General features: G+C 67.4%; 45 protein-coding genes and 1 pseudogene (1 of these 46 running past the window's edge). 10 read left to right on the top strand and 36 right to left on the bottom strand.

The features are described 5' to 3' along the window. Positions 1-41: 41 nt before the first annotated feature. The 15 genes and pseudogenes from ACTIFJ_RS01800 to ACTIFJ_RS01870 form a co-directional block, all read right to left on the bottom strand. The gene (locus ACTIFJ_RS01800; protein ID WP_439532420.1) at positions 42-680 is read right to left on the bottom strand and encodes a trimeric intracellular cation channel family protein; all 639 of its coding nucleotides are present in this window, start codon (positions 678-680) and stop codon (positions 42-44) included. Between the two features lie 59 nt (positions 681-739). Continuing rightward, positions 740-2,131, bottom strand: coding sequence for a dihydrolipoyl dehydrogenase (lpdA, locus tag ACTIFJ_RS01805; protein ID WP_439532369.1), 1,392 nt, complete (start codon positions 2,129-2,131; stop codon positions 740-742). Between the two features lie 10 nt (positions 2,132-2,141). Next, the gene (gene odhB, locus ACTIFJ_RS01810; RefSeq protein WP_439532370.1) at positions 2,142-3,404 is read right to left on the bottom strand and encodes a 2-oxoglutarate dehydrogenase complex dihydrolipoyllysine-residue succinyltransferase; all 1,263 of its coding nucleotides are present in this window, start codon (positions 3,402-3,404) and stop codon (positions 2,142-2,144) included. A 3-nt stretch (positions 3,405-3,407) separates the two neighbouring features. Beyond that, positions 3,408-6,224 carry a 2-oxoglutarate dehydrogenase E1 component gene (locus ACTIFJ_RS01815; RefSeq protein WP_439532371.1) on the bottom strand — a complete coding sequence of 939 codons (2,817 nt, stop codon included), beginning with the start codon at positions 6,222-6,224 and terminating at the stop codon, positions 3,408-3,410. A 106-nt stretch (positions 6,225-6,330) separates the two neighbouring features. Next, positions 6,331-7,215 carry a succinate--CoA ligase subunit alpha gene (gene sucD / locus ACTIFJ_RS01820; RefSeq protein WP_439532372.1) on the bottom strand — a complete coding sequence of 295 codons (885 nt, stop codon included), beginning with the start codon at positions 7,213-7,215 and terminating at the stop codon, positions 6,331-6,333. A gap of 2 nt (positions 7,216-7,217) precedes the next feature. Beyond that, a complete protein-coding gene (sucC, locus tag ACTIFJ_RS01825) occupies positions 7,218-8,417 on the bottom strand; it encodes an ADP-forming succinate--CoA ligase subunit beta (protein ID WP_439532373.1) in 1,200 nt (399 codons plus the stop codon). Continuing rightward, positions 8,414-9,388: a biotin synthase BioB gene (gene bioB / locus ACTIFJ_RS01830; protein ID WP_439532374.1), complete on the bottom strand. Its 975-nt coding sequence runs from the start codon at positions 9,386-9,388 to the stop codon at positions 8,414-8,416. Before bioB ends, sucC begins: the two co-directional genes overlap by 4 nt. A 14-nt stretch (positions 9,389-9,402) precedes the next feature. Further along, positions 9,403-10,365, bottom strand: coding sequence for a malate dehydrogenase (mdh, locus tag ACTIFJ_RS01835; RefSeq protein ID WP_439532375.1), 963 nt, complete (start codon positions 10,363-10,365; stop codon positions 9,403-9,405). Positions 10,366-10,468: 103 nt separating this feature from the next. Further along, a complete protein-coding gene (gene zapE, locus ACTIFJ_RS01840) occupies positions 10,469-11,581 on the bottom strand; it encodes a cell division protein ZapE (RefSeq protein WP_439532376.1) in 1,113 nt (370 codons plus the stop codon). Beyond that, on the bottom strand, positions 11,578-12,042 hold the full coding sequence (locus tag ACTIFJ_RS01845; RefSeq protein WP_439532377.1) for a PaaI family thioesterase: 465 nt from the start codon (positions 12,040-12,042) through the stop codon (positions 11,578-11,580). The genes zapE and ACTIFJ_RS01845 overlap by 4 nt, the downstream gene beginning before the upstream one ends. Before the next feature lie 151 nt (positions 12,043-12,193). Then, positions 12,194-12,979 (bottom strand): succinate dehydrogenase iron-sulfur subunit, encoded by a 786-nt coding sequence (locus ACTIFJ_RS01850; protein WP_439532378.1) that lies wholly within the window; start codon positions 12,977-12,979, stop codon positions 12,194-12,196. 11 nt (positions 12,980-12,990) lie between these two features. Beyond that, positions 12,991-14,777: pseudogene (gene sdhA / locus ACTIFJ_RS01855) on the bottom strand (succinate dehydrogenase flavoprotein subunit). Continuing rightward, positions 14,777-15,157, bottom strand: a complete 381-nt coding sequence (gene sdhD, locus ACTIFJ_RS01860; RefSeq protein ID WP_439532379.1) for a succinate dehydrogenase, hydrophobic membrane anchor protein — start codon at positions 15,155-15,157, stop codon at positions 14,777-14,779. The pseudogene sdhA and the gene sdhD overlap by 1 nt, the downstream one beginning before the upstream one ends. Before the next feature lies 1 nt (position 15,158). Further along, positions 15,159-15,563 carry a succinate dehydrogenase, cytochrome b556 subunit gene (gene sdhC, locus ACTIFJ_RS01865; RefSeq protein ID WP_439532380.1) on the bottom strand — a complete coding sequence of 135 codons (405 nt, stop codon included), beginning with the start codon at positions 15,561-15,563 and terminating at the stop codon, positions 15,159-15,161. Positions 15,564-15,666: 103 nt separating this feature from the next. Beyond that, positions 15,667-16,233 (bottom strand): GNAT family N-acetyltransferase, encoded by a 567-nt coding sequence (locus tag ACTIFJ_RS01870; protein WP_439532381.1) that lies wholly within the window; start codon positions 16,231-16,233, stop codon positions 15,667-15,669. Positions 16,234-16,527: 294 nt separating this feature from the next. On the opposite strand from ACTIFJ_RS01870, the gene ACTIFJ_RS01875 reads away from it, so the two are divergent. Beyond that, a complete protein-coding gene (locus ACTIFJ_RS01875; RefSeq protein WP_439532382.1) occupies positions 16,528-18,978 on the top strand; it encodes a TonB-dependent receptor in 2,451 nt (816 codons plus the stop codon). A 49-nt stretch (positions 18,979-19,027) separates the two neighbouring features. After that, positions 19,028-19,924 (top strand): 50S ribosomal protein L11 methyltransferase, encoded by an 897-nt coding sequence (locus tag ACTIFJ_RS01880; RefSeq protein ID WP_439532383.1) that lies wholly within the window; start codon positions 19,028-19,030, stop codon positions 19,922-19,924. Between the two features lie 7 nt (positions 19,925-19,931). Here ACTIFJ_RS01880 and ACTIFJ_RS01885 read toward each other — a convergent pair whose 3' ends face one another. From ACTIFJ_RS01885 to ACTIFJ_RS01895, 3 genes are all read right to left on the bottom strand, one after another. After that, complete coding sequence (locus tag ACTIFJ_RS01885; protein ID WP_439532384.1) at positions 19,932-20,075, bottom strand: hypothetical protein; 144 nt, start codon at positions 20,073-20,075, stop codon at positions 19,932-19,934. 104 nt (positions 20,076-20,179) lie between these two features. Then, a complete protein-coding gene (ligA, locus tag ACTIFJ_RS01890; RefSeq protein WP_439532385.1) occupies positions 20,180-22,225 on the bottom strand; it encodes an NAD-dependent DNA ligase LigA in 2,046 nt (681 codons plus the stop codon). Between the two features lie 213 nt (positions 22,226-22,438). Next, positions 22,439-24,703 (bottom strand): TonB-dependent receptor, encoded by a 2,265-nt coding sequence (locus tag ACTIFJ_RS01895; protein WP_439532386.1) that lies wholly within the window; start codon positions 24,701-24,703, stop codon positions 22,439-22,441. Between the two features lie 102 nt (positions 24,704-24,805). Between ACTIFJ_RS01895 and ACTIFJ_RS01900 the strand changes: the two genes are divergently transcribed. Then, the gene (locus ACTIFJ_RS01900; protein ID WP_439532387.1) at positions 24,806-25,438 is read left to right on the top strand and encodes a TetR/AcrR family transcriptional regulator; all 633 of its coding nucleotides are present in this window, start codon (positions 24,806-24,808) and stop codon (positions 25,436-25,438) included. A gap of 12 nt (positions 25,439-25,450) precedes the next feature. Here ACTIFJ_RS01900 and alaS read toward each other — a convergent pair whose 3' ends face one another. The 8 genes from alaS to dapA form a co-directional block, all read right to left on the bottom strand. Beyond that, entirely contained in the window at positions 25,451-28,093 is a 2,643-nt protein-coding gene (alaS, locus tag ACTIFJ_RS01905) for an alanine--tRNA ligase (RefSeq protein WP_439532388.1), read from the bottom strand. Between the two features lie 27 nt (positions 28,094-28,120). Beyond that, complete coding sequence (locus ACTIFJ_RS01910) at positions 28,121-28,963, bottom strand: class I SAM-dependent methyltransferase (RefSeq protein ID WP_439532389.1); 843 nt, start codon at positions 28,961-28,963, stop codon at positions 28,121-28,123. A gap of 10 nt (positions 28,964-28,973) precedes the next feature. After that, entirely contained in the window at positions 28,974-30,347 is a 1,374-nt protein-coding gene (locus ACTIFJ_RS01915; protein WP_439532390.1) for a dihydrolipoyl dehydrogenase family protein, read from the bottom strand. A 6-nt stretch (positions 30,348-30,353) separates the two neighbouring features. Further along, positions 30,354-31,427, bottom strand: coding sequence for a recombinase RecA (recA, locus tag ACTIFJ_RS01920; RefSeq protein ID WP_439532391.1), 1,074 nt, complete (start codon positions 31,425-31,427; stop codon positions 30,354-30,356). Between the two features lie 86 nt (positions 31,428-31,513). Beyond that, positions 31,514-33,145 carry a hybrid sensor histidine kinase/response regulator gene (locus ACTIFJ_RS01925; protein ID WP_439532392.1) on the bottom strand — a complete coding sequence of 544 codons (1,632 nt, stop codon included), beginning with the start codon at positions 33,143-33,145 and terminating at the stop codon, positions 31,514-31,516. After that, on the bottom strand, positions 33,108-33,764 hold the full coding sequence (locus ACTIFJ_RS01930) for a sulfite oxidase-like oxidoreductase (RefSeq protein WP_439532393.1): 657 nt from the start codon (positions 33,762-33,764) through the stop codon (positions 33,108-33,110). The genes ACTIFJ_RS01925 and ACTIFJ_RS01930 overlap by 38 nt, the downstream gene beginning before the upstream one ends. Next, entirely contained in the window at positions 33,764-34,246 is a 483-nt protein-coding gene (gene smpB / locus ACTIFJ_RS01935; protein WP_439532394.1) for an SsrA-binding protein SmpB, read from the bottom strand. The genes ACTIFJ_RS01930 and smpB overlap by 1 nt, the downstream gene beginning before the upstream one ends. Before the next feature lies 1 nt (position 34,247). Next, entirely contained in the window at positions 34,248-35,138 is an 891-nt protein-coding gene (dapA, locus tag ACTIFJ_RS01940) for a 4-hydroxy-tetrahydrodipicolinate synthase (protein ID WP_439532395.1), read from the bottom strand. A gap of 92 nt (positions 35,139-35,230) precedes the next feature. Here dapA and ACTIFJ_RS01945 point away from each other — a divergent pair, with 92 nt between their 5' ends. Next, on the top strand, positions 35,231-37,291 hold the full coding sequence (locus ACTIFJ_RS01945; RefSeq protein ID WP_439532396.1) for a transglycosylase SLT domain-containing protein: 2,061 nt from the start codon (positions 35,231-35,233) through the stop codon (positions 37,289-37,291). On the opposite strand, the gene ACTIFJ_RS01950 is transcribed toward ACTIFJ_RS01945, so the two are convergent. After that, positions 37,277-38,077: a polyphosphate kinase 2 family protein gene (locus tag ACTIFJ_RS01950; protein WP_439532397.1), complete on the bottom strand. Its 801-nt coding sequence runs from the start codon at positions 38,075-38,077 to the stop codon at positions 37,277-37,279. The genes ACTIFJ_RS01945 and ACTIFJ_RS01950 overlap by 15 nt on opposite strands. Then, positions 38,074-39,855 (bottom strand): aspartate--tRNA ligase, encoded by a 1,782-nt coding sequence (aspS, locus tag ACTIFJ_RS01955; protein ID WP_439532398.1) that lies wholly within the window; start codon positions 39,853-39,855, stop codon positions 38,074-38,076. The genes ACTIFJ_RS01950 and aspS overlap by 4 nt, the downstream gene beginning before the upstream one ends. A 100-nt stretch (positions 39,856-39,955) precedes the next feature. On the opposite strand from aspS, the gene rnd reads away from it, so the two are divergent. Beyond that, positions 39,956-41,143, top strand: coding sequence for a ribonuclease D (rnd, locus tag ACTIFJ_RS01960; RefSeq protein WP_439532399.1), 1,188 nt, complete (start codon positions 39,956-39,958; stop codon positions 41,141-41,143). Here rnd and ACTIFJ_RS01965 read toward each other — a convergent pair. Genes ACTIFJ_RS01965 through ACTIFJ_RS01985 form a run of 5 tightly spaced genes read right to left on the bottom strand, consistent with a single transcriptional unit; the run spans position 41,140 to position 48,112 of the window. After that, on the bottom strand, positions 41,140-42,666 hold the full coding sequence (locus ACTIFJ_RS01965) for a Ppx/GppA phosphatase family protein (RefSeq protein WP_439532400.1): 1,527 nt from the start codon (positions 42,664-42,666) through the stop codon (positions 41,140-41,142). The genes rnd and ACTIFJ_RS01965 overlap by 4 nt on opposite strands. After that, entirely contained in the window at positions 42,663-44,870 is a 2,208-nt protein-coding gene (locus ACTIFJ_RS01970) for an RNA degradosome polyphosphate kinase (RefSeq protein ID WP_439532401.1), read from the bottom strand. Before ACTIFJ_RS01970 ends, ACTIFJ_RS01965 begins: the two co-directional genes overlap by 4 nt. Positions 44,871-44,916: 46 nt before the next feature. Further along, on the bottom strand, positions 44,917-45,534 hold the full coding sequence (locus ACTIFJ_RS01975) for an HdaA/DnaA family protein (RefSeq protein ID WP_439532402.1): 618 nt from the start codon (positions 45,532-45,534) through the stop codon (positions 44,917-44,919). Then, positions 45,531-46,715: an AI-2E family transporter gene (locus ACTIFJ_RS01980; RefSeq protein WP_439532403.1), complete on the bottom strand. Its 1,185-nt coding sequence runs from the start codon at positions 46,713-46,715 to the stop codon at positions 45,531-45,533. Before ACTIFJ_RS01980 ends, ACTIFJ_RS01975 begins: the two co-directional genes overlap by 4 nt. An 8-nt stretch (positions 46,716-46,723) precedes the next feature. Continuing rightward, positions 46,724-48,112, bottom strand: coding sequence for a heavy-metal-associated domain-containing protein (locus ACTIFJ_RS01985; RefSeq protein ID WP_439532404.1), 1,389 nt, complete (start codon positions 48,110-48,112; stop codon positions 46,724-46,726). A gap of 101 nt (positions 48,113-48,213) precedes the next feature. On the opposite strand from ACTIFJ_RS01985, the gene purM reads away from it, so the two are divergent. Together purM and purN are read left to right on the top strand one after the other, a co-directional pair. Next, the gene (gene purM / locus ACTIFJ_RS01990) at positions 48,214-49,299 is read left to right on the top strand and encodes a phosphoribosylformylglycinamidine cyclo-ligase (RefSeq protein ID WP_439532405.1); all 1,086 of its coding nucleotides are present in this window, start codon (positions 48,214-48,216) and stop codon (positions 49,297-49,299) included. Further along, on the top strand, positions 49,292-50,230 hold the full coding sequence (gene purN / locus ACTIFJ_RS01995; RefSeq protein ID WP_439532406.1) for a phosphoribosylglycinamide formyltransferase: 939 nt from the start codon (positions 49,292-49,294) through the stop codon (positions 50,228-50,230). The genes purM and purN overlap by 8 nt, the downstream gene beginning before the upstream one ends. 115 nt (positions 50,231-50,345) lie before the next feature. Here the strand turns inward: purN and ndk are convergent, their stop codons facing one another. The 3 genes from ndk to ACTIFJ_RS02010 all read right to left on the bottom strand — a co-directional run bounded on the left by ndk (position 50,346) and on the right by ACTIFJ_RS02010 (position 52,789). Beyond that, the gene (gene ndk, locus ACTIFJ_RS02000; protein ID WP_439532421.1) at positions 50,346-50,768 is read right to left on the bottom strand and encodes a nucleoside-diphosphate kinase; all 423 of its coding nucleotides are present in this window, start codon (positions 50,766-50,768) and stop codon (positions 50,346-50,348) included. A 72-nt stretch (positions 50,769-50,840) separates the two neighbouring features. Further along, complete coding sequence (locus ACTIFJ_RS02005; protein ID WP_439532407.1) at positions 50,841-51,290, bottom strand: DNA polymerase III subunit chi; 450 nt, start codon at positions 51,288-51,290, stop codon at positions 50,841-50,843. Then, positions 51,287-52,789, bottom strand: coding sequence for a leucyl aminopeptidase (locus ACTIFJ_RS02010; RefSeq protein ID WP_439532408.1), 1,503 nt, complete (start codon positions 52,787-52,789; stop codon positions 51,287-51,289). The genes ACTIFJ_RS02005 and ACTIFJ_RS02010 overlap by 4 nt, the downstream gene beginning before the upstream one ends. A 180-nt stretch (positions 52,790-52,969) precedes the next feature. Here ACTIFJ_RS02010 and ACTIFJ_RS02015 point away from each other — a divergent pair, with 180 nt between their 5' ends. The 3 genes from ACTIFJ_RS02015 to pdxA all read left to right on the top strand — a co-directional run. After that, complete coding sequence (locus tag ACTIFJ_RS02015; RefSeq protein WP_439532409.1) at positions 52,970-55,213, top strand: LPS-assembly protein LptD; 2,244 nt, start codon at positions 52,970-52,972, stop codon at positions 55,211-55,213. 99 nt (positions 55,214-55,312) lie between these two features. Next, positions 55,313-56,671: a peptidylprolyl isomerase gene (locus ACTIFJ_RS02020; protein ID WP_439532410.1), complete on the top strand. Its 1,359-nt coding sequence runs from the start codon at positions 55,313-55,315 to the stop codon at positions 56,669-56,671. Next, on the top strand, positions 56,671-57,671 hold the 5' portion of the coding sequence (pdxA, locus tag ACTIFJ_RS02025) for a 4-hydroxythreonine-4-phosphate dehydrogenase PdxA (protein WP_439532411.1). 13 nt of this gene lie beyond the right edge of the window; 1,001 of the gene's 1,014 nt are visible here — the first part of the coding sequence; it begins with the start codon at positions 56,671-56,673; the stop codon falls past the right edge of the window. The genes ACTIFJ_RS02020 and pdxA overlap by 1 nt, the downstream gene beginning before the upstream one ends.

The raw sequence follows: 57,671 nt of genomic DNA on the forward strand, positions 1-57,671 counted from the left end.
GAGGCACTTTCTGCTACCGCCGGAAGCCAGTTCTTATGAGCCTAGTCGCTCTTGTCGGGCCCGCTACCCCGGTAGCCGGGGAGTGACAGGCCGCGGGCGATGGCGAAGGCGCGGAGCGTGAAGCCGGCGGAGACGCCGACGATGGTGGCCAGTGCCGGTGGGGCGCCGAGCATGATGGCGCCGACATAGACGGTCGCGCCGAGGGCGGCGGCGGAGATGTAGATTTCCGGGCCGAGCAGCGCCGAGGGCTCGCCGGCCAGCACGTCGCGGATGATGCCGCCGAAGCTGGCGGTGAGCACGCCCATCATGATGCTGGGCAGCGCTGGCAGGCCGAAGCTCAGCGCCTTGGCGGTGCCGACGACGGCATAGGCGGCCATGCCGATGGCATCGAACCATAGCAGCGCCGACATCCGCCAGCGATCGGCGCGGAGCAGCCAGACGAGGCCGGCGGCGAGCAGGCAGACGCCGAGATAGTCCGAGCGCCCGACCCAGAATACAGGGGCACCGATCAGCAGGTCACGCAGCGTGCCGCCGCCGACGCCGGTGATGACGGCGAAAAAGGCGAAGGTGACGATGGTCTGCTTGGCGCGTGCTGCCGCCAGCGCGCCGGAGACGGCGAAGACGCCGACGGCCGCCATGTTCAGCACCTGCAGCGCAGGGCGCGCCGCCGACATCGCCATTTCCGGATCGAGCGCCACAAGGCCTCCCTGAACGAAAGGCGGCCCGGCGGCCGCCCCCGCTACATATGGATGGGTTTGCCGGTGACCGCCATGGCCGCTTCCTTGAGCGCCTCCGGATGGGTGGGATGGGCGTGGCAGGTGAGCGCCAAGTCCTCGGAACTGGCGGCGAACTCCATCGCCAGTGCGGCTTCGGCGATCATCGTGCCGGCCATCGGGCCGATGATGTGGACGCCGAGAATACGGTCCGAGGTGGCGTCGGCGAGCACCTTGACGAAGCCCTCGCTGTCCCGGTTGGTCTTGGCGCGGCTGTTGGCGGCGAACAGGAACTTGCCGACCTTGTATTGGATGCCGGCGGTGGTCAGTTCTTCCTCGGTCTTGCCGACGGTCGCCACTTCCGGATCGGTATACACGACGGCGGGGATGACATCGCGGTTCACATGGCCGTTGAGGCCGGCGATGTTGTCGGCCGCGGCCATGCCTTCGTCCTCGGCCTTGTGGGCGAGCATCGGGCCTTCGACGACGTCACCGATCGCCCAGAGGCCGCGCACCGAGGTGCTGAAATCATGGTTGATCGGGATGCGGCCCTTTTCGAGGCTGAGGCCGGTGGCCTCGATGTTGAGCCCGTCGGTATTGGGGCGGCGGCCGGTGGAGAGCAGCACGATATCGGCCTCGATCTCCTCGGACGGGCCGCCGGCGACCGGCTCGACGGTGACGATGGCGCCCTTGCCTTCACGGCGGACGGCGGTGACCTTGGTGGCGGTGCGCAGCGTCATGCCCTGCTTGGTGAGGATCTTGGTGAAGGCGGCGCCGACTTCCTTGTCCATGGCGGGGACGATGCGGTCGGCGAATTCGACGACGGTGACCTTGGCGCCGAGGCGGCGCCAGACCGAGCCCATTTCCAGGCCGATATAGCCACCGCCGATGACGACGAGATGGCCGGGGACGGCAGGGAGCGCCAGCGCCTCGGTGCTGGTGACGATGAGCTCGCCGTCCGGGGTGATGCCGGGCAGGCTCATCGGCTCGGAGCCGGTGGCGATGATGATGTCCTTGGCAGTGATCGTCTGGTCGCCGATCTCGACGGTCGAGGCGTCCTTGAAGCGGGCCTCGCCCTTGAGCCAGGTGACCTTGTTCTTCTTGAACAGCATCTCGATGCCGCCGGTCAGCTCCTTGACCGCCTTATCCTTTTCGGCGAGCAGCGCCGGCAGGTCGAGGGTGACGCCCTGAATGGTGACGCCGAACTTGGCGAGCTTGCCGCTGCTGGCTTCCTCATAGAAGTGCGAGCCGTGGAGCAGCGCCTTGGAGGGAATGCAGCCGACATTGAGGCAGGTGCCGCCGAGCGTGGCGCGCTTCTCGACGCAGGCGACCTTGAGGCCGTGCTGGGCGGCGCGGATGGCAGCGACATAGCCGCCAGGGCCGGCGCCGATCACCAGCAGATCATAATCATGGGCCATGGGGATTTCCTCAGAGATCGACGAGCAGGCGGGCGGGATCTTCGATCGCCTCCTTGATGCGGAGCAGGAAGGTGACGGCCTCACGGCCATCGACGATGCGGTGATCGTAGCTCAGCGCCAGGTACATCATCGGGCGGATAACGATCTGGCCATCGCGGACCACCGGGCGGTCCTCGATCCGGTGCATGCCGAGCACGCCGGACTGCGGCGGATTGAGGATCGGGGTGGAGAGCAGCGAACCGAAGACACCACCGTTCGAGATGGTGAAATTGCCGCCCTGCAGTTCTTCGAGCTTGAGCTGGCCGGCCTGCGAGCGCGCGCCGAAATCGGCGATGGCCTTTTCGGTCTGGGCGAAGCTGAGCTTGTCGGCATTGCGCAGGATCGGCACGACGAGGCCGCCGGGCGAGGAGACGGCGATGCCGAGATCGGCATAATCCTTGTAGACGATCTCGTCGCCCTCGATGGTGGCGCCGACGCTCGGCACGTCCTTCAGCGCCAGCACACAGGCCTGGGCGAAGAAGCTCATGAAGCCGAGGCGGACGCCGTGCTTCTTCTCGAACAGGTCCTTGTAGCGGCTGCGGGTGGCCATGACCGCGCTCATGTCGACATCGTTGAACGTCGTCAGCATGGCGGCGGTGTTCTGCGCCTCCTTGAGGCGGCGGGCGATGGTCTGGCGCAGGCGGGTCATGCGGACGCGCTCTTCGCGGCGTTCGGCCGGGGCGGCTGCAGCGGCGGGCGCGGCCACGGATGCAACGGCGTTGCGGCGGGCGGTGCCGGCGTCGATGGCGGCGAGGACATCGCCCTTGGTCAGCCGGCCGTCCTTGCCGGTGCCGCTGATGCTGGCGGGATCGAGATCATAATCCTCGATAATCTTGCGGACCGCCGGGCCCATGGCATCGAGTGCCGTGCTGGCGGCGGGAGCCGGGGCCGGCGTCGGCGCGGGCGCCGGCGTTGGATCGGGTGCGGCCTTGGTTTCGGCGGCCGGCTCGGCTTTCGCCGGGGTGGCCTTGGAGGGGGCGGGGGCGTCGGCGGTCGCGCCGGCTTCGATCACGGCGATGCGGACGCCGACGAGGACGGTCTCGCCGGGCTCGGCGAGCTGCGCGGTGAGAACGCCGGCGACCGGCGACGGCACTTCGACGGCGACCTTGTCGGTCTCCAGGCTGATGATCGGCTCATCGGCGGCGACGGCGTCTCCGACCTGCTTGAGCCATTGGCCGACAGTCGCTTCGGTGATGGATTCCCCGAGTGCGGGGATGATGATGTCCTGGGCCATGGTTTATCCTGCGCTCTTGCTTGGCTTGAGTTGCTTGCGAATGGCCGCCGTGACTTCGGCGCGGCTGGCGCCAAGGGCCTCGGCGATCAGCTTGGCCTGCTCGGCATTGTGACGCCGCATCAGGCCGGTGGCGGTGGCGGCGGCGGCGGCGCGGCCGGCATAGAGCGGGCGGCGATCGAGCGCCGCCTCGATCAGCGGCTCGACGAAGGTCCAGGCACCGGCGTTCTTCGGCTCTTCCTGCGCCCAGACGATCTCCTCCAGATGGGGGAAGCGCGCCGCATAGGCGGCGACGGCATCGCCGGGGAACGGATAGAGCTGCTCGACGCGGAGCAGATAGACATCGTCGCGCGATTCCTTCTCACGGGCATCGAGCAGGTCATAATAGACTTTGCCGGTGCAGAGCACGAGGCGACGGATCTTGTCCGGATCGCAGGGGGCCAGATCGTCGAGGACGCGGTGGAAGCTGGTGCCGGCATCCATGTCGGCGAGGCTGGAGACCGCGCGCTTGTGGCGAAGCAGCGACTTCGGCGTGAAGATGATCAGCGGCTTGCGGAAGTCGCGGAGCATCTGGCGGCGGAGCAGGTGGAAATAGTTGCTCGGCGTGGTGGCGTTGGCGACCTGGATATTGTCCTCGGCGCAGGCGGTGAGGAACCGCTCCATGCGCGCCGAGCTGTGCTCCGGCCCCTGCCCTTCATAGCCATGCGGCAGCAGCATGACGAGGCCGTTGGCGCGCAGCCACTTGATCTCGCCGCTGGTGATGAACTGGTCGATGATGGTCTGGGCGCCGTTGACGAAATCACCGAACTGCGCCTCCCAGAGCACCAGGGTGCGCGGATCGGCGAGCGCATAGCCATATTCGAAGCCGAGGACGCCGAACTCCGACAACGGGCTGTCCAGCACCTCGAAGGCGCCGAGGCCCTTCAGCGGCACGCAGGGGGCGCCGGTCTTCTGGTCGGTCCATACGGCGTGACGCTGGCTGAAGGTGCCGCGGCCCGAATCCTGGCCGGACAGGCGGACGGCATTGCCGTCCCGCAGCAGCGAGCCGAAGGCGAGCGCCTCGGCGGTGGCCCAATCGAGGTTCTTGCCGGTCTCGATCATCTCGGCCTTGGCCTTGAGGATGCGCGACAGCGTCGGGTGGACGGCGACGCCGGCGGGGATGCGGGTGAGCACCTGGCCAATGGCGCGAAGCTCCGAGGTCGGCACGCCGGTCTGCGCGGCGCGGCGGCCGCTGATCGCTTCGGTCGGACGACCGAGGCCCGACCAGCGGCCCTCGAACCAGTCGGCTTTGTTGGCCTTGTAGGTGGCGGCGGTCTCGAAATCGGCTTCGAGCTTGGCGGTGTAGGCGGCGATCGCCTCGGGCAGGAAGCGCTCGTCGATGACGCCTTCCTTGAGCAGGCGATCGGCATAGAGCTCGCTGACCGGCGGGTGGTTGGCGATCTTGGCGTACATCAGCGGCTGGGTGAAGCTGGGCTCGTCACTCTCGTTGTGGCCGAAGCGGCGGTAGCACCACATGTCGATGACGACATCGCGCTTGAACTGCTGGCGGAATTCGGTGGCGACCTTGGTAGCGAAGGTGACGGCTTCCGGATCGTCGCCGTTGACGTGGAAGATCGGCGCCTGGACGATCTTGCCGACGTCGCTCGGATAGGGCGACGAGCGGGCGAATTGCGGGGCGGTGGTGAAGCCAACCTGGTTGTTGACGATGAAGTGCAGCGTGCCGCCGGTGTTATAGCCCTTGAGGCCGGAGAAGCCGAAGCATTCGGCGACGATGCCCTGGCCGGCGAAAGCGGCATCGCCGTGCAGCAGGACGGGCATGGCATGGCTGCGGGCGTCGTCGCCGGCCATGGTCTGGATGGCGCGGACCTTGCCGAGTACCACCGGATCGACGGCCTCGAGGTGCGACGGGTTCGGGACGAGGCTGAGATGGACCTGGTTGCCATCGAACTCGCGGTCGGTGGAGGCGCCGAGATGGTATTTGACGTCGCCGGAGCCGCCGACGTCGTCCGGATTGGCCGAGCCGCCGCCGAACTCATGGAAGATGACGCGGAACGGCTTCTGCATGACATTGCCGAGCATGTTCAGGCGGCCGCGATGCGGCATGCCGAAGACGATTTCGGTGATGCCCATCTGGCCGCCGACCTTGATGATCGACTCCATCGCCGGGATCATCGATTCACCGCCATCGAGGCCGAAGCGCTTGGTGCCGACATATTTGCGGCCGAGGAAGCGCTCCCACTGCTCGGCTTCGACGAGCTTGTTGAGGATGGCGCGCTTGCCGTTGTCGGTGAAGTGAATTTCCTTGTCGCGGCCCTCGATCTTCTCCTGGATGAAGCGGCGCTCCTCGACATCGTTGATGTGCATGTATTCCACACCGACGTTGCCGCAATAGTTGCGCTGGAGGATCTCGACGAGTTCGCGGACGGTGGCGGTCTCGAGGCCGAGGGCGCCGCCGATGTGGACCGGCCGATCGAGATCATGCTCGGTGAAGCCGTGATATTCGGGCGTCAGGTCGGCCGGGAGGGCGACCTTGGAGAGGCCGAGCGGATCGAGATTGGCGCCGAGATGGCCGCGGACCCGGAAGGTGCGGATCAGCATCTGGGCGTTGATGGCGTCCTTGGCGGCGCGGGCGATGTCGGCGGGCGAGGCGCCGGCGGCGGTGGCCTTTTCAACGGCGCGGCCGGCGGCCTTGGCCGGGAGCAGCATGTCGGAGGCATCGAGCGCCCGGGTCAGCGTGTCATCGGGCAGTGGCGGCCAATTGCTCCGCGCCCAGCTTGGCCCGGTCCGGTCTGCCACGGTCGGCAACACTGCCTCATCGCTCATTGTGCTTTTCCCAGCGCTTTTTTTCGGTGCGTCCGGCCTGATAGACCGGCTGCGCGTCCATGTCACCGCCGCCCGCGCATGGGAGCCATGCGCGGGCGGCGTAGCCTCAGCCCTTGAGGACCTCGGCCAGGGTTTCTCCCAGCAGCGACGGCGACGGCGACACGCGGATGCCGGCGGCCTCCATCGCGGCGATCTTCGATTCGGCATCGCCCTTGCCGCCCGAGACGATGGCACCGGCATGGCCCATGCGGCGGCCCGGAGGCGCGGTGCGGCCGGCGATGAAGCCGACCATCGGCTTCTTGCGGCCGCGCTTGGCCTCGTCGATCAGGAACTGCGCCGCCTGCTCCTCGGCGTCACCGCCGATCTCGCCGATCATGATGATCGAATGCGTCTCGGGATCGGCGAGGAACAGCTCGAGCACGTCGATGAAGTTGGTGCCGTTGACCGGATCGCCGCCGATGCCGACCGCCGTGGTCTGGCCGCGGCCGACCGCGGTGGTCTGATGGACGGCCTCATAGGTCAGCGTCCCGGAGCGGCTGACGACGCCGACCGAACCCTTGGCGAAGATGTTGCCGGGCATGATGCCGATCTTGCACTCGCCGGGCGTCAGCACGCCCGGGCAGTTGGGGCCGATGAGGCGGGTCTTGCTGCCGGTCAGCGCGCGCTTGACCTTGACCATGTCCAGCACCGGAATGCCCTCGGTGATGCAGATGACCAGCGGCATCTCGGCGTCGATCGCCTCGAGGATGGCATCGGCGGCGCCGGCGGGCGGGACATAGACGGCCGACGCGGTGGCGCCGGTGACCTCACGGGCCTCGGCGACGGTATCGAACACCGGCAGGCCGAGATGGGTCTGGCCGCCCTTGCCCGGGGCGGTGCCGCCGACGAGCTTGGTGCCATAGGCGATGGCGGATTCGGAATGGAAGGTGCCCTGCTTGCCGGTGAAGCCCTGGGTGATCACCTTGGTGGAGGCGTTGACGAGGATGCTCATGGTTACGCTGCCTTCTTCACTTCGGCGACGATCTTGGCCGCCGCATCCCCGAGATTGTCCGCCGAGATGATCGGCAGGCCGGAACCGGCAAGAATCTTCTTGCCCAGCTCGACATTGGTGCCTTCCAGCCGGACGACCAGCGGCACTGCGAGGTTCACTTCCTTCGCCGCGGCGATGATGCCCTCGGCGATGATGTCGCAGCGCATGATGCCGCCGAAGATGTTGACGAGGATGCCCTTCACCGCCGGGTCCTTGAGGATCAGCTTGAAGGCCGCGGTCACCTTCTCCTTGTCGGCGCCGCCGCCGACATCGAGGAAGTTGGCCGGCTCGGCACCGTTGAGCTTGATGATGTCCATCGTGGCCATGGCGAGGCCGGCGCCGTTGACCAGGCAGCCGATCGAGCCATCAAGCTTGATGAAAGCGAGGTCATATTCGCTGGCCTCGACCTCGGCCGGGTCTTCCTCGGTGAGATCGCGCAGCTCCATCAGGTCCTTGTGGCGATAGAGCGCGTTCGAATCGAAGCCGACCTTGGCATCGAGGACGAGCAGCTTGCCATCCTCGGTGACGGCCAGCGGGTTGATCTCCATCTGGCTGGCGTCGGTGCCGACAAAGGCGGCGTAGAGCTTCTCGGTGACCAGATGCGCCTGCTTGGCGAGATCGCCGGTAAGGCCCAGCGCCGCGGCGACGGCGCGGCCGTGGTGGGGCATGATGCCGGTGACCGGATCGATGGTGATGGTCTTGATCTTCTCGGGCGTGTCATGCGCCACGGTCTCGATGTCCATGCCGCCTTCGGTGCTGGCGACCAGCGCGATACGACCCGAGCCCCGGTCGACGAGCATGGCGAGGTAAAATTCCTTGGCGATGTCGACGCCGTCGGTGACGTAGAGGCGGTTGACCTGCTTGCCCTGCGGGCCGGTCTGGATGGTGACCAGCGTGTTGCCGAGCATGTCGGTGGCGGCGGCGCGGACTTCCTCGGCCGATTTGGCGAGGCGGACGCCGCCCTTGGCTTCCGGCGGCAGCTCGGTGAACTTGCCCTTGCCGCGGCCGCCGGCATGGATCTGCGCCTTGACGACATAGAGCGGCCCGGGGAGCTGGGAGGTGGCGGCGACGGCCTCCTCCACGGTCATTGCGGCGATGCCGGCGGGCACGGGCACGCCGAATTTGGCGAGCAGTTCCTTTGCCTGATACTCATGGATATTCATGCACTTGCCTCCATCGGCACCAGGCCGAGCTTCTCGAACAGCGTGTCATCACGATCACGCCCCGGATTGTTGGTGGTGAGCAGTCGCTCGCCGACGAAAATGGAATTGGCGCCAGCGAGGAAGCACAGAGCCTGGGCCTCGTCGCTCATCGCCTCGCGGCCGGCCGACAGGCGGACGACGGCGTTGGGCATAGTGATCCTTGCTACCGCCACGGTGCGGGCGAACTCGACGCCGTCAATGGCCGGCGCCCGGCCGCCGAGGATGGCGTCGCCAATCGGGGTGCCGGCGATGGGCACGAGGCCGTTGACCGGCACGCTGCCGGGATGCGGCACCATGGTGGCAAGGGTATGGATCAGGCCGACACGGTCGGTGCGGCTCTCGCCCATGCCGATGATGCCGCCGCAGCAGACCGAGATGCCGGCGTCGCGGACCCGGGCCAGCGTCTCCAGCCGGTCAGCCTGGTCACGGGTGGAGGCGACATCGTCATAATATTCGGGCGAGGTGTCGATATTGTGGTTGTAATAGTCGAGCCCGGCCTGCCCCAGCGCCTCGGCCTGGCTGCCGGACAACATGCCGAGCGTCATGCAGGTTTCGAGGCCGAGGGCGCGGACGCCGTGGACCATCTCGGCCAGTTGCGCCATGTCGCGGTCCCTGGGGCCGCGCCAGGCGGCGCCCATGCAGAAACGCGAGGCGCCGCTGGCCTTGGCGGCCGCGGCGGCGGCGACCACCTCGGTGACGGTCATCAGCTTGTCGGCCTTGATGCCGGTATGGTAGCGCGCCGCCTGCGCACAATAGCCGCAATCCTCGGGGCAGCCGCCGGTCTTGATCGACAGCAGCTGCGACTTCTGGACGGCATTGGCCGGGAACACCGCGCGGTGCACGCCCTGGGCCTGGAAGACGAGGTCGGCAAAGGGAAGATCGAACAGCGCGGCAATTTCCTGCCGCGTCCAGTCATGCCGCGCCGTAGTCATGGGCGCGGCCTGGCTCAACCAAGGCTCCCGTCGATAGCGCGGCAGGCGGTGAGCAATTCCTTCACCGCATCGACCGACTTGTCGAAATTGGCCTGGGCCTCTTCGCTCAGCGCGATTTCGACGATCCGCTCGACACCGCCGGCGCCGATCACGCAGGGCACGCCGACATAGAGATCGTTGACGCCATATTGGCCGGTGAGGTTCACCGCGCAAGGGATGACGCGCTTCTTGTCCTTGAGATAGGCCTCGGCCATCTCGATGCCGCTGGTGGCGGGCGCGTAGAAGGCGCTGCCGGTCTTGAGCAGGCCGACGATCTCGCCGCCGCCCGAGCGGGTGCGCTGGACGATGGCGTCGATGCGCTCCTGGGTCGACCAGCCCATCTTGATCAGGTCCGGGATCGGGATGCCGGCGACGGTGCTGTACTCGACGACGGGGACCATGGTGTCGCCGTGCCCGCCGAGGACGAAGGCGGTGACGTCCTTGACCGAGACCTTGAACTCATCGGCGAGGAAATGGCGGAAGCGCGCCGAATCGAGCACGCCGGCCATGCCGACGACCATGTGCTGCGGCAGGCCGGAGAATTCGCGCAGCGCCCAGACCATCGCATCGAGCGGGTTGGTGATGCAGATGACGAAGGCGCCCGGGGCGTTGGCCTTGATGCCCTCGCCGACGGCCTTCATCACCTTGAGGTTGATGCCGAGCAGGTCATCGCGGCTCATCCCCGGCTTGCGGGCGACGCCGGCGGTGACGATGATGACATCGGCATTGGCGATGTCGGCATAGTCATTGGTGCCCTTCAGGCCTGCGTCGAAGCCCTCGACCGGGCCGCACTGGGCGAGATCGAGCGCCTTGCCCTGGGGCACGCCCTCGACCACGTCGAACAGCACGACATCGCCGAGTTCCTTGGCAGCGGCCAGATGGGCCAGCGTGCCGCCGATGTTACCGGCTCCGATGAGTGCGATTTTTGCGCGTGCCATGGTCAACCCCGTCCTTCACTTGAGTCGTTTATGTCGCAGCCCGGATAGTCCCGCTGCCTCTGCTTCGCAACCGCACACGTGCATTTGTATCATGCGTTGCATGTCAGTTGTTGCCGTGGCCGAGCGCCAGATAGTCGAGGCTCTGCATTTCCATCAGCCGCGAGACGGTGCGCTCGAACTCGAAGACGCCGTCGCCTTCCGGATACAGCGCCGCCGGCTCGGCGTCGGCGGCGGCGATCAGCTTGACCTTCCATTCATAGAGCGCGTCGACCAGCGTGATGAAGCGCGTCGCCTCGTTGCGCTGGGCGGGGCTGAGCACCGGGACGCCGACGACCATCACCGTGTGATAGTGGCGGGCGACGGCGAGATAATCGGCAGCGCCGAGCGGCTGGCGGCAGAGCCGGCTGAACGAGAACACCGCGACGCCCTTCAGCGACTTGGGCACGAACAAGGTGCGGCCGCCACCGACGGCCAGCGTCTCGGTCGGCACGCGGGCGCGGTCCTCCACCGGATAGTCGGTCATCCGGAAGAAGGCATCGGCCATCCTGGCGCTCGCCTCGGGGCCATTGGGGACATACCAGACCGGGCGGCCGCCAAGGCGCGCCATCCGGTAATCGGTGGGGCCATCGAGGGCCAGCACGTCGCACTGGCCCTTGAGGCGGGCGATGAAGGGCAGGAAGAGCTGGCGGTTGAGGCCGTTCTTGTAGAGATCGTCGGGCGGGCGATTGCTGGTGGCGATGATCGTCACCCCGGCGGCGAACAGGCCTTCGAACAGCCGGGCGAGGATGGCGGCGTCGGCGATGTCCTTGACCTGCATCTCGTCGAAGGCCAGCAGCCGGGCGCCGGCGGCGACCTCGGCGGCGACGGTCGCCATCGGATCATGGCCGCCCCGGCCCCGCTCGGCGTGCAGCCGCTCGTGCATCTCCAGCATGAACTCGTGGAAATGGACGCGGCGCTTGGGGGCAACCTGCACATGGTCGAAGAACAGGTCCATCAGCATCGACTTGCCGCGGCCGACACCGCCCCAGAGATAAAGGCCACGCACGGCGGCCGGCTTCTCGCCCTTCAGCCGGGCGAAGAAGCCGGGCTTTTCGGGCGGCTTTTCGAGGGCGGCGGCGAGGCCCGCCAATCGGTTGACGACGGCAGCCTGGGCCGGATCGTGGCGCAGCTCGCCGCGTGCGAGCAATTCGCCATAGGCCGCAGCGACACCGGTCATTGCGTATCGACGTTGTCGGCTAGCCGGGGCTGTTTGGGGATCTTGCGCAGCGTGCCGGTGAAGCTGGCGATATTGGCATCGTTCTGGCGCACGAGGCCACGGACGAAGACCATCTTGCCGGTTTCCTTCAGCACCTCGCCGGTGACTTCCAGCGGCGGGCCGACGATGCCGGCGCCGAGGAAGTCGGTCGCGCAGGACAGAGTGACGGCCGAGCTGGTTTCGAGCTGGCGGTGAATGATGCCGAACATCGCCACATCGATGAACGACATGATGAAGCCACCGTGCAGATAGCCGAGAACATTGGTGTGGCGGCGCTCGGTCTCGATGCGGATCTGGACGGTGCTGTCGGGACGCTCGCGCATGTGGAGGTCGCCGAGCACGGTGCCGAAGCGGCCATCGGTGTCACGGGCCCAATATTGCCAGCCGGCGAGGGGGCCGGTCTCGATGGGGTCGATTGCCATGGGCGGGGATTAGGGGGGGGCCGGCCAGGGAGCAAGGGAGAAAAGGCAGGGCCGCGGCGAAGCCGCGGCTGGCGTCGGACGGGTTTGGTCCGCGTGGCGGACCGCCCCGCCGGCCGGGAGCTTGCCGAGTCTGTCGATAGCTTCGCTATCGTCAGCCGGCGCGCTCCAGCATCATGATCTTGATCTCGGCGATTGCCTTGGCCGGATTGAGCCCCTTTGGGCAGACATTCGAGCAGTTCATGATCGTGTGGCAGCGATAGAGGCGGAACGGGTCCTCCAGCGCGTCGAGCCGCTCGCCGGTCATCTCGTCGCGGCTGTCGGCGAGCCAGCGATAGGCCTGAAGCAGGATGGCGGGGCCGAGGAACTTGTCGGAGTTCCACCAGTAGCTCGGGCAGGCGGTGGAGCAGCAGGCGCAGAGGATGCACTCGTAGAGGCCATCAAGCTTGCCGCGGTCCTCGACCGACTGGAGCCGCTCCTCGCCGCTGGGGGCGGGGGTGACGGTCTGCAGCCAGGGCTTGATCGAGGCATATTGAGCGTAGAAATGCTTGAAATCGGGGACAAGGTCCTTGACCACCTCCATGTGCGGCAGCGGGGTGATGCGTACCTCGCCCTTGATGTCCTCGATCGCCTGGGTGCAGGCCAGCGTGTTGGTGCCATCGATGTTCATCGAGCAGGAGCCGCAGATGCCCTCGCGGCACGAGCGGCGGAAGGTCAGCGTGCTGTCGACCTCGGCCTTGATCTTGATCAGCGCGTCGAGGATCATCGGGCCGGTGTCGTCGAGATCCAGCTCATAGGTGTCGTAGCGCGGGTTGGCGCCGTCATCGGGGTTCCAGCGGTAGATCTTGAAGGCGCGCACATTGCTGGCGCCCGCCGGCGCGGGGTACCGCTTGCCGGCGCTGGAGATCTTGCTGTTAGCGGGGAGAGAAAATTCAGCCATTTCAGCTACCTTCAGTAAACCCGGGCCTTGGGCTTGATGTATTCGATCTCGTCGGTGAGCGTGTAGGTGTGGACCGGGCGCCGGGCCAGCTCTACCGCGCCGTCACGGAACCAGCCGAGCGAATGGTTCATGAAATTGACGTCGTCGCGCTTGGGGAAATCCTCGTGCATATGGGCGCCGCGGCTCTCGTGCCGGGTCTTGGCCATGTGCATGGTCAGCACGGCCTGGCCGATCATGTTGTCCAGCTCCAGCGTCTCGATCAGGTCGGTGTTGAAGATCAGGCTGCGGTCGGCGATCCCGATGTCGGCCATGCGCTGGTAGACGGCGTCGATCTTGCGGGTACCCTCGTCGAGGATCTCCGAGGTGCGGAACACTGCGGCATTGGCCTGCATGGTCTTCTGCATGGCGAGACGGACTTCCGAGGTCGGGGAACCGCCCTTGGCGTGGCGGAAGCCATCGAGCCGGCCGAGCGCCATGTCGGCGCTGGACTTGTTCATTGGCGGGTGGGCGGTGCCCGGCTTGAGCGTCTCGCCGATGCGGTGGGCGGTGGCGCGGCCGAAGACGACGAGATCGATCAGGCTGTTCGAACCGAGGCGGTTGGCACCGTGGACCGAGACGCAGGCCGCCTCGCCGACGGCGAACAGGCCGGGGACGACGGCATCGGGATCACCGTCCTTCAGCGTCACGACCTCGCCGTGATAATTGGTCGGGATGCCGCCCATGTTGTAGTGGACGGTCGGCGTCACCGGAATCGGCTCGCGGGTGACGTCGACACCGGCGAAGATCTTGGCGGTCTCGGAGATGCCGGGCAGCCGTTCGTGCAGAACGGCGGGATCGATGTGGTTGAGGTGGAGGAAGATATGGTCGCCTTCCTTGCCGACGCCCCTGCCCTCGCGGATTTCCATCGCCATCGAGCGGCTGACGACGTCGCGGCTGGCGAGGTCCTTGGCCGAGGGGGCGTAGCGCTCCATGAAGCGCTCGCCCTGCGAATTGGTCAGGTAGCCGCCCTCGCCGCGCGCGCCTTCGGTGATCAGCACGCCGGCGCCATAGATGCCGGTCGGGTGGAACTGGACGAATTCCATGTCCTGCATGGCCACGCCGGCGCGGATCGCCATGCCGCCGCCGTCACCGGTGCTGGTATGGGCGCTGGTGGCGGAGAAATAGCAGCGGCCGTAGCCGCCGGTGGCGAGCACGGTCTTGTGGCTGCGGAAGCGGTGGATGCTGCCATCGTCCATGTTGATGGCGATGACGCCGCGGCACTCGCCGTCGACCATAATCAGGTCGATGGCGAAATATTCGATATAGAAGTCGGTCGCGTACTTCAGGCTCTGCTGGTACAGCGCGTGCAGCATGGCGTGGCCGGTGCGGTCGGCGGCGGCGCAGGTGCGCTGGGCCGGGGGGCCTTCGCCCATGTTCTGCATCATGCCGCCGAACGGGCGCTGGTAGATGCGGCCGGCCTCGGTGCGGCTGAACGGCACGCCGAAATGCTCGAGCTCATAGACGGCGGCAGGCGCCTCGCGGCACAGATATTCGATGGCGTCCTGGTCGCCGAGCCAGTCCGAGCCCTTGACGGTGTCGAACATGTGCCAGGTCCATGGTCCGGGCCCATGTTGCCGAGGGCCGCTGCAATGCCACCTTGCGCGGCGACGGTGTGGGAGCGGGTGGGGAAGACCTTGGTGATGCAGGCGGTCTTCAGACCGGCCTCGGCGATGCCCATCGCGGCGCGCAGCCCGGACCCGCCGGCACCGACAACGACGGCATCATAGACATGATCGATGATCTGATAGGCTTCGGGCATCAGGCGGCTCCAAGGGCGATCTTGAGCACGGCGAACACGGCGGCTGCCGCGCCCGCCAGCGTGTAGAAATTGAGTGCGAGCATGGCCAGCACGCGCGAGGCACCGTGGAGATAATCCTCCAGCAGCACCTGGACGCCCAGACGCAGATGCCAGAACACCGAGACGATGAAGAGCAGCATCGGCACCGCAGCGACAGGCTGCCGCAGCCAAAGGGTGACGCTGGCGTAATCGAGGCTCGGCAGGCGGACGAGGCTGCCGATGAACCACAGCACCAGGACGATGTTGCTCACCGCCGTGATGCGCTGCAGCCACCAGTGATGGACGCCGTCCTTGGCGGCACCGAGGCCGCGTACCCGGCCCAGCGATGTTCCCGTACCCATGTCAGAGCCCCTTGGTCATCAGGATCACCGCCCAGGTCAGCGCGGTGAGCGCCACCGAGGCAACCATGGTCATGGAGGCGAACGTCTTGCTGACGCCGATCTCCAGCGCCTGGCCGGTGTCCATCACCAGATGGCGGATGCCGCTCATCATGTGCTGGAAGAAGACCCAGGTGAAGCCGACGCCGACGAGGATGCCGAACCAGCCGGTCGCCACCTGCATGAACAGCGCATAGGCCTCCGGGCCGGTGGCGGCGGCGACCAGCCACCAGAGGAACAACAGCACCGCGCCGAACGCCATCGCGCTGCCGGTGGCGCGGTGGAGGATCGAGACGGTCATGTGCACCCGCCACTTCCAGATGCTCAGATGCGGCGACATCGGTCGCGGCGCGATGGGTCGGCCAGCCATGTTTTTTCCTTGCTCCTGCCCGTTGCCGGGGTCGTGTTCGCGGCCCTATCTACGCCATAAGCCGTCAAGCACAACCGTCATGATGCGGCAAGTGCGAACAGTTTCAGTCGCTGGCGAGGCGAGCATAGCCGAGTTCGTCCTGCCAGGAGGCACCGTCCCACCAGCTCTGGCGGTAGTGCGCTTCCTGGCGAAAGCCGAGATGGCCGAGCAGGCGCTGGGCGGCGAGATTGCGGATATCGGTGATCGCGGCGACGCGGCGCAGGCCCTGGCCGAATAGCCGCTCGAGCAGCGCCGCGCCGGCCTCCATGGCCAGCCCCTGCCCGCGCCATGCCGGCATCATCGCGAAGCCGAGCATCGCCTGCCCCGGACCCGGATCTTCGAAAGCGACGCCAAAATCGCCGACAAGCTCGCCATTTGCCGCCAGCAGCGCGAACTGCTGCCAGCCGGGCGCCATCAACGACGGGCGGCGCTGCATCGCCTGCACCTGGGCGACGCTCTGTGCCAGCGTCCGTGTCTGCGGATCGAAGGGCATGGCGCTGCGGCACGCATGCCAGGCCGGCGCATCGGCGAGCCGAAGCGGGCGGATGAGGAGGCGGGGCGTGCGCAACCACCAGTCTTGAATGGGAATGCCGGCGGGGCTATCGGCCAGCGCTGAAACGGAATGGGGCATGGGCGTCGGCCTGTTCGATAGGGCCGGTTATCGGCGTGTCCGCTGGTCCTTAGGCGCATCGGGCATGGTTGGCAAAATTGCAGTCTGCCACACCGGGTGTGGCTATTGTGCCGCACTGGCCGGGACAAGTTTTCCGGCTAAGGCGCCGTTACACATCTTGCCCTTTCCGAACCAGGGCAGGGAGTTCATAGTTTTTAAAAGAGATCGCTTGCATAAGAACTTCTGATCATTGGACTTGGGAGGAATAAAGTGATGCGTAATACTTATCGCCTTCCGCTTCTTCGACTGGCCCTGATGGCTGGCGCCAGTATCGCTGCCAGTGCCGCGATGGCGCAGGACACGGCCAGCGTGGAGGCAGCCGATGATCTGATCATCGTGACCGCCAGCAAGCGGACGGCGACGCTGATCGACACGCCGATTTCGGTGTCTGTGTCCTCCCGGGCACAGATTGAGCAATCACAGATCCGCGATGCGCTCGATCTGCAGACTCTGGTGCCGTCGCTGCGCGTGAACCAGCTCCAGGCCACCGCGCAGACCAACTTCAGCATCCGTGGCTTCGGCAACGGCGCCGGCAACATCGGCATCGAGCCTTCCGTCGGCGTGTTCATCGACGGTGTCTATCGCTCGCGGTCCGCCGCCCAGATCGGCGACCTGCCGGCGCTGGAGCGCGTGGAAGTATTGCGCGGGCCGCAATCGACGCTGTTCGGCAAGAATGCCTCGGCCGGCATCATCTCGATCGTCACCGCCGAACCGCAGTTCACCCTCGGGGGCACGGCCGAAGTCTCCTACGGGAACTTCGACGCCATCGTTGCGCGGGCGAATATCACCGGTCCGATCTCGGACACCATCGCCGTGAGCCTTGGCGGCAACATCAACAAGCGCGACGGCTATGCCTTCGATGCCAACCTCAACGACGATGTGAGCAATCGCAACCGCTGGGGCGTGCGCGGCCAGATATTGTTCAAGCCGTCGGAAAGCTTCAAGGCGCGGCTGATCGCCGATTACGACAAGATCGACGAAAATTGCTGCGCGACCGCGAACATTTTCAATGGGCCGACCGGGGCGGCCGTGGCCGCGCTGGGCGGACGCTTCGATGCAGCAGACCCCTTCTCGTTCCGCGTGTTCAACAACCGGCCATCGACCAACCTGATCGAGAATTACGGCGTCTCGCTGCAGACCGATCTCGCCGCCGGCGATTTCGATATCACAACGATCAGCGCCTATCGCGCCGTGCAGTCCGATACCAACCAGGATTCGGATTTCACCAGCGCCGAGCTGCTCGCATCCAACCGCGGCCTGGTCGAGATCGATACCTACACGTTCGAGGCGCGGATCGCCTCGAATTTTGACGGCATCTTCAACTTCCTGCTTGGCGGCTATTATTTCCACGAGGACATCAAGCACACCAACGACGTGAAGGTCGGTCGGGATTTCCGCAATTATATCAATCTGTTGTCCGGCGGCGGTTATTCGCAGGCCGAAGCGGCGCTCGGCTTTCCGGCAGGTACCTTCGGCGCCGCTGGCCAGGGGCTGGTCGACACCTGGGACTACAAGAACCGCGCCATTTCGGTTTTCGGCGAGGTGAACATCACCCCGACCGACCAGCTGACCCTGACCGGCGGTTTCAACTACACGCGCGATCGCAAGGATGTCGTAGGCAGCGGGGTATCGACCGACATATTCTCGTCGCTCGATCTTGTTGCCATCGGCGGCCAGCTGCTGGCCCAGCAGGGCGCCCCACCTTCCCAGATCCCGGCGCTGGCACAAAATCCGCAGTTCAATCCGCTGCTGGCGCTTCGGGAACTGCAGTTTCTGCCGCCGTTCCTCGGCTTTCCCAATGCGGTGGAGGACGGGCGGTCGCGGGACAATGATCTCAGCTACACCGCACGGATCAGCTACAAGTTCGATGACCGCATCACCGGCTATCTGACCTATGCGACCGGGTTCAAGGCGTCGTCCTGGAACCTGTCTCGCGACAGCCGGCCGCTGCCCTCCGACTTCATTCCCGGCTCGCCGATCACCAATCCGGCGGCATCGCCGATCCGCAGCGCCGGCCTGGCACTGCCCAACCTCACCACCGGCAGCCGCTTTGCCGGGCCGGAGAATGCCGAGCTGTTCGAGGCGGGGCTAAAGGGGCAGTTCGACGGGTTCGCGTTCACGCTCGCGGTGTTCAAGCAAGCGTTGCGCGGCTTCCAGGGGACGGTGTTTACCGGCTCCGGTTTTATTCTGGGCAACGCCGACAAGCAGTCCACCTTCGGCTTCGAGCTGGACACCAGCTTGACGCCGATCCGCGACCTGAACGTGACCGCCAGCCTGACCTATTTGCGGCCGAAGTTCGACAGCTACCCCGATGGGTCGGCACTGGGTCCGGACTTCGTGATACGGCCGGCCGACCTGAGCGGAGAGCGGGTTGCCGGTGTGCCGGAATTCTCGATCGCCGTTGGCAGCACCTACACGCAGCGGCTGACCGACAGCGCGCGGCTGGTCTGGCATGCGGACTTCGCGCTGCAAAGTCCGGTCGGCCTCCTCGACGGGCGACCTGATGTCACCCGCGAGGTCGAATCGCTGAACGCCTCGCTGACGCTGGCGCTGGGCGACCATGTCGAAATTTCCGCATGGGGACGTAACCTCACCAACGCACAGTTTCTGTATGCGATCTTCCCCACCACCATCCAGACGGGCAGCCTGTCCGGCTATGCCAGCATGCCGCGGACCTATGGCGGGCTGGTGCGCTACCGCTTCTGATCCGGCGGCGGGCATTGCCTATGCGGCGGTGCCCGCCTAATCCCGGCCGATGAGCGGCTTTGTCCTGACCCTGTCCTGCACCCGCGCCGAGGCAGAGGCGCTGCCCGAGAGCGGCGAAATTTTTCCTGACCTCAGCGACCCGCCGACGCTGCTGGTCGACGAGCCCGATCCGCACCGGCCGGACGACTGGGTGCTCAGCGCCTATTTCGACAGCGAACCGTCGGATGCGCTGGTGGCGCGGGTGCGGGCGCTGGCGCCCTCGGCGACCGCGCACAGCCTCGAACCGCTGCCGGACAATGACTGGCTGACGCTGAGCCAGCGCGACCTCGAGCCGGTGCGGGCCGGGCGCTTCATCGCCCATACCGCTGCCCATGCCGGTGCGGTGCGGCCCGGCGACATTGCCATTGCCGTGGAGGCCGGGCTGGCCTTCGGTACCGGGCAGCACATGACGACCCATGGCTGCCTGCAGGCGCTGGCGGCACTGGCGCGGCAGCGACAATTCCGGAATATCATCGATCTGGGGACGGGCACGGGGATATTGGCGATCGCGGCAGCCCGGCGTTGGCCGCGGGCGCGAGTGACCGCCTCAGACATCGATCCGCTGGCGGTCGCGGTGGCGCAGGACAATGCCCGGCGCAACCGCATTGCACCGGGGGGGATCATTATGGTGACGGCAGCAGGGATGCGACACCGGCTTATCGAACAGCGGGCGCCCTATGATCTGATGCTGGCCAATATTCTGGCGGGGCCTTTGATTGCCATGGCGCGGCCGGTTTCGGCGGGGCTGGCGCCCGGCGGCATGCTGGTGCTGGCCGGGCTCTTGTCTTCACAGGCGGCGGCGGTGCGCCGGGCCTATCGGCTGCACGGGCTGGTGCCGGCAGCTTTAGGGCCGCGTCAGTCGTTCCGGGCGGAATGGCCCTGTCTGGTGCTGACGCGGCCTGTCTGAGCGTCGATCACGCGGTGTAGGCGTGGAACAGACGGCTGTCGGTGTTGATCAGCTGCAGGCGAACGCGGGTCTTACGCGGCGCCGGGCGGCGGATTTCGGCCGTGGCGGGAGCCTGGATTTCCGGCTCGAAGCCCTGGTGGGCGATCTTCATGGTTACTCTCCTGTTTGTCCCGGGAGGAAATGCCTACCGGTGTACTGGAGATAGTATTATCCTTGGTCTTCACTAGGCATGCTGCATCTGCGTCAGCTATGCGTTCAGTGCATAGCTTGCGATAGTCTTGCCAGCCATTCGGCCTCGTCGATGACCTCGATGCCCAGTGCCTCGGCCTTGGCGCGCTTCGATCCGGCGTCGGCGCCGGCGACCACAAGGTCGGTCCGTGCCGACACCGAGCCGGCCACGCGCGCGCCGAGCGACTCCGCCTGCACCCGGGCCTCGTCCCGCGTCAGCCCGGACAGGCTGCCGGTGAACACCACGGTCTTGCCCGACAGCGCCGTCTGCCGCGCCGCCGCCAGCGGCTCGGGGCGGACCTCGCGCAACAGGTCCTCGAAAGTCTCCAGATTGTGCGGCTCGGCGAAGAAATCGATCAGTGCCTGGGCGACGATCGTGCCGATGCCGTTGATATCCTGGAGCAAGCCGCGCGCATTCTCGTCCTCGGCGGCGGCCAGCGCGGCATCGCGCAGCGCCTCGGCCGCGCCGAACGCCCGCGCCAGGTCGCGCGCCGTCACCTCGCCGACATGGCGGATGCCGAGGGCGAACAGGAACCGGTCCAGCCCCACCGTGCGCCGGGCCTCGATGGCGGCGAGCAGCTTGTCGACCGAGGTCGGCTTGAAGCCTTTCCAGCCGAGCATCGTCTCACGATGGTCCTTCAGGCGAAACACGTCGCCGGGGCGGGCGATCAGCCCCTGCGCGGCGAACTGCTCGATGCGCTCGCTGCCCAGCCCCTCGATGTCGAGCGCCGTGCGCGAAACGAAATGCCGCAGCCGCTCGCTAACCTGTGCCGGACATGTCAGCCCGCCCGTGCAGCGGCGCACCACCTCGCCTTCCTCGCGGACTGCATGGCTGGCGCAGACCGGGCACAGCACCGGCATCTCGAACGCCGGCCCGCCGCCATCGACGATGACGCCCAATATCTGCGGGATGACATCGCCGGCGCGCTGTACCTTGACGCGGTCGCCGGGCTTGACCCCCAACCGGGCAATCTCGTCCTCATTGTGCAGTGTCGCGTTGGTCACCACCACGCCGCCGACCGTCACCGGCTGCAGTCGCGCCACCGGCGTGAGCGCGCCCGTGCGGCCGACCTGGATGTCGATCGCCATCAACAGCGTCTCGGCCTGCTCGGCGGCGAACTTGTGCGCCACCGCCCAGCGTGGCGACCGCGCCACCTGGCCGAGCCGGGCCTGCCAGTCCAGCCGCTCCAGCTTGTAGACGGCGCCATCGATATCATAGGCGAGATCGGCCCGCCGGCGCTCCAGCCCAGCAGCAAAGGCCAGCGCCGCCTCGATGTCGGCATCGGCCAGCCGTTCGCTGCCGATGTCGAAGCCCCAGCCGGCCAGCGCCGCCATCACGCCGCTCTGGGTGTCGGCCGGCACGGCGCTTATCTCGCCCCAGCCATGCGCGATGAAGGCCAGCGGCCGGCTGGCAGTGATCCGGGCATCGAGCTGCCTCAGCGCGCCAGCGGCGGCGTTGCGCGGGTTGGCGAACACCTTGCCCCCCGCCTCCACCGCCCGCGCATTGAGCGCGGCAAAATCCGCCCGCGCCATATAAACCTCGCCGCGCACCTCGACCACATCGGGCGCCCCCGCCGGCAGCGTGTGCACCAGCCCGCGCACCTCCGCGACATTGGCGGTCACATCCTCGCCCACTGCGCCGTCGCCGCGCGTCGCCGCATGGACCAGCCGCCCACGCTCGAAGCGCAGCGAACAGGACAGGCCGTCGATCTTCGCCTCGCACGCCAGCCGTACCGGCTCGTCCGCCGGCAGCCCGAGGAACCGCCGCACCCGGGCCACGAACTCCGTCGCCCCCTCGGCCGAGAACACATTGTCGAGGCTGAGCATCGGTCGGGCATGGGTGATCTTGCCGAAGCCGGGCGCCGGCGCCGCACCCACCCGCAGGCTCGGACTGTCCGCACGCACCAGATGCGGAAACGCCGCCTCGATCTCGCGGTTGCTGCGCACCAGCGCGTCATAATCGGCGTCGCTGATCGTCGGCGCATCCTCGGCGTGATAACGCCGGTCGTGCTCGGCAATCAGCGCCGCCAGCCGGGCCAGCTCGGCCGCGGCGCTCTCATCGGTCAGGTCCATTGGCGAAGGCATAGCAGGGCGATTTGGGAAGGGAAGAGGCCTCCGGCGGCTGGGGGCTTAGCCCCCAGCCCCCATTGAGAATCAGGGGCCCAACCAATTCGGTCTGCGCGCGCGAAGCGCATTTTAAGTGCCTGCGGCGCGCGCTAAACTTCGTTGGCTATGCGCGTTCATGGGGGCTGGGGGCTTAGCCCCCAGCCGCCGGAGGCCCCTGCCCTAGAACCGGAACCCCACCGTCGCATTCCACGTCCGCGGATCGCCGAAATAGACGGTCTGGATGTTGCCGACCGAGCTGAACTCCTGGCCGTCGGTGCGGTAGCGGGCATCGGAGAGGTTCTTGACGCCGCCGCGCAGGTACCAGGCGCCGCCGGCGGCATCGAACTGGACATAGGCGTTGGCGAGCCAGTAGCCGGGTTCGCGCAGGTTGGGCCGGTTGTCCACCGAGAGGAAGTGCGCGTCGACGAAGCGGGCATCGCCGCCGAAGGTCAGGCTGCCGGCGCTGCCGAGCGGCAGGGTATAGTCGCTGGCGAGGGTGAAGGTGATCGGCGGGGCGAAGGCGGGCTCGCAGATCACGGCGTTGCCGGTGGGGTTGCAGGAGAAGGTCGGCGGGCGGCGGCCGTCGTTGAACTCGCGATATTCGGCATTGAGATAGCCGAACGAGGCCCGGACGTTCCAGCGGTCGGTCGGTCGGACGGCGGCCTCGGCCTCGACGCCCCAGATCCGCAGCTGGCCGGCGTTCAGCACCGGGAAAACGGCGAGCGAGCCGCCGCCGACACGGGCCTGGAAATCCTTGTAGTCGCTGAGAAAGGCGTTTGCCGACAGGCGGACGCGGCCATCGAGGAAGCTGCCCTTGGCGCCGCCTTCATAGGTCCAGACGGTTTCCGGGCGGAACTGGGTGACGATGGTCGGCACGCCGCCGACGACGACGGTGAGGTCGTTGATCGAATTGGCGCGGCCGTTGAAGCCGCCGGACTTGAAGCCGCGCGAGGCCGAGCCATAGAGCAAGGTGTCGGGCGTCGGCTTGAAGGACAGGGTGAGGGTCGGCGTCCAGGCGCCGAAGCTGGCCTTGTTGTCATTGTTGAACGGCGCCGGCAGGCTGCCGGGGAAACTGAACGGCGGGAACAGTGCCTGGAACAGCGGGCTGGTGGCGACCGTGGTCAGCCGGTCATATTCGCGGTCCTCATGGGTGTAGCGCAGGCCGGCGGTGATCGCGAACTGGTCGGTGAAATCATAGGTGGCCTGGCCGAAGGCGGCGTAGCTGCGGGTGCGCTGGCGATCGTCGATGAACCGCAGGAACGGGATGCCGAGCAGATCGTCGGCATAGGCCTCCTGGTGCGAGCGGACGACCTCATCGAGATAATAGAGGCCAACGACGCCACTGAAACGATCGGTGTTCCATTTCAGCTGGAGTTCCTGGCTGAACTGCTCCTGGGCAATGCCGACGAAGACATCGCCGAGCTCGGCCTCGGTGGCGTCGATGTCGATGAAGAGGTCGGGCCGCAGCTTGCGATAGGCGGTGATCGAGGACAGGGTGATGGCGTCCGACACCTCGAGATTGGCGGTCAGCGACAAGCCCCAATGGTCGAGCCGCTGGCCCTCGTCGCCGGTGAAGCTAGTCGAGGCCTTGTAATCATAGTCACCGTAGGGATTAGCCCGGATCGGGCGGACGCCGGTCAGCGGCGCGGTGGCATAGCCGAGCGTCAGTTCGTTGCGCTGGCGGGTATAGTCGCCGGAGAGGATCAGTTCGAGACGCTCGCTGGGCTTGGCGCGCAGGATAGCGCGGCCGGTCAGCGAATCGCGGTCGTTATACTTGCGGCCGGTGCGAGGATCGGTGACCAGCCCATCGCGCTTGTCGTACTGGCCGGCGACGGACAGCGCCAACTTGTCGGCGACGAGCGGCGCCGAGACATAGCCGTTGAGCAGAATCTGGTTGAAGCTGCCATAGAGCGCCGAGCCCTGGCCGGTGAGCACGTTCAGATCGGGCTTGCGCGAGACGATGCTGATGGCGCCGCCGATGGTGTTCTTGCCATAGAGCGTGCCCTGCGGCCCGCGCAGCACCTCGATGCGCTCGACATCATTGAGGCCGAGCAGCGCGCCCTGGATGCGCGAGAGATAGACGCCGTCGACATAGACGCCGACCGCCGGATCGAAGGTCTGCAATGCATCGGGCTGGCCGATGCCGCGGATGAAGATGTTGGCGCTGGTGGCCGAGCCGCGGCCCTGGACGATGTTGAGGTTCGGCGCCGTGCCCTGCAGGCCGGAGAGATCGACCGCCTGCAGCCGCTCCAGATCACGCTGGCCGAAGGCCGAGACGGCGACTGGCACGTCGATCAGCCGCTCGTCGCGCCGCCGGGCCGAGACGATGATTTCCTCATCCTCGGCCATGCCGGCGGCGATCTGCGCGAAGGTCGGCGTTGCCGAGAGCGCGGACATGGCCACGCCCATTGCCAGAATCGTACGAATCGAACGATTGCGCATCATGGTCATCTCTCCCAAAGGCCCGTGGTCTTGCGGGTTGCGCCGCCACACGCCTGATGCAATACTGAAACATGAACCACTATTCAACTATGGACACGGGCCTCGATGACAAACGCCGCGTCACTGTCACCGAAACAACACAAGGCCGCCCGCACGCCGCCGCGCACCGCCCGGGGCCTGCGCACGCATAGGGCGCTGCTCGATGCGGCGGCGGAGGAGTTCGGCGAGCGTGGCTATCATGAAGCCGGCATCGCCCGCATCGCCCAGCGCGCCGGCGCCGCCATCGGCAGCTTCTACACCTATTTCGACAGCAAGGAGGCGATCTTCCGCGCGCTCGTCGCCGACATGAGCCGGCAGGTGCGCGAAACGGTCGCGCCGGTGATCCTTGCCGCCCCTGACCGGCTGTCGGGCGAGCGCGCCGGCATCGCCGCCTTCCTCGGGTTCGTTCGCCAGCACAAGGCGCTGTACCGGATCATCGACGAGAGCGCCTTTGTCGCCGAGGATGCCTATCGCAAGCATTATAATGACATCGCCCAGGGCTATGCCTCATCGCTGACCCAGGCCTTCGGGCGCGGCGAGCTGTCGGAGGGCGACATGCAAGTCCGCGCCTGGGCGATCATGGGGATGAACGTCTTCCTCGGCCTGCGCTTCGGCGTCTGGGACGACGAGACCGATCCGGAAAGCGTCGCCGCCGCCGCCGCCGAGTTGATCAGCCACGGATTGGCGGCGCGCGATTAGATTCGGTCGGCCTCAGGCGGCCTGCAACGCCTCGCGCACCGCAGCCACCGCCTCGGCGGCGCGGGTGCCATCCGGGCCGCCGGCCTGGGCGAAGTCCGGCCGGCCGCCGCCCCCCTGCCCGCCCAGCGCCGCCGACGCCAATCGCACCAGCTCGACCGCCGAGCGCGTTGCCGACAAATCGTCGGTAACGCCGACGGCGACCGAGGCGCGGCCGTCATTGACCGCCACCAGCACGGCGACGCCCGAGCCGAGCCGGCCCTTGGCCTCGTCGACCAGGCCGCGCAGGCTCTTGGCCTCCAGCCCTTCGAGCACCTGGCCGATGAAGCCGATGCCGTTGATGGATTCCGGCCCGGCGGCCGTCTGGGCGGGGCCGGCGAGCGCCAGCGCCCGCTTGGCTTCGGCGAGTTCCCGTTCGAGCCGCTTGCGTTCCTCGGTCAGGGCCTCGACCCGCGCCGGCACCTCGTCCGGGCGGACCTTGAGCGTGGCGGCGGCGGCGCGCAGCCGGCTTTCCTGCTCGGCCAGATACTGGCGTGCTGCCTCGCCGGTCAGCGCCTCGATGCGCCGCACGCCGCTGGCGACGGCGGATTCGGAGACGATCTTGAACAGCGCGATGTCGCCGAGCGCGTTGACATGGGTGCCGCCGCACAGCTCGGTCGAGTAGATCGCCTCGTCGCTGCCGCCCATCGACAGGACGCGGACCTCCTCGCCATATTTCTCGCCGAACAGCGCCAGCGCGCCGGCCTCGATCGCCGCCTCGGGGGTCATCAGCCGGGTGGTAACCGGACGGTTCGAACGGATCTGGGCGTTGACCTCGGCCTCGACGGCGGCGATGTCGTCGGGCGTCAGCGGGCGCGGCTGCGAGAAATCGAAGCGCAGCCGGTCCGGCGCCACCAGCGAGCCCTTCTGCGTGACATGGCCGCCGAGCCGATGGCGCAGCGCGGCGTGCAGCAGATGGGTGGCCGAATGGTTGGCGCGAACGGCGGCGCGGTGCACGCCATCGACCGACAGGTTGACGGTGTCGCCGACCTGGATGCGGCCGGATTCGACAATGCCCTGCGGCGCATGAAGCTTGCCAAGCGGCTTTGCGGTGTCGGAAACAGTCAAAACCAGCCCGGTATCGTTGGTAATCGTTCCGGAATCGCCTGCCTGGCCGCCGGATTCGCCATAGAATGGCGTCTGATTGGTGATGATCGTCACCGTGTCGCCGGCCTCGGCGGTGTCGACGAGGGCGCCGTCCTTGACCAGCGCCAGGACCTGGCCCTGCGCCTCCAGCCCGGCATAGCCGATGAATTCGGTGGCGCCGTGCTGCTCGACGAGATCGAACCACAGGCTGTCGGAGGCCTTTTCGCCCGATCCGGCCCAGGCGGCGCGAGCGGCGCGCTTCTGCTCGGCCATCGCCGCCTCGAAACCGGCGCGGTCGACGCCGAGGCCCTGGGCGCGCAACGCATCCTCGGTCAGGTCATAGGGGAAGCCATAGGTGTCGTAGAGCTTGAAGGCAACGTCGCCGGGCAGCGTACCGCCGGCGGGGATGTCGCGGACGGCGGTATCGAGCAGTCCGAGGCCGCGCTCCAGCGTCTGGCGGAAGCGGGTTTCCTCGAGTAGCAGCGTTTCCTCGATCAGCGGCTGCGCGCGGACCAGCTCCGGGTACGCCGCTCCCATCTGGCCGACCAGCGCCGGCACCAGACGGTGCATCAGTGGCTCGGGGGCGCCGAGCAGATGGGCGTGGCGCATGGCGCGGCGCATGATCCGGCGCAGCACATAGCCGCGGCCCTCATTGGCCGGCAGCACGCCATCGGCGACGAGGAAGCCGGCCGAGCGGAGGTGATCGGCGATCACCCGGTGCGAGGCGCGGGTGGCGTCGTCGGACGGGCGGGTGCGCTCCTCGCTGGCGGCGATCAGCGCCTTGAAGGTGTCGGTATCGTAATTGTCATGAACGCCCTGGAGCACGGCGGCGATCCGCTCAAGGCCCATGCCGGTGTCGATCGAGGGGCGCGGCAGGTCGAGCCGCGTGGTGGGATCGACCTGCTCATATTGCATGAAGACGAGATTCCAGATCTCGATGAACCGATCGCCGTCCTCGTCCGGGCTACCCGGGGGGCCGCCTGGGATGCCCTCGCCGTGATCGAAGAAGATCTCCGAACAGGGGCCGCAGGGGCCGGTATCCCCCATCGACCAGAAATTGTCGGAAGTGGGGATGCGAATGATCCGGTCGTCGGTGAGGCCAGCGATCTTCTTCCAGAGCGCAGCGGCCTCGTCGTCGGTGTGATAGACGGTGACCAGCAGCTTGTCGGCGGGCAGGCCCCATTCGCGGGTCAGCAGCGACCAGGCATGCTCGATGGCGACGTCCTTGAAATAGTCGCCGAACGAGAAATTGCCGAGCATTTCGAAGAAGGTGTGGTGGCGGGCGGTGTAGCCGACATTGTCGAGGTCATTGTGCTTGCCGCCGGCGCGGACGCACTTCTGCGACGAGGTGGCCGTGGTGTAGGGCCGGCTTTCAAGGCCGGTAAAGACGTTCTTGAACGGCACCATGCCGGCGTTGACGAACATCAGCGTCGGGTCGTTCTGCGGCACCAGCGGCGCCGACGGCACGATGCGATGGCCGGCCTTTCCAAAATGATCGAGGAAGCTGCGGCGGATGTCGTTGGATGAGATCATGATCGGGACTTAGGCCACTCCCTGTCATCACTCAATATGGCGCGCGGACACCAGCCATATCGCCGCGGGCAGCGAGACGGTGTCGTCGGTGACATGGCCGGCATAGAGACGTGCCAGCGCCTCGCGCGCTGCGGCGACGACCTCGGGCCCGCCCTCGCGGACGGCGCGGGCGGCGGGGCCGATGCGCAGGCTGAAATCCACGGCATCGCCAAGCGGATCGTCGCCCTGCCCCACCGCCATGCCGAAATCATGGGCGTGGAGCGCGATGTCGGACCAGCCGGCGGCTTCGAGGATCTGCTCGATGCGGGCCGGATCGGCAAAGGCGAAGGGGCCGGGGGCGTGCGGATCGGCCGGCGGGGCGGGCGGGAGCAGGTCGGCGACCGCGTCCATCGCCATCGTTGCCCAGCCGTTTTCGGCCGGCGTGCGCCAGCAGGCAAAGCACAGGCGGGCGCCGGGCGCGGCATGGCTGCGGATATTGGCGAAGGCGGCGGCCGGATCGTCGAAGAACATCACGCCGAAGCGCGACAGGATCAGGTCGCGGTCGGCGGCGCCGGGGAGCGTGGCGGCATCGGCGTCCCGGAACTCGGCCAAGCTGTCGAGCGCCTCGGCACGGGCCTCGGCGACCGCCAGCATCGGCTGCGAAATGTCGACGCCGAGCGCGTCGCCGTCATCGCCGACGGCCGCCGCCAGCGCCAATGTCGTCTCGCCGGTGCCGCAGCCGATATCGAGCACGCGCTCGCCGGGCTGGGGGCGGGCGAGATCGAAAAGCGCGGCGGTGACCGGGGTCAGCGCCAGGTCCATGCGGGCCTGCATGTCTGCCCAGGTGTTGCCGGCATCGGCGTTCCAATAGTCGCGCATGTCGTCGTTCATCGGGCAGCCCTCATGGCAGGCGCTGGAACAGCCGCGTCAGGCGGCGCACCAGCGGCGAAAAGAGGAAGGCCTGGCCCGGCTGCTCGGCGGCATGGCGCAGGGCCTCGGCGAGCGTGGGATAGGCGAAGGTCTGGGCGGCGAGATCGGCGAGGCTGAGCTTGCCACTGACGGCGAAGCTGGCCAACGCCAGCAGCTCGCCGGCATGGGCGCCAACGATGGTGACGCCCAGCACCCGCTTGCCGCGCGCGACGATCTTGACGAATCCGCGGGCGTCGCCGTCCGTCACCGAGCGGTCATTGTGGTCGAAATCATGCCGGTAGATGCTGATATCAGCGTGTTGGGCGCGAGCATCTGCTTCGGTCTGGCCGACCTGCGCCAGTTCGGGATCGCAATAGACCGCCGCCGGCAGGGCGCTGTAATCCTTGCGCTTGCGGAACGGGAACAGCGCGTTCTGGATGACGGCGCGGGCATCCTGGTCGCCGGCATGGGTCAGGCGCGGCCCTTCGCGACAATCGCCGATGGCATAGATGCGGGGGTTGGAGGTGCGCAGCCAGGCGTCGGTGCTGATGCCGTTCTTGCCAGTGCGGACGCCGGCCTCGGTCAGGCCATAGCCTTTGGTACGGGCCTTGCGGCCGGCGGCGACTAGGATGTGGCTGCCGGCGATTTCGCGGCCGTCGTCGAGGTGGAGGCGCAGGTCTTCAGCGGCACCAGAGGCGCGGACGATCGTGGCCTTCTCGTGCAGGGTGAGGCCATCGGCGACCAGCTGGCGTCGGACGACATCTACGGCCTCGGCATCCTGCCGGGCAAGCAGCGGGCCATTGGCGACGATCGTAACCGCCGTGCCGAGACGGGCGAAGGCCTGACCGAGCTCGACGCCGATCGGGCCGCCGCCGATGACCAGCAGGTGGTGGGGCTGGACCGGGAGATCGAAGAGGTTTTCGTTGGTCAGGTACGGCAGTTCGGCAAGGCCGGGGATTGGCGGCACTGCCGGGTCGGGGCCGGTGGCGATGACGATGCGCCGAGCCGAGACGCGGCGACCGCCGACGTCGATACGGTCCCGGCCGAGGAGGCAGGCTTTGGCCTGCACCACCTCGACGCCGAAACCGCGGAAGCGCTCGAGCGAATCATGCGGTTCGATGGTGGTGATCGCCGCATTGAGCGCGGCACGGGCATCGGCCCAACCCTTTCCGCCGCGCGCGGCAGTGGCAATCATCGCCTTGGACGGCACGCAGCCGGTCCACAGGCATTCGCCGCCGAGCCGGTGCTGCTCGACGAGCAGGACATGGGCGCCCAGCTGGGCGGCGCCACCGGCGGTCACCAGCCCGGCGGCGCCGGCGCCGATGACCACCAGATCATAGCGGTCGGCCGCCGGCGCCTCAGCCATTGGGCATCATGCGTCTTCGCCGCTGTCCTCGTCCGGACCGGCCATCAGCGCATCGGAAATGCCGGCCGAATTGGCGCGGATGATCTTCTCGATCTTGGCGGCCATTTCCGGGTTGTCGCGCAGATATTTCTTGGCGTTCTCGCGGCCCTGGCCGATCCGCACCGAATCATGGCTAAACCAGGAGCCGGACTTTTCGACCACGCCGGCCTTGACGCCGAGATCGAGAATCTCGCCGAGCTTGGAGATGCCCTCGCCGTACATGATGTCGAATTCGACCTGCTTGAACGGCGGCGCCACCTTGTTCTTGACGACCTTGACGCGGGTGGTGTTGCCGACCACCTCGTCCCGGTCCTTGATCTGGCCGGTGCGGCGGATATCGAGACGTACCGAGGCATAGAATTTGAGCGCATTACCGCCGGTCGTCGTCTCCGGATTGCCGTACATCACACCAATCTTCATGCGCAGCTGGTTGATGAAGATGACCATGCAGCGCGATCGGCTGATCGAGCCGGTGAGCTTGCGCAGCGACTGGCTCATCAGGCGGGCCTGAAGGCCGACATGACTGTCCCCCATCTCGCCCTCGATCTCGGCGCGGGGCACCAGCGCGGCGACCGAATCGATGACCAGCACGTCGACGGCGTTCGAGCGCACCAGCGTGTCGACGATCTCCAGCGCCTGTTCGCCGGTATCGGGCTGCGAGACGATCAGCTCATCGATGTTGACGCCGAGCTTCTTGGCATAGGCGGGATCGAGCGCGTGTTCGGCGTCGACGAAGGCGGCGGTGCCGCCGGTCTTCTGCGCCTCGGCAATAGCGTGCAGCGCCAGCGTGGTCTTGCCCGAGCTTTCCGGGCCATAGATCTCGATCACCCGGCCGCGCGGCAGGCCACCGATGCCGAGCGCAATGTCGAGGCCGAGCGAGCCGGTGGACACCGCCTCGACTTCCATCGTCTCGCGCGAGCCGAGCTTCATCACCGAGCCCTTGCCGAAGGCCCGATCAATCTGCGCCAGCGCCGCTTCCAGGGCCTTGGCCCGATCCGTTCCACTCATGCCGCCATCCAGTACCTTGAGACTTGCCGCCATGACCCCATACCTTTCGTAAACAACTGGCTCATTCCGTCAATGACGATGTCGTACACGGTTCGTTCCACAAGAACAAGTGTGGAACATCAAAATTTCGGCCGGGCCTGTTCCACGGCGTCGGCGAGGCCCGCGAGCAGCTCGTCGAAGGTGAACGGCTTGGCGATGAAGCCGATGCCGGCAGTGGCGGCGGCCTCGTGCAGCGGCGGCTCGGCGAAGCCCGACATCAGCAGCACGGCCAGCGCCGGATGCTCGGCCTGGGCCCGGCGGGCCAGCTCGACCCCGTCGACGCCGGGCATCATCACATCGGTCAACAAGGCATCGAAGCGAGTGCCGCTGGCCAGCGCCGCCAGCGCCAGATCGGCGTCGCAGACCGCCTCCACGAACAGGCCATGCCGGCGCATGCCCCGCATCAGGATCTCGCGAATGGCGTCCTCGTCCTCGCAGATCAGCAGACGAAGGCCGCTGAGCATCGGCTTCTCCGCCGGCGCGGCCGGCGGCGGCGGCGGCGGCTCGGTCGGCCGGGCAACGGCGGGCAGATAGACACTGAACACCGTGCCGCCGCCGGGCCTGGGCTTGGCGAAGATAAAGCCGCTGCTCTGCTTGACGATGCCATAGACGGTGGACAGGCCGAGCCCGGTCCCCTCCCCCATCTTCTTGGTAGTGAAGAACGGCTCGAAGATCTTGCCGGCAATATCCGCAGGGATGCCGGTGCCGGTATCATGAACCTCGAGCGCGACATGATCGACCACCGGCATGATCGGCTGGCCGAGCGCCGGCACCTCGTGCGCCGGAACCATCGACAGCAGGACATCGAGCTGGCCCTTGCCGCTGCCAGTGGCAGCAATCGCATCGCGGGCATTGACGACAAGATTGACGATCACCTGCTCGATCTGGCCGGGATCGGCACGCACCATCGCCGGCAGCCGGCGATCACTGAGCGACATCCGCGCGCGCTTGCCAACCAGCTGGCGGAGCAGCGGCTCCAGTCCGCGCAGCAAATCGGTGAGATCGAGCAGCTGCGGGCGCTGTGGCTGCCGGCGGGCGAAGGCCAGCAGCTGCGCCACCAGCGCCGCCGCCCGCCGGCCGTTGATGCCGATCTGCGCGGCGGCGTCACCGTCCGGGGTGCCGGGGCGGTTACGCTCGGCAATCTGGTCCGACAGCGCCAGCACAGCGGTGAGGATGTTGTTGAAATCATGGGCGATGCCACCGGCGAGCTGGCCGACCGCCTGCATTCGCGTCGCCGCCCGGACCTGCGCTTCCAGCCGCAACTGCTCGCGCACGTCGGGCAACGCGAGCATCGCCGAAACGCCGAGGCCGGGCGGCACGCAGGCGATATGGGCAAGCACCTTTTCATTGGGCCGCGCCAGCAAGGCGATCCGGGCTTCGGCGCGGGCGACGCCACCCTTGATGACCTGACGGATGCTTTCGGCAAACAGCGCCCGGTCCTCCTCGATGACGAGGCTGACGGGATCGAGACCGCGCCAGGCCTTGGCATTGACAGTGGCGCCCAGCGCCTCGTTGCCGGCAAGGATCCTGCCCTCGGCATCGAGCACGGCGACAGCGAGCGGCAGGCCGACCAGCAGCTGGCCGATCCAGGGATTGGAATCGGCTTCGGCATAGGGCGCTGGCCAGCCGAGCGGCGATGGACCGGGCAGGAAATCCGTGGGCGTGGCGGGCGGATCAGCGATAGCGCTGCTCGCTCCAGGGGTCGCCTTCATTGTGATAGCCCCGCACCTCCCAGAATCCCGGCGAATCGTCGCGCCGAATCTCGATCCGTTTCAGCCATTTGGCTGATTTCCACAGATACCATTGCGGAATGATAACGCGGACCGGCCCGCCGTGCACACGGCTGATCGGCGCCTCGTCATGGCTGTGCGCCAGCAGGCAATCGTCGCCGGCGAAATGATCGAGCCGGACATTGGTGGTATAGCCATCATAGCCGTGCAGCACGACATGGGCGGCGCCGGGCAGCGGCTGCGCCACCGACAGCAGATGCTGGGTGGAGACGCCCGACCAGCGATTGTCGAAGCGCGACCATTGGGTGACGCAGTGGATGTCCGAGACGCTCTCGACCTGGGGCTGGGCCATCAGGTCCGCCCAGGTCCAGCGCAGCGGGTTGACTACGGCACCATCGACATCGAGCGCCCAATCCTCCCGCGAGACGGCGGGCTGGACGCCGAGATCGAGCACCGGCCAGTTGGTGACCAGCCGCTGGCCCGGCGGCAGCCGCTCGGCCCGCGCCGGATCGGGCTTGCCGGTCAGCAGGCGGCCGGCCTCGGCCCAGGCCTGTTTGATCGCCACCAGCTTGTCCCGGGGCTTGCCGTCCTCGTCGGTCATCAGCCGCGCTCCCGCATGATCCGCGCCGCGTCGCGCTTCCAGTCGCGCTCCTTCATCGTCTCGCGCTTGTCGTGGAGGTTCTTGCCGCGGCCGAGTGCCAGCTCGACCTTGGCGCGGCCGCGATCGTTGAAATAGATGCTGAGCGGTACCAAGGTCATCCCGGCGCGGGCGACGGCGCCGCCCATCTTGTTGATCTCGCGCTCGTGCAGCAGCAGCTTGCGCGGGCGCTTGGGCTCATGGTTGAAGCGGTTGCCGTGGCTGAACTCGGGGATATTGGCGTTGACCAGCCAGATCTGGCCGTCCTTGACCTCGGCATAGGCTTCGGCGATCGAGCCCTGGCCATCGCGCAAGGCCTTCACCTCGGTGCCGGCCAGCGCGATGCCGGCCTCGACAACATCCTCGATGAAATATTCGAATTTTGCCCGGCGGTTCTCGGCGACCATCTTGACCTTGACCCCGACATTGCCCTTGGGGCGTGCCATCTCAGATCAGGCCGGCATGGGCGAGCGCGGCGTCGACTGCGGCGCGCGACGCCGGCGACGGCTCTGTGATCGGAAGCCGCACCTCGCCGCGCATGCGGCCGAGCCGGGACAGCGCATATTTGGTCGGCCCGGGGCTGGCGTCGCTGAACAGCGCGGCGTGGAGCGGCCAGAGCAGGTCGTTGAGCGCCAGCGCCCGCGCATAGTCGCCGGCGAGCATGGCGTTCTGCAGGTCGGCGCACAGGCGGGGCGCGACATTGGCGGTGACAGAGATGCAGCCCACGCCGCCCATGGCGTTGAAGCCCAGCGCCATGTCGTCGTTGCCGGAGAGCTGGACGAAGCCCTCCCCGCAGGCCGATCGCTGCGCCGATACGCGGGCAATGTTGCCGGTCGCGTCCTTGACGCCGATGATGCCCGGCAGCTGGGCGAGCTGGGCCATGGTCTCGACGCTCATGTCCGCCACCGAGCGGCCGGGGATGTTGTAGATGATGATCGGCAGGCGGCTCGCCTCGGCCAGCCGGGTGAAATGCGCCACCAGCCCGGCCTGGCTCGGCTTGTTGTAATAGGGCACGACAACCAGCGCCGCATCGGCGCCCATCGCCTCGGACGCCGCCATATGGGCAAGCGCGGTGGCGGTGTCGTTGGAGCCGCAGCCGGCGATTACCGGCACTCGGCCGGCGGCGACGGCGATGGTGCGGCGGATCACCTCATAATGTTCGTCGTGGTTGAGCGTTGGGGATTCGCCGGTGGTGCCGACCGGCACCAGCCCGTGGCTGCCCTCGGCGACCTGCCAATCGACAAAGGCCTCGAGTGTATCGAAGTCCACGGCGCCGTCCCGCATCGGCGTGACCAGCGCGGGCATCGAGCCCCTCAGCCGCATAATATCGATCGTCATCGTCTCTGAGCCTTCACCCGCGCGCCGCCAGCGCCTAGACAGGAGGCTGCGCGTCATTGTTTCGTCTGCGTGATATGGAGTTAAGGGCCGACATGTCCAGTATCGTTGCAAAACTCGGGTTGGCGGTTGTGCTCGCCAGCCCGGCCTCCGGCCAGATCACGACGGCCCAGATTTCGGCTCCCCAGATTTCCGATGCCAGCCGGGCGGTCTACACCGCCCGCCTTGCCAACAATGCCGCCGGACGCTTCAACGGCGTCGCCGCCAGCCCGCTGGCTTCCGCCGCGCAGGTGCCGATCCTCGACGCAGTAGTGACCTGGGACCGGCTGCGCCGCGAGAATTATCGCGGGCCGTTTTCCGAATATGCGGCCTTTCTGGCGACCTATCCCGATTTTCCGCAGTCGCTCGCCATTCGCCGCTACGCCGAGCGGGCGATGACGATGGACGTGCCGCCGCTCGAGCGGCTGGCCTATTTCGACCGCAACGAGCCGCTTTCGGCCGCTGCCAAGTTGCGCAAGGCCGAGGCGCTGCTGGCGCAGGGACGCCGCAACGACGCCAATGCCGTGGCGCGCGATGCCTGGGATTCGGCCGGGCTCGACGAGGAGACCGAGCGAGCGCTGATCGAAGGATTCGAATCCGTCCTGCGTCCCGAGGACCATCTTGGCCGCGCCGAGCGGCTGCTGTGGAACGGCCAGATCACCGCCGCCGGGCGGCTATTGCCGCGCCTCGACATGGACAGGCGGCTATGGCTGCTCGCCCGCATCGGCACACGCGGCAACTCGCCCGATGCCCAGGCGCGACTGAACGGCGTGCCGGCTTCGCTGCGCCGCGATCCCGGGCTGGTGCGCGACGAGGCGATGTGGCTGCGCCGTAACAACCGCCTGGCCGAGGCGCATCGGCTGCTGATCGACAGCCGGCCGACGCCCGGCAGCATCTTCGATCCGCAGCAATGGATGGCAACCCGGCTCGAACTCGGCCGCGCCGCCTGGCGCGCCGGCGACCCCGGCACCGCCTATGCGCTGATGGCGACCCACAACAGCTATGCCCCGCGAACCGCGGTGATCGAGCGCAGCCTGTCCGAACGGCAGGTCTATGTCGACCTGGAGTGGCTGGCCGGCTGGCTGGCGCTGCGCAAGCTGGCGCGGCCGCTCGACGCGGCCAAGCATTTCGAGAATGTCCGGGCGGCGGCGCAGACCCCGCTCAGCCAGTCCCGCGGCGACTATTGGGCCGGCCGCGCCTATGAGGCCGCCGGCCGTAGTACCGACTCCCGCCGCGCCTATGCGGCGGCGGCGCGGCATCCGGACTATTTCTATGGTCAGCTGGCCATCGAGCGGCTGGGGCAGCCCTATGCACTGCGCATCTCGCCGGCCCCGCTGATCGATCCCAACGCCCAGAGCACCTTCCGGGCCCGGCCGCTGGTCCGTGCCGCCGAGGCACTGGGCGGGCTCGACGACCGCGACCGCCAGCTGCTGTTCCTGCGCGCGATCGTCGGCAGCGCCGTCACGCCCGAGGATCATGCGCTGATCGCCGGGCTGGCGCCGATGCTGGGGCGGCTCGATCTCGGCGTCAACGCTTCCAAGGCGCTGCGCGGCCTGGGCGAGGCCGGGGTCGGCATCGATGCCGGGATTCCGCTTTATGAGGCCGGGTGGCCGATGCTGCCGCTACCGGAAAGCCTCGCCAGCCGGCAGGTGATCATCCACGCTATCACCCGGCAGGAAAGCCAGTTCGATCGTACCGCCCGCTCGCCGGCCAATGCACGCGGGATGATGCAGCTGTTGCCGGGCACCGCGGCCGAGACTGCCGGCAAGATCGGCATGCCGGTTTCGACGGAGCGGCTGTTCACCGATCCAGTTTACAATGTAACGCTGGGCAGCGCCTATTATCTGAGGATGCGTGATACCTTCGGCAGCGACGTCCTTGCCGTTGCTGCCTATAATGCCGGGCCGGGCAACGCCCGCAAGTTCATAACCCAGAATGGCGATCCGCGTGCGCCGAGCGTCGACATCGTCGATTGGATCGAGGCCATCCCGTTCTCGGAAACGCGCAACTATGTGCAGCGTGTGCTGGAGAATGCCGTGGTCTATGAGCAGCGTCTCGGCCTGCCGCAGACGGCGACGCCCCTCAGCCGCTGGTTGGGCAAGTCAACGCCCGGCTGAGTCCCGGGCTCGCTTTCCCAGCGCCTTTTCCGCGGCCGCCATCACGGCGTCGGGCACATCCGGATAGGAGAGGTCGACACCTTCCGAAAGAGCATCAATAACAGTCTCCAAAGCCTTGATACGGGCGTATTTCTTGTCATTGGCTTCGATAATCGTCCAGGGCGCGATCCTGGTCGAGCAGAAGTCGAACATGTCGTGATAGGCGGCCATATAGGCCTTGCGCTGGCTGCGATTGTGATAGTCGTCGACCCCGGTCTTCCACCGTTTCCATGGCGTTTCCAGCCGCTCAAGCAGGCGCTTGTCCTGCTCGTCCTGCGTCACATGCAGGAACAGCTTGACGATGCGCATGCCATCGGCGGCGAGCAGGGCTTCGAAATCGTTGATCTCGTCATAGGCGCGCTTCCACACCGGCTCGGAGGTCAGCGCGTCGACCCGCTCGACCAGCACCCGGCCGTACCAGCTGCGATCGAAGATGGCGATCTCGCGCGTCCCGGGCAGCCGCTGCCAGAAGCGCCAGAGATAATGATGGGCCAGTTCACCCACCGACGGGGCGGCGATCGACCAGGTCTTGGCGTAGCGCGGATCGAGCGGCGACACGAGGCGGCGGATCATGCCGCCCTTGCCCGCCGCATCCCAGCCCTCGACGGCGATCGCCGCCTTCAGCCCCTGGTTGATGTAAGCGGCCTGGACGAGTTCCAGACGGTGCTGGAGCGTCTCCAGCTGTGCCTCATAGGCCTCGCGACCCAGCTCGGCGCCGGTCTCGTACGCGTCCAGCCGCAGGCTCATTCGACCGTCCGGATATGCAGCTCGCGCAGCTGCTTGGCGCTGACCGGGCCGGGCGCGCCCATCATCAGGTCCTCGGCCTTCTGGTTCATCGGGAACATCACTACCTCGCGGATATTCGGCACGTCGGCAATCAGCATGACGATACGGTCGACGCCCGGCGCCGACCCGCCATGCGGCGGCGCGCCGAGCTTGAAGGCATTGATCATGCCGGAGAAGTTCTCGTCAACCTGCGCCTGGGTATAACCGGCGATCTCGAAAGCCTTGTACATGATCTCCGGCTTGTGATTGCGGATCGCCCCGGATGACAGCTCGACGCCATTGCAGACAATATCATATTGATAGGCAAGGATATCGAGCGGATCCTTGGTTTCCAGCGCCTCCAACTCGCCCTGCGGCATCGAGAAGGGATTGTGGCTGAAATCGATGCGGCCGGTCTCCTCGTCCGCCTCAAACATCGGGAAATCGACGATCCAGCACAGCTTGAAGACATTCTGCTCGATCAGCCCCAGCTGCTCGGCGACGCGGGTGCGGGCCTGGCCGGCCAGCTTGGCCGCCACCAGCGGCTTGCCGGCGGCGAAGAAGCAGCCATCGTCAGGTCCGAGGCCGAGCGCCTCGTAAATCGCCAGCATGCCGGCCTCGCCATGGTTCTTGGCGATCGGCCCACCGAACTCGCCGCCCTTGCGCGTCACATAACCGAGCCCGGCATGGCCCTCGCCCCGCGCCCATTCGTTCATGTCGTCGAAGAACTTGCGGCTCTTATCGGCGGTGCCCGGCGCCGGGATCGCCCGCACCGCAAGCCCCTGCTCGACCAGCTTGGCGAACAGCCCGAAGCCCGAGCCATGGAAATGCTCGGAGACATCCTGAATCACCAGCGGATTGCGCAGGTCGGGCTTGTCCGAACCATATTTGAGCATCGACTCCGCGTAGGGAATGCGCGGGAACGGCCCCGGCGTCACCACCCAGGGATCACGCCCGCCAAAGCCGGCAAACTCTTCGAAGACCCCGCCGAGAACCGGCTCAAGGGCTGCAAAAACATCATCTTGCGTCACGAAGCTCATTTCGAGATCGAGCTGATAGAACTCCCCCGGGGAGCGGTCGGCGCGGGCATCCTCGTCCCGGAAACAGGGCGCGATCTGGAAATAGCGGTCGAAGCCGGCGACCATCATCAGCTGCTTGAACATCTGCGGCGCCTGCGGCAGCGCGTAGAATTTGCCGGGGTGAATGCGGCTCGGCACAAGAAAATCTCGCGCGCCCTCGGGGCTGCTGGCGGTGAGGATCGGCGTCTGGAATTCGGTGAAGCCCTGCCCCATCATCCGCCGGCGCAGCGAAGCGATGACGCCCGAGCGCAGCATGATGTTGGCGTGCAGCTTCTCGCGGCGAAGGTCGAGATAGCGGTATTTGAGCCGGATCTCCTCCGGATATTCGGCATCGCCGGCGACTGGCATCGGCAGCTCGGCGGCGGCCGACTGGACGATCACTTCGGCGGCCCGGATCTCGATCTCGCCCGTGGCGAGGTTGCGGTTGGCAGTATCGCCTTCTCGCGCAACCACCTCGCCGGTGACGGTGACCACCGATTCCACGCGCAACCGATCCAGCACCTCGAAGGCCGGCGAAGACGGGCCGACGACGATCTGGGTCAGGCCGTAATGGTCGCGCAGGTCGATAAAAAGCACGCCGCCATGATCCCGCTTGCGGTGCACCCAACCGGAAAGCCGGACGGTCTGGCCGACATCGGCGAGGCGCAGCGCGGCGCAATCATGGGTTCTGTAGGCGTGCATGATGGGGTTTCCGGGCAACAAAATGGACAACAATCGAGAGTGGCGGATGCACACGCACTTCCATGCTTTGTCAAGCGTTGCAGTCGCGCTATGTCAGCCTATGCGAATCCACCCGCTGGTGACTGACACCTCGACTCTTGCCGCCATTTGCACCCGTATGGCCACTGCCGACTTTGTCGCGGTGGACACGGAGTTCATGCGCGAAACGACCTATTTCCCGGACCTCTGCCTGATTCAGCTGGGGACGGTCGACGAGGCTTGCGCCGTTGACCCCAAGGCGCCGGGCATCGACCTAGCGCCGATGCTCAAGCTGCTGGTCGAGGATGAGGTGCTGAAGGTCTTCCATGCCGGCGGGCAGGACCTGGAGATCATCTACAATCTGACCGGCAAGACGCCGAGCCCCCTGTTCGACACCCAGGTCGCCGCCATGGCGCTGGGGCTGGGCGAACAGGTCGGCTACACCAGCCTGGTCGCCGCCTATGCCGGGATCCAGATCGACAAGGGCGCGCGCTTCACCGACTGGGCGCGGCGGCCGCTGAACGATCGGCAGCTCGACTATGCGATCGGCGATGTCACCCATCTCGCCACGCTGTTCCCCAAGATGCTCGACAAGCTGCGCCGGACCGGGCGCGGCGGCTGGCTGGACGAGGAAATGGCGCGCGTCTCCGACCCCGCCACCTATGCCAATGATCCCGAAAAGGCCTGGACCCGACTGCGGCTGCCCAGCCGCAAGGCCGAGGTTCTGGGTCGGCTGAAGGCGCTGGCCCGCTGGCGCGAGCTGGAAGCGCAGGACAAGGACGTGCCGCGCGGTCGAATCGTCAAGGACGAGACGCTGGGCGATCTCGCCGGCTCGCCGCCGCGCCAACAGGCTGATCTGGCGCGGGTGCGCGGCCTGTCTTCGGCCTGGGCCAGCAATGCCATTGGCGAGCGGCTGATGCGGGCGCTGGCCGATGCGGCACCGCTGTCCCCCGATGAAATGCCGGCGCGCGAGCCGCAGCGCCCGGGCCTCAGCAGCGATGGCGCGCTGGTGGCGGACCTGCTCAAACTGCTGCTCAAGGTCCGCTCGAAGGAAGCCGGCGTGGCGCCGCGGCTGATCGTGCGCGGCGACGAGCTTGATGCGCTGGCCGCGGGCGTGCGCGACGGGCTGCCGATGCTGCACGGTTGGCGGCGCGAGATCTTCGGTGATGACGCGCTAGCGCTGGTCGAGGGTCGGACGGCGTTCAGCGTCGTCGCGGGCAAGATGGTGATGACGCGGCTGGAACAGATCCGCGAAGCGGCGAACGTCTAGCCGGCGACGACGCGGGCCTCGAGCCCGAGCACGCTTCCGAGCGTCTTCAGGCGTCGCTGCACAGCATCACCGGCCAGTGCCGGATTGCGCAGCGCGAGCAGGATCGCGCCGTCCTGCCGCAGCAACCGGCTGTCTTCCAGCGCCGAGGCGGTGCCGCCGGCGAGCCGCTGGCCAAGGCGCAACGCCAGTCCCCAGTGGCGGGCACGCAGCAGCTCGGCTTCCGGAGCTAGCCGGGCGAGGATTTCCAGCACAGGGGCGGTGGGCGATCCGCCGAAGCAGAAATGCAGCGCTGCTGCCAGCATGGCGCGCTCGGCGGCGGTGATTGAGACCCAATTGCCGTGCAACGCCGCATCGACGCCGCGCTCGGCACGGAAATCGGGGTGGGCGCGCCAGGCGATGTCGGAAAGCAGGCAGGCGGTCAGCCGGATGCGCCGCAGCGCCTCCGTCTCGTCGTTGCCGAACAGCCCGTCGATCCAGTCGAACAGCATGTCGCCATGCTCGGGGAAGCGGCCCTGGCGCGCGCCTTCGCTGCGCGCCGCGGTGACCAGCGGATCGAGCGCCTGCTCGTCGGGCGTGAGCTGGTCATAGAGCAGGCCCTCGCGCAGCCCGAAGCCCGAAGCGATGACCGACGAACAGCCCAGTCGCTTGACCACGGCGGCCAGCAGCATCGCCGCGCCGGGCAGCGACGGCAGCCGCGACGTCGACAGATTGGGCACCAGCTTGAGCTGGGCGGGGGCGATATGCGACAGCGTCCGCACCAGCGAGGCCGGGGCCGATGCCGGCATTTCGTAATGATGGACGATCGGCAGCGGATGGTCGTGCAGGTGCATGTGCAGTTGCGCCAGCGCCCGCCACGAGCCGCCGACCATGTAGAACGGCAGCCCCTTGCCTTCGTCCGCCCAGCCGACCCGGTCGAGCGCCTTGCGAATAAACGGCGCCAGCGCCCGGCTCTTGGTGCGGCGCACCGCTTCCAATCGCAGGGCGCCGATCGGAAGCGAGATTTGCTGGTGCGTCTGGCCGCCATGGACGCGGACCAGCTCCAGCGAGCCGCCGCCGAGGTCGCCAACGACGCCGTCGGCCATCGGGATACCCGAGATGACGCCGAGCGCCGCGCCGCGCGCCTCGTCGGCACCGCTGATTGTCTCGATGTCCAGCCCGCATTCGGCGCGCACCCGGGCGATGAAGATGTCGGCGTTATTTGCCTCGCGCACCGCCGCCGTCGCGACCACGCGCAAGCTGTCCAGCTGCATCGAATCGCTGAGCGCACGAAACCGCGCCAGCGCCGACACTGCGGTGTCCATGGCGCCCTTGCCGAGGCTGCCATTGGCGGCCAGCCCGCGTCCGAGCCCGGCCATCACCTTCTCGTTGAACATCGTCACGGGTACCCGGCTACGGCCCTGGTAAACGACCAGACGCACCGAATTGGAGCCGATGTCGATGATCCCGACCGGCCCGGTGCCGGCATTTCGGGCGGCGCGTGCCCGTTCCACGATCGGCACGATACGGGCCGGCTCGGCGGTCACCGGGCATCCTCCGCGCTGATTTCCGCGTCGGGCTCGTCGTCCAGCACCAGCCGGGGCACGCCGCCGGCCGTGCGCAGCGCCGCGCCGCGCCCGGACAGCGAGGGATTGGTCATGAAGTAACGATGCAGGTTGAACGGTGGCTCGGATGAATTGCTGCGCGCTTCCTTCAGCCGCTTGTAGCTGCCGTCGCTCATCATCTGCCAACTCTGTTCGGTGTCCTTGAGGTTGGCGACCATCACCTGGTCGAGCACCTGGGCATGGACGGTAGGGTTCTCGATCGGCACCAGCACCTCGACGCGGCGATCAAGGTTGCGGGGCATCCAGTCGGCGGACGAGATATACACCTTGGCCTTGCGCGACGGCAGCTCCTCGCCATTGGCGAAGACGAAGATCCGGCTATGCTCAAGGAAGCGGCCGACCACCGAGCGGACATGAATATTCTGCGATAGGCCTGGCACGCCGGGCCGGAGGCAGCAAATGCCGCGAATGATCAGCTCGATCTCGACGCCGGCGTTGCTGGCCTCATAGAGCTTGTCGATGATGCCGGGGTCGACGAGGCTATTGAGCTTGACCCATATCTCGGCTTTGAGCCCGGCTTCGGCATTGGCGATCTCGGCATCGATCAGATCATAGAGCATGGCCCGCATCGACAGCGGCGCCATGCCGATCTTCACCAGCTTGGTCGGCTGGACATAGCCGGTAATGTAGTTGAGCACCTGGGCGGCATCGCGCGCGAGCACTGGATCGGCGGTAAAAAAGCTGAGATCGGTATAGATGCGCGCCGTCACCGGATGATAATTGCCGGTGCCGAAATGCACATAGGTGCGGATCTCGGAGCCCTCGCGGCGTACCACCATGCTCAGCTTGGCGTGGGTCTTCCATTCTACGAAGCCATAGACGACCTGCACGCCGGCACGCTCCAGCGCGGCGGCCCAGACCAGATTCTGCTCCTCGTCGAACCGCGCCTTCAGCTCGACGACGGCGGTGACACTCTTGCCGGCCTCGGCAGCATCGATCAGCGTACGGACGATCGGCGAGTTCTTGCCGGCGCGGTAGAGCGTCTGCTTGATGGCGATGACGTCCGGATCGGCGGCAGCCTGTCGCAGGAACGCCAGTACCACCTCGAAGCTTTCGTACGGATGGTGGACGACAATGTCCTTGGTGCGGATTGCGGCGAAACAGTCCCCGCCATGCTCGCGGATGCGCTCCGGAAAGCGCGGGGTGTAAGGCTCGAACTTGAGATCGGGCCGGTCCTCCTCGACCAGCTCGGCAAGGTCGGCAATGCCAAGGATGCCTTCGACCGCGGTGGTGTCGCGCTCGCCGACGCCGAGCGCCTGCTGGACCATCGCCAGCAGCACGGGGGGCGTCTCGACCTCAATTTTCAGTCGGATCACCTCACCGCGCCGCCGCCGTTTCAAGGCGGTCTGGAAGTAGCGGACCAGATCCTCGGCCTCTTCCTCCACCTCGATGTCGCTGTCCCGGATCACCCGGAAGGCGCCATGGCCGATCATCGCATAGCCGGGGAACAATTGTCCGAAGAAAGCCCGGATGGTGTTCTCCAGGCTGATGAACCGCACGGCCGCCCCCGGCAGGCGGATGAAGCGCGGCAGCATTGCCGGCAGCATCAGCAGCGCGTGCAGCTGCTCGTCGTCTGACAGCCGCCGCAGCTCCATGATCAGCGAGAATCCCTTGTTCGGGATAAACGGGAACGGGTGGGCGGGATCGATGGCCTGCGGGGTCAACACCGGGAAGATCTGGTCGAGGAAGTGCCGCTCCAGCCACTGGCGTTCACTATTGGTCAGCGCCTCTTCGCCGATGATCTTGAAGTTGGCGCGGCCGAGCTCGTCGACCAGCTCACCCCATACCGCCTGCTGGGCGCGCATCAGCGCATCGGCCTTGTCGGCGATAGCGGCGAGTTGCTGGGCCGGAGTCATCCCTTCCGGACTGCGGGTCTCGATGCCGGCACGCACCTGGCCGCGCAGGCCGGCGACGCGGACCATGTAGAATTCATCGAGGTTGTTGCCCGAGATCGACAGGAAGCGCAGCCGCTCGAGCAGCGGATGCGACAGATTGGTCGCCTCTTCCAGCACCCGGTCATTGAATGCCAGCCAGGACAGCTCGCGGTTGAAGTATCGGACCGTGTCATCGGCGATGGCGCGCCGCGGCAGAGGTTTGCTGGGCTGAGCGCTGGACCGGGTCGACATGCCTCTACCCTAGCCCGTTGGCGCGCGGACGTCGACTACAGGATGGTTACAATTCGAGGCTCAGCTGATGTTCGAGCGCGGCCCGCGCCAGCGGCACGGTGATCTCGCGGCGCTCGGCCAACGCCACCGCATCGAGCGTATCGACCGCCTCGCCGGCGGCCGTAAAGCGCCGCTCGATCCGCAGCGCCAGCCACTGGATGACGTCGTCGGCCACCCGCAGCCCGCGATCGGCGAAGCGCTTGGCCAGCACGGCGGCGAGCAGCGCGTCATCGGGCTCCGGCAGCCAGACCACCGGCGTCGCCGCAAGCCGCGAGCCGAGATCGGGCAATCGGTGCGCCCAGAGCTTCGGCACAACCCGCCCGGTCATCAGCAGCGGCCGCTCGGCGGTGGCGGCGTTCCAGGCGTGGAACAGCGGCTCGCCGTCATCCAGCCGGTCGGCATCCTCGATCAGCCGGGCGCCGGTTCGCGCCGCCACCATGCCGGCGAGATGGCTCTTGCCCGATGCCGGCGGCCCGAGGATCAGGCAGCGTGGCATCGGCCAGACGGTGGGTCGCGACAGCCAGTGGACGGCGGCGCGGTTGCTGTCCGAGACGAAATAGTCCGCCTCGCCCATCCGGGGCACCCAGCCGAGCGGCAGCGGCGGCTGCTCGATCAGGGTCATCATTCGGGCGGGGGGACAGGCGGGGGGGCATCGCTGCGGTAGCCGCCGTAGAAGCTGCTTCGGCGGTAGTGGGTGAGTGCCGCGCGGACGACGACGCCGAGGACAGCGGCCACCGGCACCGCCAGGAAAACCCCGGCGAGACCGGCGACGGCGCCGCCGGCAAACACCGAGAACAGCACCCACACCGGGTGCAGGCCGATCCTGTCGCCGATCAGATTGGGGGTGAGAATGGCGCTTTCGAGGATCTGTCCGACCTGAAACACGCCGAAAACCAGCAGAAGCTGGACCCAATCGAGCCCAAATTGACCGATGGCGACCATCAGGCTCAGTGCCACCGCGACGATAACGCCGAGGAACGGGACGAAGCCGAAGACGCCTGCGAGCACGCCGAGCACCAGCGCATAGTCAAGCCCGACCAGGCTCCAGCCGATCGCATAGAACACCGCCAACACCAGGCAGACCATCGACTGGCCGCGCACGAAGCCACCCAACGCCGTGTCGGCATCGCGGACAATCTTGTGAAATTCCGGCAGGTTACGCCGCGGCCACCAGCTTTCCACCTGCCGCAGGATGCCGGCCCAGTCGCGCAGCAGATAAAAGGCGACGATCGGGGTGACGACGAGGAAATTCAGCACGTTGACGAATGCCAGGCTGCCCGAAAGCAGCGAGCCCAACGCCGTCGTCGCCCAATCGACAGCGCGTCCTCCCATCTGCTCGACCAGCCCCTTGAGATCGACCGCCGCCCCGCTCTGCCGGAGCAGCCGCTGGGCCAGCGGCAGGGTGCTGTCGATCAATCCCGGCAGTCGCTCGATCAGCTGGACGATCTGCGCCTCGATGATCGGCGCGCTGGCGAGGATGAGCCCGACCAGCGCGCACATCGCCAGCACCAGCACCAGAGCCGACGCCGCGCTGCGGCCGATCCGGCCGCCGCCGCCCAGGCGCTGCAGTCGGGTGGCGACGGGATCGAGCAGATAGGCGAGGATGAAGCCAGCGATGAACGGGCCGGCGACGCTGCGCGAGGCCCAGGCCAGTACGCCCAAGCCGATCAGCAGCAGCAACCACACCCAATGCATCCGCGGCAGGCTCAGCCGGTCGGCGAGGCTGAGGCCCATCGCCGGATTCTCGGGCGTAGGATTTTCGGGTTGCAACGGCACCACGGGGGCCTGGCCAGAAGGTGGTTTCACCGGGGTCCTCACGAGCGCGGCGGCGGCAGCAGATTAGCGGGCGCACCGGCCGGCGGCGGTGCTGGCGATGCCGGCGCTGGCGATGCGGGTGCCGATGGGAGCGTTGATGCTGCCGGCGGGGACGATCCAGGAGGCGACGATCCGGGAGCCGCCGGCGGCGCGGGCGTGCCGCCGGCAGCGGGAGGCAGGGCAACGACCGGCCCGCGGCGCAGCACGGGCAGCGGCGTCTCATTGCCCAGGGCAAGGCCGCTTGCCGCCAGCGATGCCCGTAATGCCGGCTCGCCGCCGACATAGCTGACCAGCAGCCGCGAATTGCCACCGAGCGACAGGCTGGTGACGGCGACGCTCATTACCCCGGGCACCCGCCGCAACGCCGATTCGATGGCGCCGTAGCTCGCCGAATCGGGCGTGCCGACGACGATCTCGAGACCGCTGACGATCTGGTCGTCGACCACCGTGCCGGCCGCCACCGACGATTCGAAGAACGGCGGCGCGGCGATCACCGGTTCGAGATCGACGGCGAGCCCGGCCTCGGCCTGAAGCTGGCCGCTGCGCAGCGCTTCGGCATAGATCTCATCGATCCGCCGGGTCGCCTCGTCGAGCATCGCCGGCAGAGCCGAATCGTCGTCGGCGGTCAGCGTGAACCGGCCGAGCAGCTGCGCGTCCGGGCCATGGCGGGCGAGGAACTCGCCGCGCAGCGGCCCGCCGGGCCAGCGCCGCACCAGCCGCGCCTCCGCAATCAGCACATCGACGGCGTCATAGCGGGTCAGCAACGTCCGCCAGGTCGAGCGCTCGGGCCGGCGCAGCTGGAAACCGGTGAGCAGCACATTGTCGGCGGCTGAGCCGGGCGGCACGACATAATCGAGCGGCGTCACATTCTCGCGGAACCGCGCCCACGCCGCCGCCCAGGGTGTCTTCTGCTGGAACAGCACCGAGGCGCCGCCATCGATCCAGACCGGCAGCAGCAGCATCGGCGGCGATTGCAGTGTCGAGGTGACGCCGCCGAAATAATCGACGACGCGGGACCGGTCGAACACCACCGCCAGCCGGGCAATATAGCGGGTCATCGAGAAGCGTTCGCCCTGGCTCTCGATGCCCGAGACAATGCCATCGAGCTGACCATCGGACAGGCGCGGCGCGGCCGTCGCCGGGTTGCCGGTCAGCCGCGACCACAGCAGCGGCCAGGCCTTGCGCTGGGCGAGCCGGAACCCGGCCAGCCGTGCCGCCTGCGGCGTCGACGCCGAAACATCGACGGCGATGCCGCCGATGCTGTAGGCGCTGCCGGCGCTCGCCGCTGCCTCGGGCGCCTGAACGCGCGGCGGCGCCTGCGCCACCGCCGGCTGCGCCGACAGCGCCAGCAGCAGCACGAGAACAAGAGGAGTGAGAGCGCGCGACATCTAGCCGGCGTTCTGGCCTGCCCTGAGCCTGCTGCCAAGAGGCAAGTGCGCGGGGCACGTGACGATTGCCTTCCCCGTGCCAGCCGTTAAGGCTGCCCGGCATGAGCCAGTCCCCCTCTGATCGCGCCCCGCTCAGCTATGCCGAAGCCGGCGTTTCCATCGCTGCCGGCAATGCGCTGGTCCGCGCCATCGCGCCGCTTGCCCGCAGCACCGCCCGCCCGGGCGCCGATGCCGAATTGGGCGGATTCGGCGGCTTCTTCGACCCCAGGGCGGCGGGCTACAAGGACCCGCTGCTGGTCGCGGCCAATGACGGCGTCGGCACCAAGCTGAAGCTGGCGATCGACACCGGCCAGCACGGCGGCGTCGGCATCGACCTGGTGGCGATGTGCGTCAACGACCTGATCGTTCAGGGCGCCGAGCCGTTGTTCTTCCTCGATTATTTCGCCACCGGCCGGCTTGAGAACGAGGTTGCCGAGGCCGTCGTCGCCGGCATTGCCGAGGGCTGCCGCCAGGCCGGCGCGGCGCTGATCGGGGGCGAAACCGCCGAGATGCCCGGCATGTATGCGCCCGGCGACTATGACCTTGCCGGCTTTGCCGTGGGCGCCGTCGAGCGCGGCGAGCAGCTGACCGGCGATGCGGTGGCGGCCGGCGACATATTGCTTGGCCTGCCCAGCACCGGCGCGCATTCGAACGGCTATTCGCTGATCCGGCGGATCATCGCCCGCAGCGGCGCCCCGCTCGCCGCAGCTGCGCCTTTTGCGCCCGAGATGAGCCTCGGCGAGGCGCTACTGACGCCGACCGCCATCTATGTCCGGGCGTTGCTGCCGGCGATCCGCGCCGGGCGCATCCATGCGCTGGCGCACATCACCGGCGGCGGCTTCTTAGAGAATATTCCGCGCGTGCTGCCGCGCCACCTGCGCGCCCATCTGGAGGCGCAGCCGCTGTCGCCGCTGTTCGACTGGCTGCGCAGCGAAGGCAGCCTGGCGCCGGACGAGATGGCCCGCACCTTTAACTGCGGCTTCGGCATGGTGCTGGCCGTTGCCCCCGGCGAGGCCGATGCGCTGGCCGCCGAATTGGGGGCGATGCCGCTCGGCCATGTCGCGGCGGGCACACGCGGCTGCGAGATCCATGGCGCGGCCGGTCTGTGGGGCAGCACCGCCGGCTGGACCGCGCAGCACGATGCCTAAGGCGCGTCTCGCCGTCCTGATCTCGGGGCGCGGATCGAACATGGCGGCACTGCTCCATGCATCGCGGCTGATGGCGGACTGCCCCTATGAGATCATGCTGGTTGCCGCCAACGATCCGGACGCGCCCGGGCTGGCGCTGGCCGCTGCCGAGGGCATCGCCACCTTCGGTCATTCGCACAAGGGGCTGACGCGTGCCGGCTTCGATGCGATCATCGATGCAGAGCTGGACCGCCACCAGATCAGCCATGTCGCGCTGGCCGGATACATGCGGCTGCTGTCGCCGGCCTTTGTCGAGAAATGGCAGGGGCGCTGCTTCAACATTCACCCGTCGCTGCTGCCGGCGCACAAGGGGCTGCATGTCCATGAGGCGGTGCTGGCCAATGGCGAGTCCGTGTCGGGCTGCACGGTCCATCTGGTCACCGCCGAGCTCGATGGCGGGCCGATCCTCGGCCAGGCCCGGGTGGCGGTGCTTGCCGATGACACGCCGGACAGCCTCGCCGCGCGCATCCTGATCGCCGAGCACCAGCTCTATCCGCGCATCATCGCCCGCCACATCGCCGCCGACCAGGCCCCCCTGCCCCGCCTGCGCGCGCTGGCGCTGGCGCTGCCCAAGGCGCGCGAAAAGCTGTCGCACGGCGCGCCCGGCTTCTTCGTGGAAGGCGGCAAGTTCTTCGCCTATTTCTCCGACAATCATCATGGCAGCGGCATCAGCGCGCTGCTGGTGGCGACCAGCGGGCTGGAGGAACAGGCGATGCTGATCGAGCAGGACCCGGGGCTCTATTACCGGCCGCCCTATTTCGGCGCTTCGGGCTGGATTGGCATCCGCCTCGATACCGGCGACACCGATTGGGAGATGGTCGAGGGCTGGCTGCGGCGGAGCTGGGAAGTCGCGGCGCCGAAGCGGCTGCGGCGGCTGGTGACGGGGATTTAAAAAAGCCCTAACTTTGCCGGGGCTTACGTCAGACGGGATCGGGCGCAGTGCGCGCCCGCCCCGCTGGCCGGGCTTCGCACGAGTCAGGCCGTAGCGTTGCTACGGCCAGCCGCGCTCAGCCAACAATCTCGGTCTGCGCGAAGAAATAGGCGATCTCGATCGCCGCGTTTTCCTCGGAATCGGAACCGTGCACCGAGTTTGCCTCGATCGATTCGGCGAAGCTCTTGCGGATCGTGCCCTCATCGGCATTGGCCGGGTTGGTGGCGCCCATGATCTCGCGGTAGCGCGGCACGGCGTCCTCGCCCTCGAGCACCTGCACCACCACCGGGCCGGAGATCATGAACGACACCAGCTCGCCGAAGAAGCCGCGCTCGCGGTGGACGGCATAGAAGCCCTCGGCCTGCGCCTGGGTCAGGTGCAGACGCTTCTGGGCGACAATGCGCAGGCCGGCGCCTTCGATGACGGCGTTGATCGCGCCGGTCAGGTTGCGCCGGGTCGCATCGGGCTTCAGAATCGAGAAAGTGCGCGTCACGGCCATGAGAGTGTCCATTTCCTGTGCTGGTGTAGGGATTGGCCGGGCGTCTAGGGGCAACAGCGCCGGTTTGCAACCTCAACCGGCTTTCTCGAACGCCCCGCTGTCGCCTTCCCGCCAATAGGTCGGGACGATGCCGTCCATTGCCTTCAGCCGCCGCCAATGGCCGCGCGCCGCCTCCACGTCGGCCTCGCCGAACAGGTAGAGCAGCCGCGCCATGCCAGTGAGGTCGTCGGGCAGGTTGCCGAGCACCTGCACCAGGCAGTCGGCGCGATTGGCCGGCGGCCAGCGGGCGCCGAGCAGCACCGGCTGGCTGGACAGCCGGTCCTCGGCGATCGAGCCCTCCCGCCCGTGCGGCACGAAGCTCGGCGGCGAAAAGCTCCACAGCTGCTCGTCCAGCCGGGCCAGCAGCGCCGCGTCGTCGCAACGCACGAGCAGCCGGTGACCGGCCGCCAGTGCCCGCGTCACCAGCGATGGCAGCACGGCCTCCACCGGCCTGCGGGCGAGCTGGTAGAAGCCGGCGATCATCCCCGCGTTTCGAAATTGTCCGCGATGAACCGGTCAAGCAGCCGGACGCCGAAACCGGTGGCGCCCTTGTCGTGCAGTGTGCCGGCCTTGTCGGCCCAGACTGTGCCGGCGATATCGAGATGCGCCCATTTCACGCCGGGCTTGATGAACCGGGCAAGGAACTGCGCCGCCGTCACCGAGCCGGCATGACGGCCACCGACGTTCTTCATGTCGGCGATCGGGCTGTCGATCAGCTTGTCGTACGACGGGCCCATCGGCATCCGCCAGAGCTTGTCGTCGACGCTGCGCCCTGCCGCTTCGAGCTGCGCCGCCAGCCCATCTTCATTGGCGAACAGCCCGGCATATTCCTCGCCGAGGCTGACGATGATCGCGCCGGTCAGCGTCGCCAGATCGACGATCACCTCGGGCGACCAGGTCTTCTGCACCCAGCACAGCAGGTCGCAGAGCACCAGCCGGCCCTCGGCGTCGGTATTGATAACCTCGATTGTCTGGCCGTCCATGCTGGTGACGACATCGCCGGGGCGCTGGGCATTGCCGTCCGGCATGTTCTCGACCAGCCCGACGACGCCGACGACATGCGCCCGCGCCTTGCGCGCTGCCAGCGCATGCATCGCCCCGGTGACCGCACCGGCACCGCCCATGTCCCACTTCATGTCTTCCATGCCGCCGGCCGGCTTCAGCGAGATGCCGCCGGTATCGAAGGTGACGCCCTTGCCGACCAGCAGCACCGGCTTGCCGGCGTCCGCGCCCAGGCCGTTCCAGCGCATCGCCAGTACCCGGGCCGGGCGGACCGAACCCTGCGAGACGCCGAGCAGCGCGCCCATGCCGAGCGTACGCATCTCGTCCTCGTCGAGCACCGTCAGTTCGATGCCGAGGCCGGCGAGGTCCATGGCGCGCTCGACGAAGCTTTCCGGATAGATGATGTTGGCCGGTTCGCTGACCAGCTCGCGAGTCCGCGCGACGCCGCCGGCGATCGCCGCCAGCCGGTCGTGCCAGGCCCCGGCGCCGGTGGCGCCGATTACATCGATGGCAACCAGGGTCGGCTTCTGCTTCTCCTTCATCGTCGTCCGGTAGCGGTCGAAACGCCAGCTGCGCAGCGCCGCGCCATGCGCCAGGTGCGCTGCCGCTTCCGCCAGCGGCAGCGCCGCCTGCACCCCGGAAACATCGACGCTCAGCCGCGTCTCGCCGCTGGTCAGCAGCCGCGCCGCCAGCGCCCCGCCGATCTTCTCGAACACCGCCGCATCGGCCTTGTCGGGATCGCCGGTGCCGACCACCAGCAGCCGCGTCGCCTCGGTGCCGGCCGGGGCGAGCAGCTCGACGACGCTTGCCGCCTCGCCCTCGAAGCGCGCTGACGCCAGTGCCCGCCTGAGCTGCCCGCCGCCCGCCGCATCGAGGGCCGCGGCGGCCCCGGCCAGCCCGTCCTTCATCTCGGCGGGGGAAACCAGCACGGCGTGCGCATGCGCCAGGGTGTCGATCTGCTGCGGAAAGCTAATTTCCATCTTCGCTCCTCAAGGACTGATGCCGGTCCGACCGGTGTCTGCCCTTCGTCTAGAGCGCCGCGCACGCGCACGCAAACCATGTGGTGGACGCCCGTGTCCGGCCTCGCTAAGGCTGCCGATGTGGACGCCCGTCGATCGCCCTGTCGCCTGTCCCTGCGTCCTGCCCTGCTGGCGTGCGCGATGGCTGCCCTGCCGGCGGCCGCCGCCAGCCAGACCATGGGGTCCGCAGCGGTTACAGATCCCCTTCCGCCAGCGGCGGGTGGCGACGTGTCGCTGCCCCGTGACGGCGGCGATGTCATCGCGCCCGGCGACATCATCGAGTTCGGCGCCGACCAGATGGAGGTCGATGAAAGTGGCGATGTCGTCACCGCCTCGGGCAATGTCGAGCTGCGCCGGGACGCCTGGCGGCTGACCGCCGACCGTATCGACTATAACCGCACCACCGGCGCCGTGCTGGCGCGCGGCAATGTCATCAGCATCGATCCCGAAGGCAACCAGGTGTTTGCCGACGAGATCACTCTCACCGATTCGCTGAAGGACGGCGCCGTCGACAACATGCTGCTGGTGCTCAACGACGGCGGCCGGCTGGCGGCGCAGGGCGCCAGCCGGCAGGACCGGCTGATCACGCTGCGCCGCGCCGTCTACAGCCCCTGCGCCGTCGTCGATTCGGAGGGCTGCCCGCAGGAGCCGGTGTGGCGTGTTCGCGCTGCCAGTATCCGCTACGACCGCGACCGTCACCGGCTCAGCTACAAGAAGGCGCGGCTGGAGATGTTCGGCATCCCGATCCTCTACCTGCCAAGCTTCTCGCATCCCGACGGCGAGGCGGAGCGGGTATCCGGCCTGCTGATCCCCGAGATCAAGATCCAGCGCCAGCTCGGCATCGGGCTTGGATTGCCCTTCCATGTCGCCCAGGCGCCGGACCGGGATTTCACCGTCACCCCCTGGTTTTATACCGAGGCGGCGCCGGCGCTGCAGCTGCAGGCACGCCGCCTGTTCGACGGTGGCCCGATCCAGGCCGATGCCTTCATGACCTACGCCCGGCGGATAGACTTCGCCGCTGACAATGTCACCGAGCTCGATCGCGGCAACCGCTTTCGTGGTTATCTCGGCGTCAAGGGCCGGTTCCAGCATTCATCGACCTGGCGGTCGACCTTCTCGGTGCGGCTGACCACCGACGACACCTTCAACCGCCGCTATGACCTCGACTTCGACGATACGCTGCGCAGCACCTATGCACTGGAGCGCGTCACGACGGACAGCTATCTGTCGATCTCCGCCTGGGCCTTCCAGGGGCTGCGCGCCACCGACACCTTCGGCGAATCGCCGTTCGTGCTGCCGATCGTCGATTATGACTGGCGACCGGTCGACACGATCCTCGGCGGGCGTCTCCAGGTCGCCGCCAATTCGATGAACCTCGTGCGCAGCGACGGGCAGAATGTTCAGCGCGCACTGGCGTTCGGGCGCTGGGAGCGCAGCGTCTACACGCCGCTCGGCCAGCGGCTGACAGCCACTGCGCTTCTGCGCGGCGACCTGTACAACGTCGGCCGGCCGGACCGGGCGACATTGCCAGAATATGCCGGCGACCGTGGCTTCGGTGCCCGCGCCATCCCGGTGGCGGCGCTCGAAATGGAATGGCCGTTTGCCGGCGCCGCGCTGGGCGGCACGCAGACGCTTTCCCCGCGCGTCCAGCTGGTGATCACACCGGAGAGCAGCAATGACGGCTTTCCCAATGAAGACAGCCGCGCCATCGAGCTGGAGGACATAAGCCTTTTCGAGCTCAATCGCTTTCCTGGTCAGGATCGGTTCGAGGGCGGATCGCGCGTCACTTATGGCGTCGCCTATACGCTCGACCGGCCGGGGCTGGCGCTGCGCTCCGAGATCGGCCAGTCATGGAGCTTCGGCGCCAACCGCGCCGACCGGCTGGTCGAATTTCCAGCCGGAACGGGTCTTGAGGACCGGCTTTCGGATTTCGTCGGCCGCACCAATGTCAAGGTCGGCGGGCTGGTCGAGGTCACCCACCGGTTCCGCGTCGACCGCAACAGCTTCGCCATCCGGCGCAACGAGATCGATCTGTCGCTCGGCAACCAGCGGACCTATGCGACCGTCGGATACCTCAAGCTTAATCGCAATATCGGGCTGGAAGACCTTGAGGACAGGACCGAACTTCGAGCAGGCGGGCGGCTGGCCTTTGCCCGCTTCTGGTCAGTGTTCGGCTCGGCAATCGCCGATCTGACCACGCGCCGGGACAATCCGAACGCGGTCGGCAACGGCTTCCGCTTCGTGCGCCACAGGATCGGTGCGGAATATGAGGATGAATGTTTCCGCTTCGGCATCTCCTGGCGCCGCGACCTGATCTCCGATCGTGATTTTCGGGCCGGCAGCACCTTCCAGCTCACCTTGTCGTTCAAGACCTTGGGCCGCTGATTTCACGCGGCGTTCAGCACATGTTGCGTAACCGAAACTTTGCCGTGGGCACGCGCATACGCTAGAGAAGCCCCGTCAAGCCACAGGAACCAAGGCCACATGCCCAACGCTCGCACCGTTTCCCGACTCCGCCTGCCGCTTGTCGCGCTGTTCATGGCCGGCTTGCCGCTGTCCGGCGCCGGCCAGGCCCAGGTCGGCAACAATATCGATTTCGGCGATGTGCAGGAGTTGCGCGTGCTCGCGCAGACCGATCCGACGCTGCGCAAGGCCCAGGCCATCGTCAATGGCGACGTCATCACCGATACCGACATCGACCAGCGATTTGCGCTTGTGGTCGCTGCCAATGGCGGCAAGGTCGCCGAGGAAGAGCGCAGCCGCCTGCGTCTTCAGGTGCTGCGCAACCTGATCGACGAGAAGCTGCAGATCCAGGAAGCCGCGGCCAACGACATCAATATCTCGGAGGCCGAAGTCACCGCTGCCTACAACCGGGTGGCGCAGAATTTCCGCCGCTCGCCGGCCGCCTTCGAGGATTATCTGAAGCAGAGCGGCTCCTCGCCGATTTCGATCAAGGCGCAGATCCGGGGCGAGCTGGCCTGGAGCCGGGTGCTGCGCCGCAAGGTCGAGCCGATGGTCAATGTCGGGGACGACGAGGTTCAAGTGCTGATCGACAAGCTTAATGCCGCCAAGGGCAAGGACGAATTTCATGTCGGCGAGATCTTCCTGACCTCGACCCCGGAGACCGAGGCCGCTGTTCGCGCCGACGCCCAGCGCATTGTCGACCAGGTCCGCGCCGGCGCCTCCTTCGTCGCCTACGCCCGCCAGTTCTCGGAAGCCTCCAGCGCGGCGGTCGGCGGCGATCTCGGCTGGATTCGCGCGGAACAGCTGAACGACGCCGTCGCCCCGGTCGTCACCACTTTGGTGCCCGGCAACCCTGCGACGGCGATTTCCGACCCCATCACCGTTCCCGGCGGCGTTGCGGTGATGGCGCTGATCGAGAAGCGGCAGGTGCTGGCCGCCGATCCCAAGGAAGCGGTGCTGTCGCTGAAGCAGCTGTCACTGCCCCTGCCCAAGGACATCACCGAGGAGAAGGCGCGCGGGCTCGTCGCCGAGTTCCAGACCGCCACCCAGGCAATGGGCGGCTGCGGCCGGGCCGACGAGGTCGCCGCGCGCCTCGGTGCCGATATGGCAACCAACGACTCGATCAAGCTGAAGGACCTGCCCGAGGCGCTCCAGCAGATCATGGCCGACCTGTCGATCGGCCAGGCGACGCCGCCGTTCGGCAGTCTCGCCGAGGGCCTGCGCGTGCTCGTGCTGTGCGGCCGCGACGACAGCATGCTGCAGGCCAAGACGCCGAATTTCGACGAAATCTACGCCCAGCTGAACGACGAGCGGGTCAATATGCGGGCGCGCCGCTACCTGCGTGATCTTCGCCGCGATGCCATCGTCGATTATCGGTGATGACAGGCCCGGCGCCGCTCGCCGTTTCGCTAGGCGACCCTGCCGGCATCGGCCCTGAGGTATTGGCCCGCGCCTGGGCCCGGCGCGAGGCCGAGCAGTTGCCGCCGTTTTACGCTATCGGTGACCGCCGGGCGCTCGCCGCGGTCTGGGACGGGCCGATCGAGACGCTGGAGGACCCGACCCAGGCGCTCGCCGCCTTCCCGCATGCGCTGCCGCTGGTCCAGGTCGACGATCCCGGCGACATCATGCCCGGCCAGCCCAACCTCGCCGGCGCCCGCTGCGCGCTGGACAGCCTTGAGCTGGGCGTCGGTCTCGCGCGCGGCGGGATGGCCTCGGGCCTTGTCACCGGGCCGGTCAGCAAGGCGCAGCTGTATCAGATCGGCTTCAACTATCCGGGCCAGACCGAGTTTGTCGCCGAACGCTGCGGGGTTTCCGCCGTCCGCGCCGTGATGATGCTCGCCGGGCCCAGCCTGCGGACCGTGCCACTGACTGTGCATGTGCCGCTGGCCGATGTGCCGCGCCACATTACCCGCGAGCTGATTATCACCCGCGCCCGCATTGTCGCACGGGCGCTGGTTCGGGATTTCGGTATCGCCCGGCCGCGGCTGGCGGTCGCCGGCCTCAATCCGCATGCCGGCGAAAAGGCGACGCTGGGCCGCGAGGAGGCAGAGATCATCGCTCCAGCGATCGCCGAGTTGATCGCCGAGGGTCTCGACATCATCGGGCCGCTCGCCGCCGACACCATGTTCCACCCGCCGGCTCGCGCCCAATATGACGCAGCGTTGTGCATGTACCACGACCAGGCGCTGATCCCGTTGAAAACCCTGCATTTCGATGACGGCGTCAACACCACGCTCGGCTTGCCGATCGTCCGCACCTCGCCGGACCATGGCACCGCCTTCAATATCGCCGGCACAGGCACCGCCACGCCGATGGCGATGGTCGCCGCCATCCGGCTCGCCGGGCAATGCGCCGCCCGCCGCCTGGCCATGCCGGGCCA

This window comes from Polymorphobacter sp., assembly GCF_051860865.1.
GTDB lineage: Bacteria > Pseudomonadota > Alphaproteobacteria > Sphingomonadales > Sphingomonadaceae > Sandarakinorhabdus.

What these genes read in the sequence shown, in the direction of transcription:
- ACTIFJ_RS01985 (WP_439532404.1), bottom strand. Translation starts at nt 48,112, where the DNA reads ATGTCGCGCGCTCTCACTCCTCTTGTTCTCGTGCTGCTGCTGGCGCTG.
- ACTIFJ_RS01915 (WP_439532390.1), bottom strand. Translation starts at nt 30,347, where the DNA reads ATGGCTGAGGCGCCGGCGGCCGACCGCTATGATCTGGTGGTCATCGGC.
- ACTIFJ_RS01870 (WP_439532381.1), bottom strand. Translation starts at nt 16,233, where the DNA reads ATGCCCCATTCCGTTTCAGCGCTGGCCGATAGCCCCGCCGGCATTCCC.
- smpB (WP_439532394.1), bottom strand. Translation starts at nt 34,246, where the DNA reads ATGGCACGCCCCAAGGGCAATGTCGGGGTCAAGGTCAAGATGGTCGCC.
- odhB (WP_439532370.1), bottom strand. Translation starts at nt 3,404, where the DNA reads ATGGCCCAGGACATCATCATCCCCGCACTCGGGGAATCCATCACCGAA.
- ACTIFJ_RS01875 (WP_439532382.1), top strand. Translation starts at nt 16,528, where the DNA reads ATGGCTGGCGCCAGTATCGCTGCCAGTGCCGCGATGGCGCAGGACACG.
- purM (WP_439532405.1), top strand. Translation starts at nt 48,214, where the DNA reads ATGAGCCAGTCCCCCTCTGATCGCGCCCCGCTCAGCTATGCCGAAGCC.
- ACTIFJ_RS01850 (WP_439532378.1), bottom strand. Translation starts at nt 12,979, where the DNA reads ATGGCTGAATTTTCTCTCCCCGCTAACAGCAAGATCTCCAGCGCCGGC.
- purN (WP_439532406.1), top strand. Translation starts at nt 49,292, where the DNA reads ATGCCTAAGGCGCGTCTCGCCGTCCTGATCTCGGGGCGCGGATCGAAC.
- sucD (WP_439532372.1), bottom strand. Translation starts at nt 7,215, where the DNA reads ATGAGCATCCTCGTCAACGCCTCCACCAAGGTGATCACCCAGGGCTTC.
- ACTIFJ_RS01975 (WP_439532402.1), bottom strand. Translation starts at nt 45,534, where the DNA reads ATGATGACCCTGATCGAGCAGCCGCCGCTGCCGCTCGGCTGGGTGCCC.
- bioB (WP_439532374.1), bottom strand. Translation starts at nt 9,388, where the DNA reads ATGACTACGGCGCGGCATGACTGGACGCGGCAGGAAATTGCCGCGCTG.
- ndk (WP_439532421.1), bottom strand. Translation starts at nt 50,768, where the DNA reads ATGGCCGTGACGCGCACTTTCTCGATTCTGAAGCCCGATGCGACCCGG.
- sdhD (WP_439532379.1), bottom strand. Translation starts at nt 15,157, where the DNA reads ATGGGTACGGGAACATCGCTGGGCCGGGTACGCGGCCTCGGTGCCGCC.
- ligA (WP_439532385.1), bottom strand. Translation starts at nt 22,225, where the DNA reads ATGGACCTGACCGATGAGAGCGCCGCGGCCGAGCTGGCCCGGCTGGCG.
- ACTIFJ_RS01815 (WP_439532371.1), bottom strand. Translation starts at nt 6,224, where the DNA reads ATGAGCGATGAGGCAGTGTTGCCGACCGTGGCAGACCGGACCGGGCCA.
- ACTIFJ_RS01800 (WP_439532420.1), bottom strand. Translation starts at nt 680, where the DNA reads ATGGCGATGTCGGCGGCGCGCCCTGCGCTGCAGGTGCTGAACATGGCG.
- ACTIFJ_RS02010 (WP_439532408.1), bottom strand. Translation starts at nt 52,789, where the DNA reads ATGGAAATTAGCTTTCCGCAGCAGATCGACACCCTGGCGCATGCGCAC.
- ACTIFJ_RS01950 (WP_439532397.1), bottom strand. Translation starts at nt 38,077, where the DNA reads ATGAGCCTGCGGCTGGACGCGTACGAGACCGGCGCCGAGCTGGGTCGC.
- rnd (WP_439532399.1), top strand. Translation starts at nt 39,956, where the DNA reads ATGCGAATCCACCCGCTGGTGACTGACACCTCGACTCTTGCCGCCATT.
- ACTIFJ_RS01880 (WP_439532383.1), top strand. Translation starts at nt 19,028, where the DNA reads ATGAGCGGCTTTGTCCTGACCCTGTCCTGCACCCGCGCCGAGGCAGAG.
- ACTIFJ_RS01930 (WP_439532393.1), bottom strand. Translation starts at nt 33,764, where the DNA reads ATGACCGACGAGGACGGCAAGCCCCGGGACAAGCTGGTGGCGATCAAA.
- lpdA (WP_439532369.1), bottom strand. Translation starts at nt 2,131, where the DNA reads ATGGCCCATGATTATGATCTGCTGGTGATCGGCGCCGGCCCTGGCGGC.
- dapA (WP_439532395.1), bottom strand. Translation starts at nt 35,138, where the DNA reads ATGACGATCGATATTATGCGGCTGAGGGGCTCGATGCCCGCGCTGGTC.
- ACTIFJ_RS01970 (WP_439532401.1), bottom strand. Translation starts at nt 44,870, where the DNA reads ATGTCGACCCGGTCCAGCGCTCAGCCCAGCAAACCTCTGCCGCGGCGC.
- ACTIFJ_RS01925 (WP_439532392.1), bottom strand. Translation starts at nt 33,145, where the DNA reads ATGAAGGCGACCCCTGGAGCGAGCAGCGCTATCGCTGATCCGCCCGCC.
- alaS (WP_439532388.1), bottom strand. Translation starts at nt 28,093, where the DNA reads ATGATCTCATCCAACGACATCCGCCGCAGCTTCCTCGATCATTTTGGA.
- ACTIFJ_RS01945 (WP_439532396.1), top strand. Translation starts at nt 35,231, where the DNA reads ATGTCCAGTATCGTTGCAAAACTCGGGTTGGCGGTTGTGCTCGCCAGC.
- ACTIFJ_RS01845 (WP_439532377.1), bottom strand. Translation starts at nt 12,042, where the DNA reads ATGGCAATCGACCCCATCGAGACCGGCCCCCTCGCCGGCTGGCAATAT.
- ACTIFJ_RS01885 (WP_439532384.1), bottom strand. Translation starts at nt 20,075, where the DNA reads ATGAAGATCGCCCACCAGGGCTTCGAGCCGGAAATCCAGGCTCCCGCC.
- recA (WP_439532391.1), bottom strand. Translation starts at nt 31,427, where the DNA reads ATGGCGGCAAGTCTCAAGGTACTGGATGGCGGCATGAGTGGAACGGAT.
- ACTIFJ_RS01895 (WP_439532386.1), bottom strand. Translation starts at nt 24,703, where the DNA reads ATGATGCGCAATCGTTCGATTCGTACGATTCTGGCAATGGGCGTGGCC.
- ACTIFJ_RS02005 (WP_439532407.1), bottom strand. Translation starts at nt 51,290, where the DNA reads ATGATCGCCGGCTTCTACCAGCTCGCCCGCAGGCCGGTGGAGGCCGTG.
- mdh (WP_439532375.1), bottom strand. Translation starts at nt 10,365, where the DNA reads ATGGCACGCGCAAAAATCGCACTCATCGGAGCCGGTAACATCGGCGGC.
- aspS (WP_439532398.1), bottom strand. Translation starts at nt 39,855, where the DNA reads ATGCACGCCTACAGAACCCATGATTGCGCCGCGCTGCGCCTCGCCGAT.
- sucC (WP_439532373.1), bottom strand. Translation starts at nt 8,417, where the DNA reads ATGAATATCCATGAGTATCAGGCAAAGGAACTGCTCGCCAAATTCGGC.
- ACTIFJ_RS02015 (WP_439532409.1), top strand. Translation starts at nt 52,970, where the DNA reads ATGGCTGCCCTGCCGGCGGCCGCCGCCAGCCAGACCATGGGGTCCGCA.
- zapE (WP_439532376.1), bottom strand. Translation starts at nt 11,581, where the DNA reads ATGACCGGTGTCGCTGCGGCCTATGGCGAATTGCTCGCACGCGGCGAG.
- ACTIFJ_RS02020 (WP_439532410.1), top strand. Translation starts at nt 55,313, where the DNA reads ATGCCCAACGCTCGCACCGTTTCCCGACTCCGCCTGCCGCTTGTCGCG.
- sdhC (WP_439532380.1), bottom strand. Translation starts at nt 15,563, where the DNA reads ATGGCTGGCCGACCCATCGCGCCGCGACCGATGTCGCCGCATCTGAGC.
- ACTIFJ_RS01910 (WP_439532389.1), bottom strand. Translation starts at nt 28,963, where the DNA reads ATGAACGACGACATGCGCGACTATTGGAACGCCGATGCCGGCAACACC.
- ACTIFJ_RS01900 (WP_439532387.1), top strand. Translation starts at nt 24,806, where the DNA reads ATGACAAACGCCGCGTCACTGTCACCGAAACAACACAAGGCCGCCCGC.